At 64.2% G+C, this 57,671-nt stretch carries 48 protein-coding genes, 1 other RNA gene and 1 riboswitch (1 of these 50 running past the window's edge); of the genes, 24 read left to right on the top strand and 25 right to left on the bottom strand.

Annotated elements, in window-relative coordinates:
* Nucleotides 1–267: 267 nt before the first annotated feature.
* On the top strand, nt 268–1,194 hold the full coding sequence (locus FQ746_RS08230) for a bestrophin family protein (protein ID WP_144108451.1): 927 nt from the start codon (nt 268–270) through the stop codon (nt 1,192–1,194).
* Between the two features lie 49 nt (nt 1,195–1,243).
* Here FQ746_RS08230 and FQ746_RS08235 read toward each other — a convergent pair whose 3' ends face one another.
* From FQ746_RS08235 to apbC, 5 genes are all read right to left on the bottom strand, one after another.
* A complete protein-coding gene (locus FQ746_RS08235) occupies nt 1,244–1,912 on the bottom strand; it encodes a lysozyme inhibitor LprI family protein (protein ID WP_260853951.1) in 669 nt (222 codons plus the stop codon).
* Between the two features lie 92 nt (nt 1,913–2,004).
* Complete coding sequence (locus tag FQ746_RS08240; RefSeq protein WP_144108453.1) at nt 2,005–4,290, bottom strand: arginine/lysine/ornithine decarboxylase; 2,286 nt, start codon at nt 4,288–4,290, stop codon at nt 2,005–2,007.
* Between the two features lie 87 nt (nt 4,291–4,377).
* Nucleotides 4,378–4,947 (bottom strand): dCTP deaminase, encoded by a 570-nt coding sequence (dcd, locus tag FQ746_RS08245; RefSeq protein ID WP_144108454.1) that lies wholly within the window; start codon nt 4,945–4,947, stop codon nt 4,378–4,380.
* A 214-nt stretch (nt 4,948–5,161) separates the two neighbouring features.
* On the bottom strand, nt 5,162–5,695 hold the full coding sequence (locus FQ746_RS08250) for a superoxide dismutase family protein (protein WP_144108455.1): 534 nt from the start codon (nt 5,693–5,695) through the stop codon (nt 5,162–5,164).
* A gap of 139 nt (nt 5,696–5,834) precedes the next feature.
* Nucleotides 5,835–6,923: an iron-sulfur cluster carrier protein ApbC gene (apbC, locus tag FQ746_RS08255; protein ID WP_144108456.1), complete on the bottom strand. Its 1,089-nt coding sequence runs from the start codon at nt 6,921–6,923 to the stop codon at nt 5,835–5,837.
* 338 nt (nt 6,924–7,261) lie between these two features.
* Here apbC and FQ746_RS08260 point away from each other — a divergent pair, with 338 nt between their 5' ends.
* Nucleotides 7,262–7,912 carry an OmpA family protein gene (locus FQ746_RS08260; RefSeq protein ID WP_144108457.1) on the top strand — a complete coding sequence of 217 codons (651 nt, stop codon included), beginning with the start codon at nt 7,262–7,264 and terminating at the stop codon, nt 7,910–7,912.
* 360 nt (nt 7,913–8,272) lie between these two features.
* Complete coding sequence (gene metG / locus FQ746_RS08265) at nt 8,273–10,417, top strand: methionine--tRNA ligase (protein WP_144108458.1); 2,145 nt, start codon at nt 8,273–8,275, stop codon at nt 10,415–10,417.
* A 135-nt stretch (nt 10,418–10,552) separates the two neighbouring features.
* On the opposite strand, the gene FQ746_RS08270 is transcribed toward metG, so the two are convergent.
* Together FQ746_RS08270 and FQ746_RS08275 are read right to left on the bottom strand one after the other, a co-directional pair.
* Entirely contained in the window at nt 10,553–15,046 is a 4,494-nt protein-coding gene (locus tag FQ746_RS08270) for a translocation/assembly module TamB domain-containing protein (RefSeq protein ID WP_144108459.1), read from the bottom strand.
* A 28-nt stretch (nt 15,047–15,074) separates the two neighbouring features.
* Nucleotides 15,075–16,790 carry an autotransporter assembly complex protein TamA gene (locus tag FQ746_RS08275; protein ID WP_144108595.1) on the bottom strand — a complete coding sequence of 572 codons (1,716 nt, stop codon included), beginning with the start codon at nt 16,788–16,790 and terminating at the stop codon, nt 15,075–15,077.
* Between the two features lie 389 nt (nt 16,791–17,179).
* On the opposite strand from FQ746_RS08275, the gene FQ746_RS08280 reads away from it, so the two are divergent.
* The 4 genes from FQ746_RS08280 to panD all read left to right on the top strand — a co-directional run bounded on the left by FQ746_RS08280 (nt 17,180) and on the right by panD (nt 19,712).
* Nucleotides 17,180–17,365, top strand: coding sequence for a DUF3460 family protein (locus FQ746_RS08280; RefSeq protein WP_144108460.1), 186 nt, complete (start codon nt 17,180–17,182; stop codon nt 17,363–17,365).
* A 4-nt stretch (nt 17,366–17,369) separates the two neighbouring features.
* Nucleotides 17,370–18,251: a segregation and condensation protein A gene (locus FQ746_RS08285; protein ID WP_144108461.1), complete on the top strand. Its 882-nt coding sequence runs from the start codon at nt 17,370–17,372 to the stop codon at nt 18,249–18,251.
* Nucleotides 18,252–18,439: 188 nt separating this feature from the next.
* Entirely contained in the window at nt 18,440–19,273 is an 834-nt protein-coding gene (panC, locus tag FQ746_RS08290) for a pantoate--beta-alanine ligase (RefSeq protein ID WP_144108462.1), read from the top strand.
* 52 nt (nt 19,274–19,325) lie between these two features.
* The gene (panD, locus tag FQ746_RS08295; protein ID WP_144108463.1) at nt 19,326–19,712 is read left to right on the top strand and encodes an aspartate 1-decarboxylase; all 387 of its coding nucleotides are present in this window, start codon (nt 19,326–19,328) and stop codon (nt 19,710–19,712) included.
* A 79-nt stretch (nt 19,713–19,791) separates the two neighbouring features.
* On the opposite strand, the gene FQ746_RS08300 is transcribed toward panD, so the two are convergent.
* A complete protein-coding gene (locus tag FQ746_RS08300; protein ID WP_144108464.1) occupies nt 19,792–20,433 on the bottom strand; it encodes a ParA family protein in 642 nt (213 codons plus the stop codon).
* Nucleotides 20,434–20,654: 221 nt separating this feature from the next.
* Here FQ746_RS08300 and FQ746_RS08305 point away from each other — a divergent pair, with 221 nt between their 5' ends.
* Nucleotides 20,655–21,074 carry a PaaI family thioesterase gene (locus FQ746_RS08305; protein WP_144108465.1) on the top strand — a complete coding sequence of 140 codons (420 nt, stop codon included), beginning with the start codon at nt 20,655–20,657 and terminating at the stop codon, nt 21,072–21,074.
* A gap of 59 nt (nt 21,075–21,133) precedes the next feature.
* On the opposite strand, the gene FQ746_RS08310 is transcribed toward FQ746_RS08305, so the two are convergent.
* Nucleotides 21,134–22,594, bottom strand: coding sequence for a cobyric acid synthase (locus FQ746_RS08310; RefSeq protein ID WP_260853941.1), 1,461 nt, complete (start codon nt 22,592–22,594; stop codon nt 21,134–21,136).
* 202 nt (nt 22,595–22,796) lie between these two features.
* Here FQ746_RS08310 and cobU point away from each other — a divergent pair, with 202 nt between their 5' ends.
* The 4 genes from cobU to FQ746_RS08330 all read left to right on the top strand — a co-directional run bounded on the left by cobU (nt 22,797) and on the right by FQ746_RS08330 (nt 26,383).
* Nucleotides 22,797–23,414 carry a bifunctional adenosylcobinamide kinase/adenosylcobinamide-phosphate guanylyltransferase gene (gene cobU / locus FQ746_RS08315; RefSeq protein WP_144108467.1) on the top strand — a complete coding sequence of 206 codons (618 nt, stop codon included), beginning with the start codon at nt 22,797–22,799 and terminating at the stop codon, nt 23,412–23,414.
* Nucleotides 23,411–24,349, top strand: coding sequence for an adenosylcobinamide-phosphate synthase CbiB (gene cbiB / locus FQ746_RS08320; protein ID WP_144108468.1), 939 nt, complete (start codon nt 23,411–23,413; stop codon nt 24,347–24,349). Before cobU ends, cbiB begins: the two co-directional genes overlap by 4 nt.
* On the top strand, nt 24,342–25,397 hold the full coding sequence (cobD, locus tag FQ746_RS08325) for a threonine-phosphate decarboxylase CobD (protein ID WP_144108469.1): 1,056 nt from the start codon (nt 24,342–24,344) through the stop codon (nt 25,395–25,397). The genes cbiB and cobD overlap by 8 nt, the downstream gene beginning before the upstream one ends.
* 74 nt (nt 25,398–25,471) lie before the next feature.
* Nucleotides 25,472–26,383 carry a cobalamin-binding protein gene (locus tag FQ746_RS08330; protein WP_144108470.1) on the top strand — a complete coding sequence of 304 codons (912 nt, stop codon included), beginning with the start codon at nt 25,472–25,474 and terminating at the stop codon, nt 26,381–26,383.
* Nucleotides 26,384–26,404: 21 nt separating this feature from the next.
* Here FQ746_RS08330 and FQ746_RS08335 read toward each other — a convergent pair whose 3' ends face one another.
* The 7 genes from FQ746_RS08335 to FQ746_RS08365 form a co-directional block, all read right to left on the bottom strand.
* On the bottom strand, nt 26,405–27,817 hold the full coding sequence (locus FQ746_RS08335; RefSeq protein ID WP_222105860.1) for a Fic family protein: 1,413 nt from the start codon (nt 27,815–27,817) through the stop codon (nt 26,405–26,407).
* 218 nt (nt 27,818–28,035) lie between these two features.
* On the bottom strand, nt 28,036–28,626 hold the full coding sequence (gene cobC / locus FQ746_RS08340; protein WP_144108471.1) for an alpha-ribazole phosphatase: 591 nt from the start codon (nt 28,624–28,626) through the stop codon (nt 28,036–28,038).
* A complete protein-coding gene (locus tag FQ746_RS08345; RefSeq protein ID WP_144108599.1) occupies nt 28,611–29,387 on the bottom strand; it encodes an adenosylcobinamide-GDP ribazoletransferase in 777 nt (258 codons plus the stop codon). Before FQ746_RS08345 ends, cobC begins: the two co-directional genes overlap by 16 nt.
* Before the next feature lie 33 nt (nt 29,388–29,420).
* On the bottom strand, nt 29,421–30,482 hold the full coding sequence (gene cobT / locus FQ746_RS08350; protein WP_144108472.1) for a nicotinate-nucleotide--dimethylbenzimidazole phosphoribosyltransferase: 1,062 nt from the start codon (nt 30,480–30,482) through the stop codon (nt 29,421–29,423).
* A gap of 41 nt (nt 30,483–30,523) precedes the next feature.
* Nucleotides 30,524–31,351: an ABC transporter ATP-binding protein gene (locus FQ746_RS08355; protein WP_144108473.1), complete on the bottom strand. Its 828-nt coding sequence runs from the start codon at nt 31,349–31,351 to the stop codon at nt 30,524–30,526.
* Nucleotides 31,348–32,388, bottom strand: coding sequence for a FecCD family ABC transporter permease (locus FQ746_RS08360; protein WP_409932387.1), 1,041 nt, complete (start codon nt 32,386–32,388; stop codon nt 31,348–31,350). Before FQ746_RS08360 ends, FQ746_RS08355 begins: the two co-directional genes overlap by 4 nt.
* A 126-nt stretch (nt 32,389–32,514) precedes the next feature.
* Entirely contained in the window at nt 32,515–34,407 is a 1,893-nt protein-coding gene (locus FQ746_RS08365; RefSeq protein WP_144108475.1) for a TonB-dependent receptor plug domain-containing protein, read from the bottom strand.
* 94 nt (nt 34,408–34,501) lie between these two features.
* Nucleotides 34,502–34,761, bottom strand: a riboswitch (cobalamin riboswitch).
* A 232-nt stretch (nt 34,762–34,993) separates the two neighbouring features.
* Here FQ746_RS08365 and FQ746_RS08370 point away from each other — a divergent pair.
* The 5 genes from FQ746_RS08370 (at nt 34,994) to FQ746_RS08390 (ending at nt 37,286) form a co-directional block, all read left to right on the top strand.
* Nucleotides 34,994–35,359 (top strand): ATPase, encoded by a 366-nt coding sequence (locus tag FQ746_RS08370; RefSeq protein ID WP_144108476.1) that lies wholly within the window; start codon nt 34,994–34,996, stop codon nt 35,357–35,359.
* Nucleotides 35,356–35,670, top strand: a complete 315-nt coding sequence (locus FQ746_RS08375) for a cell division protein ZapA (RefSeq protein WP_144108477.1) — start codon at nt 35,356–35,358, stop codon at nt 35,668–35,670. Before FQ746_RS08370 ends, FQ746_RS08375 begins: the two co-directional genes overlap by 4 nt.
* Before the next feature lie 48 nt (nt 35,671–35,718).
* Nucleotides 35,719–35,900: non-coding RNA, 6S RNA (ssrS, locus tag FQ746_RS08380), on the top strand.
* A gap of 94 nt (nt 35,901–35,994) precedes the next feature.
* Entirely contained in the window at nt 35,995–36,465 is a 471-nt protein-coding gene (locus FQ746_RS08385; protein WP_144108478.1) for an EVE domain-containing protein, read from the top strand.
* Nucleotides 36,466–36,554: 89 nt separating this feature from the next.
* Nucleotides 36,555–37,286: an SIMPL domain-containing protein gene (locus FQ746_RS08390; RefSeq protein ID WP_144108479.1), complete on the top strand. Its 732-nt coding sequence runs from the start codon at nt 36,555–36,557 to the stop codon at nt 37,284–37,286.
* Between the two features lie 119 nt (nt 37,287–37,405).
* Here FQ746_RS08390 and lgt read toward each other — a convergent pair whose 3' ends face one another.
* Both lgt and FQ746_RS08400 read right to left on the bottom strand, forming a co-directional pair.
* Nucleotides 37,406–38,311, bottom strand: coding sequence for a prolipoprotein diacylglyceryl transferase (gene lgt / locus FQ746_RS08395; RefSeq protein WP_144108480.1), 906 nt, complete (start codon nt 38,309–38,311; stop codon nt 37,406–37,408).
* Between the two features lie 54 nt (nt 38,312–38,365).
* Nucleotides 38,366–39,361: a LysR family transcriptional regulator gene (locus FQ746_RS08400; protein ID WP_144108481.1), complete on the bottom strand. Its 996-nt coding sequence runs from the start codon at nt 39,359–39,361 to the stop codon at nt 38,366–38,368.
* Between the two features lie 131 nt (nt 39,362–39,492).
* On the opposite strand from FQ746_RS08400, the gene ilvD reads away from it, so the two are divergent.
* Entirely contained in the window at nt 39,493–41,166 is a 1,674-nt protein-coding gene (gene ilvD, locus FQ746_RS08405; RefSeq protein WP_144108482.1) for a dihydroxy-acid dehydratase, read from the top strand.
* A gap of 125 nt (nt 41,167–41,291) precedes the next feature.
* Nucleotides 41,292–41,639 (top strand): c-type cytochrome, encoded by a 348-nt coding sequence (locus tag FQ746_RS08410; RefSeq protein ID WP_144108483.1) that lies wholly within the window; start codon nt 41,292–41,294, stop codon nt 41,637–41,639.
* A gap of 6 nt (nt 41,640–41,645) precedes the next feature.
* Here FQ746_RS08410 and FQ746_RS08415 read toward each other — a convergent pair whose 3' ends face one another.
* From FQ746_RS08415 to FQ746_RS08425, 3 genes are all read right to left on the bottom strand, one after another.
* Nucleotides 41,646–42,119 carry a DUF2486 family protein gene (locus FQ746_RS08415; protein ID WP_144108484.1) on the bottom strand — a complete coding sequence of 158 codons (474 nt, stop codon included), beginning with the start codon at nt 42,117–42,119 and terminating at the stop codon, nt 41,646–41,648.
* Between the two features lie 53 nt (nt 42,120–42,172).
* Complete coding sequence (locus FQ746_RS08420) at nt 42,173–42,589, bottom strand: DNA polymerase III subunit chi (protein WP_144108485.1); 417 nt, start codon at nt 42,587–42,589, stop codon at nt 42,173–42,175.
* Nucleotides 42,590–42,683: 94 nt separating this feature from the next.
* The gene (locus FQ746_RS08425; protein WP_144108486.1) at nt 42,684–44,195 is read right to left on the bottom strand and encodes a leucyl aminopeptidase; all 1,512 of its coding nucleotides are present in this window, start codon (nt 44,193–44,195) and stop codon (nt 42,684–42,686) included.
* 150 nt (nt 44,196–44,345) lie between these two features.
* On the opposite strand from FQ746_RS08425, the gene lptF reads away from it, so the two are divergent.
* The 5 genes from lptF to FQ746_RS08450 all read left to right on the top strand — a co-directional run bounded on the left by lptF (nt 44,346) and on the right by FQ746_RS08450 (nt 54,269).
* Nucleotides 44,346–45,440 (top strand): LPS export ABC transporter permease LptF, encoded by a 1,095-nt coding sequence (gene lptF, locus FQ746_RS08430; protein WP_144108487.1) that lies wholly within the window; start codon nt 44,346–44,348, stop codon nt 45,438–45,440.
* Between the two features lie 3 nt (nt 45,441–45,443).
* A complete protein-coding gene (gene lptG / locus FQ746_RS08435) occupies nt 45,444–46,592 on the top strand; it encodes an LPS export ABC transporter permease LptG (protein WP_144108488.1) in 1,149 nt (382 codons plus the stop codon).
* 11 nt (nt 46,593–46,603) lie between these two features.
* Nucleotides 46,604–46,972, top strand: a complete 369-nt coding sequence (locus tag FQ746_RS08440) for a sirohydrochlorin chelatase (RefSeq protein WP_144108489.1) — start codon at nt 46,604–46,606, stop codon at nt 46,970–46,972.
* 133 nt (nt 46,973–47,105) lie between these two features.
* Entirely contained in the window at nt 47,106–50,645 is a 3,540-nt protein-coding gene (locus FQ746_RS08445) for an enterotoxin A family protein (RefSeq protein WP_186310675.1), read from the top strand.
* A 159-nt stretch (nt 50,646–50,804) separates the two neighbouring features.
* Entirely contained in the window at nt 50,805–54,269 is a 3,465-nt protein-coding gene (locus FQ746_RS08450; protein WP_144108491.1) for an enterotoxin A family protein, read from the top strand.
* Between the two features lie 41 nt (nt 54,270–54,310).
* Here FQ746_RS08450 and cobA read toward each other — a convergent pair whose 3' ends face one another.
* The 4 genes from cobA to FQ746_RS08470 all read right to left on the bottom strand — a co-directional run.
* The gene (gene cobA, locus FQ746_RS08455) at nt 54,311–55,078 is read right to left on the bottom strand and encodes a uroporphyrinogen-III C-methyltransferase (RefSeq protein WP_144108601.1); all 768 of its coding nucleotides are present in this window, start codon (nt 55,076–55,078) and stop codon (nt 54,311–54,313) included.
* A gap of 50 nt (nt 55,079–55,128) precedes the next feature.
* Complete coding sequence (locus FQ746_RS08460) at nt 55,129–56,442, bottom strand: sulfate adenylyltransferase subunit 1 (protein ID WP_144108492.1); 1,314 nt, start codon at nt 56,440–56,442, stop codon at nt 55,129–55,131.
* Nucleotides 56,443–56,504: 62 nt separating this feature from the next.
* Nucleotides 56,505–57,467 (bottom strand): sulfate adenylyltransferase subunit CysD, encoded by a 963-nt coding sequence (gene cysD, locus FQ746_RS08465; RefSeq protein WP_144108493.1) that lies wholly within the window; start codon nt 57,465–57,467, stop codon nt 56,505–56,507.
* Nucleotides 57,468–57,601: 134 nt separating this feature from the next.
* Nucleotides 57,602–57,671, bottom strand: the final stretch of a protein-coding gene (locus FQ746_RS08470; RefSeq protein WP_144108494.1) for a phosphoadenylyl-sulfate reductase. Its footprint extends 686 nt past the window's final position; only the last 70 of its 756 coding nucleotides appear in the window; its start codon lies off the right edge, out of view; it ends in the stop codon at nt 57,602–57,604.

Genomic DNA, 57,671 nt, shown 5'->3' on the forward strand with positions numbered 1-57,671 from the left:
TCATCTGTTGAATTACCCATTCCCGGGTCTCTGCTGAATAGCGTTTCATCTTCCATTCGCTGTCCGCCCCCCAATCTTTACATCAATCGGTTCGGGTGAGGCGACAACTAGCCTGACATGGAGGGCGGCAAAGAAAAGTAGGTGCCCCCCCCGCACAGGGGGAACGCTAATAGACCACTAACAACACAAGGAAAGGCCAAAGGCCAAAAAAGCCAGTGCATCGAAAAAACCGGCGATAATAACCCCCCTCGCCGAAGGCCACCCGTAATGATCATCCGCCCCCACACCCACTGGTTCCGCATGCTACTGGCGTGGGACGGCTCCGTCCTCCCTCGCCTGATCCCGCGCCTGCTGCTAATCCTCTGCATCTCGATCGTAGCCGTAGCCGCCCACGACCACCTGCTCCCGATCTCGCTAAACCTGAACACCACCGCCCCCTTCTCGCTAATCGGCATCGCGCTAGCGGTCTTCCTCGGCTTCCGCAATAACGCCAGCTACGACCGCTGGTGGGAAGCCCGCAAACTCTGGGGCCAACTGCTAAACGAATCGCGCTCGCTAACACGCCAGGTGCTCACGCTGCAAAAAGACCCCCTGCCGAAAGAACACATCAAGGAGTTCCTGAGCGCACTCACCGCCCTACCTCACGCGCTACGTCATCAACTACGCAACACCGACCCGCATGACGACCTGGCCGCCCGGCTGCCACCGCCACTGCTGAACCGCGTCATGTCATCGCGCTATAAACCCGCCACGCTCATGCTCCACCTCGGTGAATGGGTCCACCGCCACGCGCGCGCAGGCACAATCGACCCCATGGCGGTCCTCGCGTACGACAGGAATCTGAATGGAATTTCCGACCTGATCGGCGGATGCGAACGCATCGCCTCGACCCCGCTGCCGTTTGCCTACTCGGTCATGATCCACCGCACGGTCTATTTCTTCTGCGCCTCGCTGCCGTTCGGTCTGGTCGACAGCATCGGCATCTTCACACCCGTCTTCGCCGTATTCGTGGCGTACACCTTCATGGCCCACGAAGCCATTGCGTCGCAAATCGAAGAACCCTTCGGCATCGACGACAACGACCTCGCGCTCGACGCCATGTCCGCCACGATCGAAGATGCCGTGCGCGATCTCCAAGGCGAGCCGCCGTTGCCAACCACCCGCGAACGCACCACCAGCTACACCCTAACTTAAGCCTGGAGCCTGGCGGCAGGCCTTTGCCCCAAGCCCCGACTGCGCCGCCTCAATCGTTGCCCACCGTCTCCGATAAACGCTTGAGGGTCGCCACCCGCGCGCCGATGATATCGATCCGGCCGCGTTCGTCCACCACCGGCGTCGTCGCATTCAGATAAGCCGTCCACGCTTTCTGCGCGCGCACGAGCGTGGGACGCGAACGCGCCGGCATCTTCGTTTGCAAACGCCTGTAATAGCGATTCAGATCGAACATCGCATGCTCGCACTGAGCATCCGCGCGGCAGGCTCGCAAGCGGCGCGGCAACGCGCCACCCGCATTCGCCACCGCGCTACGCAGCGCCAGCGCGCGATCGCGTACGGGCTGCAACTGCATGTCGGCCTCGGCCAGCACATACATCGTGCCGCGCGTCGTCGCGATCACCGCGCCCAGCAGCGGCTGCTCGGCATCGCGCGAATCCAGCCACGCAGCCTGACTCTTCTCCCACAGCTTGCGCTGCGGCGCCGGCAGCTTCGGCTGAAGCTGCTGCCATGCACTGTCCAGCGCGGCTTTCCAGCCGATGCGCGCGTTGTCCATGCATTGCACCTGCCCCTTCGTCGACGACATATCGCCACGCGCGAGACAGCTTCGCATCGCCGCGTCGATCGGATCGGCAGCCGCCACTTCGGCATGCGCAACGCCCGGCGCCACGGCCAACGCACACGCGAGCGCACAAGTCATCAGCGCATATGTCAGCCCATACGTCACACCCAAAGCGCCGGCCACACGCCGCACGCCGCGCAGAACGGAGAGACCCATCGCCAGACGCATCGTCAGCCGCGCACGCAATCGACGAAGTACTCGATGCGCCCGTTGATCATCTCCCCGACGAGCCCATGAATATCCGTATGGAAACCCGGGAAGCGCTCGTTGAACTCGCGCGCAAACCGCAGATAGTTGACGATGGTCTTGTTGAAACGCTCGCCCGGAATCAGCAACGGAATACCCGGCGGATACGGCGTCAACAGGATCGACGTGACGCGGCCCTCGAGTTCGTCGATCGGTACCCGGTCGATCTCGCGATGCGCGAGTTTGGCAAATGCGTCCGACGGCTTCATCGCCGGTTCCATGCTCGACAGGTACATCTCGGTGGTCAGACGCGCGATGTCGTTTGCGCGATAAACGCTGTGAATCTGCTGGCACAGATCGCGCAAGCCGACGCGCTCGTACATCGGATGGTGCGCGACGAACTCCGGCAGCACGCGCCACAACGGCTGGTTGTTGTCGTAGTCGTCCTTGAACTGCTGCAACTCGGTGACCATCGAGTTCCAGCGGCCCTTGGTAATGCCGATCGTGAACATGATGAAGAACGAATACAGCCCGGTCTTCTCCACGATAATGCCGTGCTCGGCCAGATACTTCGTGACGATTGCGGCCGGAATGCCGGTTTCGCCGAAGCCGCCGTCCATGTCGAGACCCGGCGTAACGATGGTCGCCTTGATCGGGTCGAGCATGTTGAAGCCTTCGGCGAGCGGGCCGAAACCGTGCCACGCGTCGTTCGGACGCAGCATCCAGTCTTCGCGCGAACCGATGCCTTCCTCGGCGAACTCGTCCGGACCCCACACCTTGAAGAACCAATCGTCGCCATATTCGGCGTCGACCTTGGTCATCGCGCGGCGGAAGTCGAGCGCCTCGGCAATCGACTCTTCGACGAGCGCGGGACCGCCCGGCGCTTCCATCATGGCCGCGGCCACGTCGCACGACGCGATGATCGCGTATTGCGGGCTGGTGGACGTGTGCATCAAATACGCTTCGTTGAAGCGGTGTTTGTCGAAGCGGCTGTTCTTCGAATCCTGCACGACGATCTGCGACGCCTGCGAAATGCCGGCCAGCAGTTTATGCGTGGAGTGCGTGGCGAACACCAGCGCGCCGATCCGCGGACGGCCCGCGCCGATCGCGTGCATGTCCTGATAGAACGAGTGGAACTCGGCGTGCGGCAGCCAGGCTTCGTCGAAGTGCAGCGTATCGAGCCAGTCGCCGAGCATTTCCTTGATCATCTCGACGTTGTAGATCACGCCGTCGTACGTGCTCTGCGTAATGGTCAGAATGCGCGGCTTGAGATCCGGGTTCTTCGCGAGTGCTTCGCGAGCGAACGGGTTCGCGAGAATCTTTTTCTTGATGTTTTCCGGCTCGAACTCGCTACGCGGAATCGGGCCGATGATGCCGAAGTTATTGCGCGTGGGCGTGAGAAACACCGGAATCGCACCGGTCATCGTAATGGCGTGCAGGATCGACTTGTGACAGTTGCGGTCCACCAGCACGATGTCGCCCGGCGCCACCGTCCCGTGCCAGACGATCTTGTTCGAGGTCGACGTGCCGTTGGTCACGAAGAACACGTGGTCGGCGCTGAAAATGCGCGCGGCGTTGCGCTCGGAAGCGGCCACGGGACCCGTGTGATCGAGCAGTTGGCCGAGTTCGTCGACCGCGTTGCAGACGTCGGCGCGCAGCATGTTCTCGCCGAAGAACTGATGGAACATCTGGCCAAGCGGGCTCTTCAGAAAGGCCACGCCGCCCGAGTGTCCCGGGCAATGCCACGAATACGAACCCTCTTCCGCGTACTGCACCAGTTCCTTGAAGAACGGCGGCGCGAGCGAGTCCAGATACACCTTGGTCTCGCGGATGATATGGCGCGCGACGAACTCCGGCGTGTCCTCGAACATGTGAATGAAGCCGTGCAGTTCGCGCAGGATGTCGTTCGGCAAATGGCGCGAGGTGCGCGTTTCGCCGTACAGGAAGATGGGAATGTCGGCGTTGCGGCGGCGCACTTCGGTCACGAACGCACGCAACGCGACGATCGCGGCGGCGAGTTCGGGTGTCTCGCCTTCCACCACGACGTTATCGACGTAGGGCAGCAACTCGTCGTCGTCGATCGACAGAATGAAACAGGACGCGCGGCTCGACTGCTGCGCGAACGAGGTCAGATCGCCGTAGCTCGTCAACCCGAGCACTTCCGCGCCTTCTTTCTCGATGGCTTCGGCCAACGCCCGGATGCCGGAACCCGAGATGTTCTCGGAGCGGAAATCTTCGTCGATGATGACGACGGGAAAACGAAACTTCATGGGCGATTCTCCAAAAAGAACGACCGCTGCGTGGTGTCGATCGCAGCGGTCACCCGGTCTAGCTGAGGGGTCGGGGCGCGGCCGGCGTCAGGTGCGCGGCAGGGTCACGCCGTGCTGACCTTGATATTTGCCACCGCGATCCGCGTACGACGTTTCACAAATTTCGTCGCTTTCGAAAAACAGCACCTGCGCGACGCCTTCGTTCGCGTAGATTTTCGCAGGCAAAGGTGTCGTATTCGAGAACTCGAGCGTAACGTGCCCTTCCCACTCGGGTTCGAACGGCGTCACGTTGACGATGATTCCGCAGCGCGCGTACGTGGACTTGCCGAGACAAACGGTCAGCACGCTGCGGGGAATGCGGAAGTACTCGACCGTGCGGGCCAGCGCGAACGAATTCGGCGGGATGATGCACACGTCGCCCTTGAAATCGACAAAGGACTTCTCGTCGAAGTTCTTCGGATCGACGATGGTCGAGTTGATGTTGGTGAAAATCTTGAATTCGTCGGCGCAGCGAATGTCGTAGCCGTAGCTCGAGGTGCCGTAGCTGACGATCTTCCGGCCGTCTTCGGAGACGCGGACCTGGTCGGGCGCGAACGGCTCGATCATGTTGTGCGACGCGGCCATGCGCCGGATCCACTTGTCGGATTTGATGGTCATAGGTGAACGCTGCTCGACGTGGGTGACAGATGAATGACAGGTGAATGCCGGATGAACGGCCAATAAGCGGTTCCGGCGAACCACCGCAAACGAAAGGCGCTTATTTTACGCGATCGTGGGATTGCTGCCGCTGGGGCGGCCTGAGAGCCTGATGACGGTGGACTCACCGCTTATTTGCCGCTTATTTGCCGCTCACCTGGCACTCACCAGCCACTTACTGGCGAATCAGCCCGCACGCGAGCGCGGGACCGGCGCCATGCTGCGGATACGCGTAAGGGTCGGTGGCGTCGCGATGCAGCAGAACGGCCCGCTGCAGCACCGAGCGAATACCGTCGAGCGAGACATCGGGCGCGACGATGAAGCCGGTGGCCACGCCGTTCGAGTCCGCGTGAATGTTGCCGAGGTCGCCCTCGACCCGCGCGCCGGCTTTCAACCGCTCGGCGGCCGGCGAGAACACCTGCCCGGCGCTTGCGCCGTCCACCGCGTTGCAGTCGCCGCGTTCATGCACCTGCAGTGCGTGGTCGCTGTTGGCAGGCAGGCCGGCCAGGTTGTAAGTCACCTGTACACCGTCCGGACGCTCGATGAACGTCACGAGGCCGCGCGCCTGATTGCCGACGGTGGGCAGCAACTGCGCATCGGCGCGCTTTTCCTGTGGTCTCAGGAAAGCGCTGCAACCGCACAACAGTACCGTGGTGGCAGCCAGGACGATGAACGCATGCACCGCCTGTCCGTCGATTCGTTTTCCCATGCGATCCTCTTGCCGGTCGGCGCCCGCCCCTGCGGCCGCCGGGCCGAACTGATGAAGCCGCCATGATACCGCGAGAGCTTCCGCAAAATACGTCCCCGGCCAGTCCTGGCGCAGTTTTGCGCCGCTTCCGAGGGGAAGCTCAGGTGTTCTGCACGACGATCGTCGGAAACTTCGACGTCATGTCGCGGGCGCGCTCGGCAATATGCACCGAGACCTTGCGCGCGATCGACCGGTAGATCTCCGCGATGCGGCCTTCGGGGTCCGCGACGACAGTCGGCTTGCCGGAATCGGCCTGCTCGCGAATCGCGATATCGAGCGGCAGACTGCCGAGCACGTCGACGCCGTATTCCTTGCCCATTCGCTCGCCGCCGCCCGCGCCGAAAATGTGCTCTTCGTGGCCGCAGTTCGAACAGATATGCATGCCCATGTTCTCGACGATGCCGAGAATCGGAATGCCGACCTTCTCGAACATCTTGAGGCCCTTCTTCGCGTCGAGCAGCGCGATGTCCTGCGGCGTGGTGACAATCACCGCGCCGGTCACCGGCACGCGCTGCGACAGGGTCAACTGGATGTCGCCGGTGCCCGGCGGCATGTCGACGATCAGGTAATCGAGGTCCTGCCAGTTGGTCTGACGCAGCAACTGTTCGAGCGCGGAGGTGGCCATCGGGCCGCGCCACACCATCGGATTGTCCTGCTCGATCAGAAAGCCGATGGAATTGGCCTGCAGGCCGTGACCGTTCATCGGGTTCATGGACTTGTCGTCCGGCGATTCGGGACGGCCTTCGATACCGAGCATCATCGGCAGGGACGGTCCATAGATATCCGCGTCGAGAATACCGACCGATGCGCCGTCGCTGGCGAGCGCCAGCGCGAGATTGACCGCGGTCGTGCTCTTGCCGACGCCGCCCTTGCCCGACGCCACGGCGACGATGTTTTTAACGTTCGGCAAGAGTTTTACGCCGCGCTGCACGGTGTGAGCGGCAATTTGCTGGGACACCTCGATACGCGTGTGCGCCACGCCCGGCACGGCCTGCAGCGCCTCGGTGAACTGTGCGCGCAGCGCGTCGAACTGGCGCGAGGCCGGATAGCCGAGTACCACCTCGAGGCTAACCGTGTCACCCTGCACAGCCACGTTCCTGATATTTTTGGCGGCCGCGTAGGGCCGGCCGGTGTTGGGGTCAGTGACGGCTGCGAGGGCAGCGTCGACCAAAGCCCGATCGATACTCATTGACACTCCGTGGGGAACACTTGCGGCGCGGCGGAATCGAAATCCCGGCCACGCGCCAATATTTGAAAGAAATTGTTAGACAGCATTGCGAAATCCAGACCTGCCGGGCACCCTTCGGGCAAGTAGACGGTGTGGGGGTCGCATCGCTACTGACAGCAGGGCTCATTGTAGTAGCTGGCGCCATGCGGTGCCGGAAGACCCTTCTTCACTGTCGGACCGGGGCTTGAAACGCTTGGGAAATTCCGTATTGTCAGGCCGCTGGCATGATTGTCATCGGCTTGGACAGATAATCGATCGCTACCGCTGCTTCACTCGCTTCAACAAAGAGGAAATCTAAAATGAATGCAAAAATCATGACTCGCCTGGCCGTGTTCGCCGTTGCCGGTTCCGTGCTGGCAGGCTGCGCTTCCCAACAGGGCACCAACACCGCCGTGGGCACCGGCGTGGGCGCAGGCACCGGCGCTGCGCTGGGCGCGATCTTCGGCGGCGGCAAGGGCGCGGCAATCGGCGCGGGTGTCGGCGCTGCGGTGGGCGGCATTACCGGCTACAACTGGCAGGCCATTCACAACAAGCTGTCGGGCGCGACCAAGGGCACCGGCACGCAAATCACCGAGCAGCCCGACGGCTCGCTCAAGCTGAACATCCCGAGTTCGGTCACGTTCGACACCAACAGCTACGCGGTCAAACCGTCGTTCGCACCGGTGCTGGACCAGCTCACCCAAACGCTGCAACAGAATCCCGAGTTGATCGCGCAAGTGGTCGGCCATACGGACAGCACGGGTCAACCGGCCTACAACCAGACGCTGTCGGTCAACCGCGCAGAAAGCGTGACCGGCTATCTGGCGCAGCGCGGCGTTGCGCCGCAGCGTCTGTCGGCACAAGGCATGGGCCAGAACCAGCCGATCGCCGACAACAATACCGAAGCCGGCCGTGCCGCAAACCGTCGCGTGGAAATCTATCTGCGCGCAACGGCTCAACACGCAGGCTAAGCAGCACGAATCAGGAGGAGAGCGGGAGCCGGAGCAAGCTTTCGGCTCCGGTGAGCGCAGGAAATGCAGGAAGCTCAGGAAGAGGCGGCGAGGAAATTTCGCGCGAGAACGAAAAAATTTTCGAACTCTGCCAAATATCCGCTGTCAGTCTTTACGGTACGTGGCTGGCCATGCCGGCGCGTCACCATTCTCCTCTTGTCGTTGTTGCTCCGGGGTTAATCACCCCGGTTTTTTTTTGGGCGCGCGGTTTGCACCCGTTCCCCGCCCCGCCCCCCCGTTACCCCCCCGCCGGGCCGTCCCGCCTCCCGTGCCTGCCCTGCTAGAATCATCGTTTCGTCCCACCGCAGGCTCCCACCTTTTATGTCAGCACCCGCCACCGCTCTCTCCGCAGGCGCGCCGTCAGGCCGTCGCCAGATTCTCGTCACGTCGGCCCTTCCGTATGCGAACGGGCAAATCCATATCGGCCATCTGGTCGAATATATTCAGACGGACATCTGGGTCCGGACGCTGCGCATGCATGGGCACGAGGTCTACTACGTGGGCGCCGACGACACGCACGGCACACCCGTCATGTTGCGCGCGGAGAAGGAAGGCCTCACGCCGAAGCAACTCATCGAGCGGGTGTGGCAAGAACACAAACGCGACTTCGACAGTTTCGGCATTTCGTTCGACAACTACTATTCGACCGATTCCGAAGAAACCCGCGTCTTGAGCGAGAACATTTACCTCGCGCTCAAAGACGCCGGCCTGATCGAAGCGCGCGACATCGAACAGGCGTATGACCCGGTCAAGGAAATGTTCCTGCCGGACCGCTTCATCAAGGGCGAATGTCCGAAGTGCGGCGCCAAAGATCAGTACGGCGATAGCTGTGAAGTGTGCGGCTCGACGTACCAGCCTACCGATCTGATCAACCCGTTCTCGGTGGTGTCGGGCGCTACGCCGGTGCGCAAGACGTCGACACACTACTTCTTCCGCCTGTCCGATCCGCGCTGCGAGAATTTCCTGCGCGAGTGGGTCGGGGGTCTGGCGCAGCCGGAAGCGACCAACAAAATGCGCGAATGGCTCGGCGACGCGGGCGAAGCCAAGCTTGCCGACTGGGACATTTCGCGCGACGCGCCGTATTTCGGTTTCGAAATCCCGGGCGCGCCGGGCAAGTACTTCTACGTGTGGCTGGACGCGCCGGTGGGCTATTACGCGAGCTTCAAGAATCTCGCCGAAAAGCGCGGCATCGACTTCGACGCGTGGGTGCGCAAAGGGTCGAAGGCCGAGCAGTATCACTTCATCGGCAAGGACATTCTGTATTTCCACACGCTGTTCTGGCCGGCCATGCTCGAGTTTTCCGGACATCGCACGCCGACCAACGTCTTCGCGCACGGCTTCCTGACGGTAGACGGCGCGAAGATGTCGAAGTCGCGCGGCACGTTCATCACCGCGCAAAGCGTGATCGATACGGGCCTCAATCCGGAATGGCTGCGTTACTACTTCGCAGCCAAGCTTAACAGCACGATGGAAGACCTCGACCTGAACCTCGACGACTTCCAGGCGCGCGTGAATAGCGATCTGGTCGGCAAGTACGTGAATATCGCGAGTCGCGCGGCCGGCTTCCTGATCAAGCGGTTCGACGGGCGCGTGCAGGACAGCGCGATGCAGCATCCGCTGCTCGCCACCCTGCGCGCCGCCGTGCCGCAAATCGCCGCGAACTACGAAGCGCGCGAGTACAACCGCGCGCTGCGTCAAACCATGGACCTGGCCGACACGGTCAACGCCTACGTCGACACCGCCAAGCCGTGGGATCAGGCGAAAGACCCGGCCAACGCAGTCGCACTGCACGAGACCTGCAGCGTGAGTGTCGAGGCATTCCGCCTGCTGTCGCTCGCGTTGAAGCCGGTGCTGCCGACGCTGGCCGAAGCAGTCGAAGGCTTCCTCGCTATCGAGCCGCTGGTGTGGGCCGACGCCAATGTGCCGCTGTCGTCCACGCGGCCGATCAACGCGTACAAGCATCTGATGACGCGCGTCGATCCAAAGCAGATCGACGCACTGCTGGCCGCCAACCGCGAGTCGCTGCAAGCGACGCCGGACGCCGCTGCCACCGCGGCTGCAGCCGATGCGAAGGGCAAGGCCAAAGCCGCAAAATCCGCTGCCGCTGCACAGGACGAAACGCCGGGCGTCATCTCGATCGACGACTTTGCCAAGATCGATTTGCGTATCGCGAAGATCGTCGACTGCAAAGCGGTGGAAGGCTCCGACAAACTGCTGCAACTCACGCTCGACATTGGCGAAGAGAAAACCCGCAACGTGTTTTCGGGCATCAAGTCGGCTTATCAGCCGGAGCAACTCGTCGGCAAGCTGACCGTGATGGTCGCGAATCTCGCGCCGCGCAAGATGAAGTTCGGTTTGTCCGAAGGCATGGTGCTGGCGGCGTCGGCAACTGACGAGAAAGCCGAACCGGGCCTCTACGTGCTCGAACCGGACAGCGGCGCAAAGCCCGGTATGCGAGTGAAGTAGCCCGCATCGCGCGAATCGAAGCAAGCTGGATTGGGCAGTGGCCAACGCTGCCCACCCACGTTAAAAAAAGCGGTACGCCCCTCACGAGGCGTACCGCTTTTTACTTCTGCGCGACACCGACACCGACATCCACCCTCACCAGTGAATCTGGTCGAAGCGCCGTGTGTAAAGGAGTTCGACTCCATCGAACGTGCCGCCATAAGCGGCCACGGACCAATACCGCGTCAGATTCACGGTCGCCTTGATCGCATTGCTCGCCGACTGCAAACCCTGCTCATAGCCGAGCACGAGCCACTCGTTGATCGCCTTCGACACCATCACGACTTGCGGATCGGTCAGGCCCACTTCGCTGCGTCCGATCGAAAACTCGTCGAGTCCGAAAGTCTGCGCAATGCGCTTGCCGCTGGCGCTGCCAAGTAGCGCCAGCGCGGTCGTCATGGTGCTCTGCTGACCGAGGTTGTTGCCCTGATCCGTGCCGTGCCCGAACAGCAGCCATGAGAGCTTCTCGTTATCCGGCACGTTCGGTTCGGAGACCAGTTTCGCGACCGGAAACTGCACCGTACCGGTCACCTGCACGCCCGCTTCGACCTGCTGGTTGCGCCGCATCGCCAGAATGTTGAGCCCCGGGTTGGCCACCGGACCGTTGAACGTGAAGAAGCCGTTCTCGATATTGAGCTTGCGGCCGAACGCGGTATAGGTCGACCCCTGCGTCACCCGCACATTGCCGACCGCGCGCAGCGGCAGATTCGGCGCGCTCATCGCGGTAATCGTGCCGTTCAGGCCGAGGTCCGCGCCTTGCCCCCGGAAGCGGAAATCGTTGCCAAGGTTGATGTCGATGTTCGCGCGCGGCGCAAACGGTCCGACCGGCTTGTTGGTGCCCGCCACGGCCGACGGCGACCGTTCGCCCGCGACCGTGCCGTCCGGGCGCACCACCACGACGTCGTCGCCCAGCTTGGGCGCGGACTGCTCCGGCAGATCGAACAATGCGTGGTCGACGGTGAACTTGCCGTTGATCGCCATGCCACCCTGCGCGCCCGCGTTAGCGACGCTCGCGCTGCCCGAGAGCGACAGATTGCGGTCCGGCGCGGCGAACAGTTCGAGCTTGTCGGCGACGATGCTCGCGTTCAGGTCGGGCTCGGCGCCATCCAGCCGCACGCGGCCGGTTGCGCGCAGCGTGCCGGTCGCGCCGTGGAACTCCACCTGCTGGAAGTCCACCAGATTCTGCGACAACGCAATGCGCACCACGCCGTCCTTCAACTGCACGCCCTGGTCGACGAGCGTGGCCGACAGGCCGTCGCCGAGCAGCGAACCGGTCAGGTTCGGCTTCGCGACCGTGCCGCCGAGCGCGAGCTTGAGCGTGAGATGGCCGTCGAGCAGATAGCTCGGCCCGAACAGCCCGCCGGTCGTTTTCAGGGACGGCACGTTCGCGTTCACGTTGCCGGTCAGCGCGCCTTCCTCGTTGAACGTCAGCAAGCCGTCGCGCATGACCAGCGTCGTGTGTGCGTCGGCATCGACCACGCCGATGCGGCTCGCCTGCGCATGCAAGGTGAGATTGGCCCGATTGCCGCCGCTGAAATCGGCGCGAGCATTGATATCGGTGATACCCAGCGACGCGAGGCCGCGGCCGATCTCCACCGTGACGTCGCCGCCCCGGCGCTTCAACTGGATATGGCCGCTCGCGGTACTGCCGAGCGAGAAGTCCCAGTCGCCGTCGAACACCAGATCGGTTTTGACCGCTGCCGGCTCGCCCGTAATCTGACGCCGCAAGTCCTGCAGACGCGCGATCGAAATATCGGTCAGGCTACCCGCCGATTGCAGCTTGCCGTGGTCGAACGCGAGCGCTTTCAGGTTCAGCACCGCGCCTTCGAGCGTGAGCCGCGTCGAGCCGAGCGTCAGGCGGCTCGGCCCGGCGCTCACGGCGAGCGGCGCCTCGAGGTTCAACGTGGGCAGGCCGCGATTCTGCAAGCGGGTCACCGTGCCGTCCCAGCGCGTGCCGTCGCGGGCTTCGGTCAGCTTGCCGCTGGCGGCCACCGTCAGGTCCAGCGGCCGGTCCTGCAGCTTGCCGGTGGCCGCCGCTTCGAGCGTGTGGCTCGCGCGCGTGCCGGACAGGCGCGCCGTGAGCGTGGTCAGATCGACGCCGCCCGCGCTGACGTTGCGCGCGTCGGTCGTGAAGGCGAGCGCGCCGTTCGCGCCATCGCGCAATTCGGCGTGACCTTCGGCGTGACCGATGCGGTTCGTGCCGAACACGACGCTGTCGGCCTTGTAGTTCAGCACCACGTTCGGATGGGCGAACGAGCCGGTCAGATCGCCGTCGGCGGCGACGTTGCCCGCGAGGCCGAAACCGAGGCGATCGAGCGCCGGCGCATCGACACGGAATCGCAGGCGATCGCCGCGCTCGCCGAAACTGCCCTGCAGATCCACCTGATTGCCCGCGACGGACAGCGCCGCGCGGCTCGGCAGAATCCGCGAGCCGGCAATCTGGACGGTGCCGGCTCCGGTCAACGGCAAGCCGTCGTAGACGCTCGGGCCGAGCTTGAATTCAGCTTTGCTGGTCAGCACCGGACCAAGCACGCCGGCCGCTGTCAGCGTGCCGTTCACGCGCGCCTCGATCTTGCGCGAGGGCGGCGTGGCGCGCCTCGGCGGCGGTGGCGTTCGGCGTTGCACGACCTCGGTCTTGACGACGGCCCTGGCGGTATTTTTCGCGGCCGCCGCGATCTGGTCGCCCGGTGCTGCGCTTTTTGCGCCGGCCGTGCTGCCGGCTTCGGCCGCGGCTTGCGCGTCGGGTGCGGTCGCGGCGTTGGTTTTGCCTGCTTGCGCGTCGCGCCCTTTGGCTGCGGCCATCTTTGCAGGCGCTGGCGCCGGTCCCGTCACGGGCGTGCGGGACGGCATCTGCGAGGTCAGTGTTAGCGGATCGAAGTCGGTCAGCTGGGCTTTCAGGTTGTAGGTGGAATTGGCGTCGTGCTTGAGCGCGCCGGACAGATCGATATGGCCTTTACCCGACGTGATGCGCACATCGTTGAAGCTCGTGCGGGCCGGATCGAGGGTGATCTTGCCCTGTGCACGCAACCCCGCTTTCGGGTCGGCGAGATCGAGTGTGAGGCTCTGGATATCGTCGTTCAGACGGATGCCGATCGGACCCGATAGCTGCGTGGGCCGGACCGGCGCTTCCAGCGCATTCAGGTCGAGTCCGGCGACCTGCAGATCGAACTGCCCGCGCTTGCCGCTGAGCGCGCCGCCGCCGGTCAGCGTGGCGTTCCTGACGAGCCGCACATGCAGATTCGAAATGCGCTGCGATTGCGCGTCGAGGCGCACGTCGGCGATGGCGTCGATGAGCGGCAGCAGCTTCTGGTCGAGCGCACCGGGCCGGGCATTGACGATGGAAACCCGACCCGCGACCGCGAACCCGGCGGCGGCTGGCTTCGCCGCGCTGCCTTTGCCGTTTTTCAGCGGCGCGGGTTGCGCGGTGCTGGCGGTGGAGGCGGTGTTGGCAGCACGAGCCGTACTAGCCGAACTGGCGGGACTCCCCGCTCTCGCAACGCCGCTTTTGCCCGCCGCGCTCGAAGCACCCGAGGCGCCCGAAGCACCCGCGGCGCCCGCCGCACCCGAAGCACCCGAAGCACCAGCAGCCCCCACCGCCCCCAACTCCACCACCCCGTCAGCTTCCTGCCCCACCGGCGCCAACTCCGCCCGCACCGCGAGATCCGCCAGCGGCGCGCCAGGCGCGAACGCCTGCGGATTCACGTGATCGAAGTTCAGCGTCGCGCGCCGCAACGGCACGGAGTCGAACGGCGTGGCCTCGACCCGCGCGTGGCCCGCCAGTTTCATCCCGCTCGCATCCAGTTCGGCGACGAGGTTTTCCAGCGAGCCGCTCAAATGCCCGCCCACCTGCACCGCTTCGTCGTTGACCTTGCCCGAATAGCCGATGTCGCCGGTCAACGGGAACGGCCGCAATCCATCGAGCTTCGCGGCCGCCGTCACCGCGCCGAACGGCGTGCTGAGCCGATCGATCGCGGCTTCGTGATGCCGCCCGTCGCTGCGGCCATGAAAACGGAAGTTCGAGTACCCGGTGGTCGAACCGCCCTGCCGCAACAGCAACGTGTCGAGTTGCACGTCGCGCACTTCCAGCTGCAACGGCAACCGCAAATCGTCCGGCAACCTGAGCGGCCCGCTACTGCTCGACGACGAACTACCGACGCGCGCATCCACCGTCCCCACGTGCAGATAATCGATCGTGAAACGCCAGGGCTCGCGGGTCAGTTCCCAGCGACCGGCCACGCGATCGATCCGGATATCGGTGCCGCTGCCGTCGAGACTGCGCCAGCGCACGTCGCGCAACTGCAAGCCGTTCGCGAGCGCGCCGCGCTCGAGCGTGCCGCTCAGTTTGCCGTCGAGCAGTTTGACCGCGGCCTGCCACGCGAAAGCGGTGCCGCGTTCGGTCGTCAACGCAGCGAACAGCAGCCCGACGGCCAGCGCCACCAGCAGAACCACCACCACGAGCACCCACGCCAGCGCTTTTAGCCACGCCCGGCCGCGCCGCCGCGGCGGCGGCGCAGAAGGAGGCGGCGTCTCGCCCGGCGGAAGCGTGCCGGGCGGCTGCGCGGAGGAATGAGCGGAAACGTCCGTGGTCATGCGTGAGTCATGTGGAAGCGGGTTTGCATCAGAAGGCGATGCCGAGTGTCAGATACGGCCGCCAGCTATGGTTGCGGATGCCGTATGCGATGTCGACGTTGACCGGGCCGACCGGGCTGCGCCAGCGCGCGCCCACGCCTGCACCGGGATAGAAGACCTTCTCGCCCCAGGTATCGGTCGCGGTGCCGACGTCGAAGAACGCCGCGGCGCCCCAGTCGTGGCTGAACCAGTGCTGATACTCGGCGCTCGCCGTCACCAGGTACTTGGTGGGCAGCACCGAGCCGTCGACGTTATTACCGATGCTCTGATAGCTATAGCCGCGCACGGAGTTCGAACCGCCCGCGCGAAACAGCAGCGAAGCCGGCACACCGCTCGACGGGCCGCTCGTGAACACGCCGCCGAGTTCGGCGCGGAACAGCATCAGATCTTCCTTGCCGATCGGCAGATACTGCTGGCCCCGCGCATAACCGCGCACGAAGGTCTGGTCGGTCAACACGCCCTTCACGGCAAAACCCGCCTCGACGTGAATCAGGTTGCCCGAGCGCGGGAACAGCGGGTCGTCGGTATTGCGGCGCGTCCACGACCACGACGGCACCAGCGCGCGGCTCGTGGTGGGCGCGAACGCGTTCTGGTCGAGCCGGTCCTGGTAGTACAGGATCGAGTAGCTGGTGTCGATGAACTGCGAGGTGCGCGCGCGCTGCACGCCGCCGCGAATGCTGTAGATGCGCGTATCGGACACGTCGGTCGTGGTGTACGACGCGAGCACGCTGTTGGTCCATCCACGCGCACCCGGCGGCATGGCGAGCTGGACCTGGCCGTACTGCTGGGTCGAATCGAGACGGCCTTCGACCGTGAACGGCCACGCCTTGCCGAAGGTGTCGAGATACGAATACGAGCCCTGGATCAGCGGGCCGTTGTCCGTCGAGTAGCCGACCCCGCCGCGGATGCTGTTGTACGGATACTCCGACACCTTCACGTGCACCGGCGTGTCGACCGGCTTGGCCGGGTCGCTGTCCACGTCGATCGCGACGCTCGCGTAGTACGGTGTGTTCTGCAGTTGCCGCTGCAATTCGGTCACGCGCTGCACGTCGTAGATGTCGCCGGCGTGGATCGGGTTGACGTTGTCGACGATTCCTTTCGGATAACGCTGCGTGCCGGACACGTCCAGCGCGCCCATCGTGAAGGTCGGGCCGCTGTCGTAAGTGACCGCCAGCGTCGCCTCGTGCGTGCGCGGATCGACCCGCGCTTCGGAGTGGTAAATCTTTGCGCCCAGATAGCGGCGCGCCTGCAAGGCCTTCAACGAGGCGTTCTTCGCGTCGTCCCAGTCGCCCTGCGAAAACGCGTCGCCTTCATGCAGCGAAAACGCGAAGCGCGCGGCGTTTTCCTGCGCGGGGTCTTCGGTCAGCACGGGGCCGCGAAACGACAGCGACACCGACGTGATATGAGTCTGCGGACCGGGGTCTACGTTGACCGTGATCTGTTTCTTGCCGTCGACCACCCGCACGTCCGTGCGCACGACCGGGCTGAAATAGCCTTGCGTGGAGGCGAGATCGCGCACCTGCTGCGGCGTGGCGGTAATCAGAAACTCGAACTGGTCTTCGCTGATATCGGGCCGCTTCGCAAAACGCGCGATGTCCAGATGCGCTTCGAGCAGCTTGCGCAGCGAACGCGGCGCGGCCTCGATATCGACCTTGTAGCTGGCCGCCGCGCGCCTGGCCGCCTGCGCCTCGAGCGCATTCAGCATCAACAGCGCGACGCCGAGCGTCAACCCGAGTCTGAACAGAACCCGCAGCGAGCGCCGCGCCGACGCGAGCGGCCCGCGCCCGCCGTTGGCTCTGCCGCGCCGCACCGGCGGCTTGTCGATCGCACTTCCCGCCAAACAGGACCTCCGGCCACGATGGATGAATCTGGTTGCTTTGGCCACGCCGCTGTGGCCGAAGCACGCTATTTGACCACATCGGCACGCTCGCGCGATCTCTTAAAAGTCGCTCTGCAGACATCGCGGAACGCGGCGCGGCGCCGGTTTTTCGTGCGCGTGCGATGCATGCGGTAAAATCCCTGACCAGCCGCGGCATCGCACGGGCACCCGCTGCAAAGCCTGAAGCCGCTACTCACCACCACGGACGTCGAGCCATGTATCAATCGGACATCACCCAGTTCCTGAACCAGCTCAAGCAACAGAAACCTTCTCTGGAAGCCGAACAGCGCCGCGGCCGTGCGCTCCTGTGGGACAAGCAGCCCATCAATCTGGAAGAACGCGCCGAGCAGAAAGCCTCGCGCGTCGAACAGACGCCTTACTCGTACTATCAAAACTTCTAGAAGCGTGAGTCACGCCGACGAGGCTCACGGCGCCCGCCCGGCGCCTGCCGACGCCGCGCTCGCCATCAAGTCGAGCACGCCCGACTCGACGCCGGACACCGTCGACGGCATCGCTTTCGCGCGCCTATACGGCGAGCCGCTCTTCAAGCTGCCCACCGATCTGTACATTCCGCCGGACGCGCTCGAAGTGTTTCTCGAAACCTTCGAAGGCCCGCTGGATCTGCTGCTCTACCTGATCCGCAAACAGAACTTCAACGTGCTCGACATCCCGATGGCGGATGTCACGGTGCAATACCTCGGCTACGTCGACCAGTTGCGCCAGACCAACCTCGAACTGGCTTCCGAATATCTGCTGATGGCCGCGATGCTGATCGAGATCAAGTCGCGCATGCTGCTGCCGGTGAGAAAAGCCGACAGCGGCGAAGAAGCCGAAGATCCGCGCGCGGAACTCGTGCGCCGTCTGCTGGAGTACGAGCAGATGAAGCTTGCCGCGCAGCGCATCGACCAGCTGCCGCAACTCGGGCGCGACTTCCTGCGCGCCGAGGTCTATATCGAGCAGAGCATCACGCCGCGCTTTCCCGACGTGGACAGCGAAGATCTGCGCGCCGCGTGGGCCGACGTGATCAAGCGCGCCAAGCTCGTCCAGCACCACAAGATTTCGCGCGAGGAGTTGTCGGTGCGCGAACACATGAGCGCGATCCTGCGGCAATTGCAGAACGCGCGCTTCATGGAGTTCGCCGATCTGTTCGACACTAGCAAGGGCGTGCCGGTCGTCGTGGTGAATTTCATCGCCATGCTCGAACTGTGTCGCGAATCGCTCGTCGAGATCACCCAGGCCGAACCGTTCGCGCCGATCTACGTGCGGCTTGCGTATCTGCCGGCCTGATGCCGAGCGGCGCGGCCTGACGCGGCGCGGCCTGCACCAGAAAAGATCGGGTTGCGCCAGAACTGTCGTTAAAGCCTCGTTTCGGTGCGCTGGGGCAACAAATCCACTACAATCCGGCGCTCCGAACCTGTCATCCCCAGTGAGGCGGAAAGCCGTCTCGCGCCGTGCGAGGAAATCCCCGTCCGATCATGAAAGTCATCAGCTCGATCCATGAATTGCGCGACCAGTTGCGCGGCCAGAATCGCACCGCCTTTGTGCCGACGATGGGCAATCTGCACGACGGCCATCTCTCGCTGATGCGCCTCGCGCGCCAGCACGGCGATCCGGTGGTGGCGAGCATTTTCGTCAACCGCCTGCAGTTCGGCCCGAACGAAGATTTCGACAAGTACCCGCGCACGCTCGAAGCCGATATCGAGAAGCTGCAGAGCGAAGGCGTCTACGTGCTGTTCGCGCCGACCGAGCGCGATCTCTATCCGGAACCGCAGGAATACCGCGTGCATCCGCCGCACGATCTGGGTGACATCCTCGAAGGCGAATTCCGGCCTGGGTTCTTCCAGGGCGTGTGCACGGTCGTGATGAAGCTGATGTCCTGTGTGCAGCCGCGCGTCGCGGTGTTCGGCAAGAAGGATTACCAGCAGTTGATGATCGTGCGCCGCATGTGCAACCAGTTCGCGCTGCCCACCGACATCATCGCCGCCGAAACCGTGCGCGACGCCGACGGCCTCGCCATGAGCTCGCGCAACCGCTTTCTCGGCGCCGCCGAGCGGGCCGAAGCGCCAGTGCTGGCGGCCGAACTGAACCGCGTGCGCGACGCGGTGCTCGCGGGCGAGCACGACTTCGGCAAGCTCGAACAGGCCGCCATGAACGCGCTGGCCGCGCGCCGCTGGCAGCCCGATTACATTGCCGTGCGCAAACGCGCGAATCTGCTGCCGCCGGGTCCGCAGGACGCGAACGCGGAGCTGGTCGTGCTGGCGGCGGCGAAGCTCGGCACCACGCGCCTTATCGACAACCTCGAAATCTGATGCCCGGGCCTCGCACGGGCCCGCTCAGGAGACAACAAGGATTTATCCGGTCATGCAACGCAACATGCTGAAGTCGAAGATCCACCGCGTCGCCGTCACGCACTGCGAACTGCACTACGAAGGTTCGTGCGCGATCGACGAAGACCTGCTGGAAGCCGCGAATATCGTCGAAAACGAGCGGATCGACATCTGGAACATCAATAACGGCGAGCGTTTTTCCACTTACGCGATCAAGGGCGAGCGCGGCAGCGGCATGATTTCGCTGAACGGGTCGGCGGCGCGGCGCGCGCAACTGGGCGATCTGGTAATCATCGCGGCGTTCGCCGTGGTCGACGAAGCGGAGCTGAAGGCCGGCTGGAAACCCGACCTGGTGTTCGTCGACGAGAACAACAGGATGAAGGGCAGCCGCGACCACGTGCCCACGCAGAACTGGACCTGAGCGCAAAGGCGAAGCGCCTGCCGCTCACGGCGGCGGGCCGTCCGGCGCAAGTCGCCGTACCCGGCCCGCGCTTCGCGCCTCACCCCTTCTTGCCGCCCTTCGCCTCGACCCATTCGACGATCGGCTGCCACTGCTCCAGGTCTTTCTCCACCCGGCTTTTCGCAACGTCCCACAGGGTCAGGCCGTGGGCGGCCAGTTGCACGTAGTTCTGCGTGTCGCGCAGATAGCCGAGCACCGGCAGCCCCAAACCTTCGATAAAGCGATGCAACTGCTCGGCCGAGCGCGTGCGCGAATCGACCCGCATGCCGACCACGCCGACCTCGATCGCCCCTTTTCTGACCGCTTTTTCCTTCGCCAGCCGCTCGAGAAATTCCTGGGTGGCGAGAATATCGAACATGGACGGCTGAAGTGGAACGATGACCTTGTCGGCCAGATCCAGCGCGATACCCAGTCGATTGCCGTGCAGCCCGGCCGGCGTGTCGATGACCGCGCGTTCGAGGCCACGCGGCGGCTTGACCGGCGTTTCCGCGTCAACCTCCCAGACTTCGATGGCCGGCAGCGTGGCGGGCCGCAGCGCGAGCCAGCCGTGCGCGGATTGCTGCTTGTCGAGGTCGGCCAGCGCCACCCATTCGCCGGCCGCCGCGAAATAGCCGGCCAGATTGGTGGACAGCGTGCTTTTACCCACGCCGCCCTTCGGATTCGCCACCACGATCACCGTCATGAATTCCCCCGGAAAGAAGGCTGGGCGCTGCCAGCCGGTTTGCCGCGCTGTGTGCTTCAGGCTATGTTCGATGCCTCGACCGGCCACTAGCCGGTATCGGTCGAGAGGTTCACCCAATCAGCCAGCCGTTGATAATATCGGCAAATCCAGCGCGGCCGAAGCCCCCAAACGGCTAATTGAACGGCTCGCCCCACCGGTTTTTCCACCAGGAACCCCATCTCATGAGCCGACTGCGCCCCGAATATACCGTCGAACGCCTGCACGAACGCCAGCAGGGCACGCTGCCCGGCTTGCTGGGCCTGCGCGTGCTGTTGCTGGAACAAGGCAGCCTGAGCGCCGAATTGACGGTTCGCGCGGAATTGCTCGCGCCGAACGGTTTCCTGCATGCCGCGACCGTCATCGGTCTCGCGGATACCGCTTGCGGCTACGCGTGCCTCGCGCATCTGCCGGAGACGGCGCGCAATTTCACGACCGTCGAGCTAAAAAGCAATTTCCTCGGGACCGCGACCGAAGGCACGATCCGCGCGGTGGCCACCGGCGTACATCTGGGCCGCAGCACGCAGGTGTGGGATGCGACGGTGACCGATCCGAACGGCAAGACCATGGCGCTGTTCCGTTGCACGCAGATGGTTCTGTACTGAGCGGCTGAACCGGCTGAGTGGGCTGAGCGGGCTGAGCGCTGAGCGGCTGAGCGGGCGGTTCAGCGCATCGCGGCAAACAGCCTTTGCAGGTCGAGATGTCCAGCGAGCGTATCGGCGAGCCGCTCCAGCGAGGCTTCGCGCAGCGCCGGGTAATCGATGCGCTCGGCGTCGCTCAACCCGGCCCAGGCGAGCAACGCGGCGCACGCTGCCGGCGTATCGAACAGCCCGTGCACATAGGTCGCGAGAATTTGCCCATCCGCGGACAAAGCGCCGTCAGGACGCGCCTTGCCGCCCTCGCCTAGCTGTAAAGCCGGCGAATCCAACGCCGGCCCTTGCGTCTCGCCCATGTGAATTTCGTAGCCCGACACGTCCGGCGAACCGGGCAACGCAAGCCGCCCGGTCACGTTCTTCAAGGTCTTTTCGCGCGTGAGCACGGTCGAATAATCGAACCAGCCGAGGCCCGCGACGGTGCCCGGCGCACCCTCCACGCCGTGCGGATCGGCCACTTCGCGGCCCAGCATCTGCATGCCGCCGCATATTCCGATGACCCGGCCGCCGTACCGCAAATGCCGCTGCAACACCGCATCCCAGCCTTGTGCGCGCAGGAACGCCAGGTCGCCGGGAACGTTCTTCGAACCGGGCAGCACGATCAGATCGGCCGGCGGCAAAGGCGTGCCGCCGCGCACGTATTGAAAGTCGACCTGCGGATGCGCGCGCAACGGGTCGAAATCCGTGTGATTGCTGATATGCGGCAGCACCGGCACGACCACCCGCAATCTGCGCGCGGCGGCGTCGCGGTGCCCTGCGCGCAACTCGGGCGGCAGCATGTCTTCGGCGTCGAGCGTGAGGCCGTGCAGATACGGCACGACGCCCAGCACCGGCTTGCCGGTCTTCGCTTCGAGCCAGTCCAGACCCGGCTTGAGCAGACTGACATCGCCACGAAACCGGTTGATGATGAAGCCCTGCACGCGCGCCTGCTCGCTTGCCGACAGACACGCGAGCGTGCCCGTCAGATGCGCGAACACGCCGCCGCGATCGATATCGGCCACCAGCACGACCGGACAATCGACCGCTTCCGCAAAACCCATGTTGGCGATATCGCGATCGCGCAGATTGATCTCGGCCGGACTGCCGGCGCCTTCCACGAAAATCGCGTCGTAGCCCGCCTGCAGACGCGCATACGATTCCAGCACCGCTTCGAACGCGACGGGTTTGTAGTCGTGATACGCCCGCGCATCGAGGTTCATGCGCGCCTTGCCGTGGATGATTACCTGAGCGCCGCGGTCGCTGGTCGGCTTGAGCAGCACGGGGTTCAGATCGGTGTGCGCGTCGATGCCCGCGGCCACCGCCTGCAAGGCCTGAGCGCGGCCGATCTCGCCGCCGTCGACCGTGACCGCGCTGTTGAGCGCCATGTTCTGCGGTTTGAACGGCGCCACCCGTACGCCCGCACGCCGCGCCAGACGGCAAAGGCCCGCGACCAGCGTGCTCTTGCCCGCATCGGACGTGGTGCCCTGGATCATCAACGTGCCGCGCGGCAAGGCGGGGGCTTCGGACGGGGCAGCAGAAGCGGGCTCAGAAGCGGGCTCAGAAGCGGACTTAGAAGCGGGCTCAAAAGCGGGAACGGAAACGTGGGTCACGGGGTGTCGGTCTCGGCGGGGATGGGACGGAACGCGGCATTATCCCATCGTGCCGGGCCGCTCCGTGCGCCGGTACAATCACGCGATGACTTTCCGCGACCTCACCTTCGTACTCGGCGGCGCCCGTTCGGGCAAGAGCCTCTACGCCGAACAACTCGCGAACCGCAGCGGCCTGCCGGTCACCTATATCGCCACCGCGCGCGTCACCGAAGACGCCGAGTTCGCCGAACGCATCGCGCTGCATCGCGAACGGCGTCCCGCCCATTGGCAATTGCACGAAGCGGGCGTCGAACTGGCCGACGTGATTGCGCAACTCGACGCACCTGGGCATTGCCTGCTGATCGACTGTCTGACGCTCTGGCTCGCCAACCTGCTATGTCCCGCCGGGGGCGAAGCGTTGCCCTTGGGCCGCTATCGGGCCTGCCATATCGCGCTCGAAACGGCGCTCGGCAACGCGCGCGGCAAGATCATCGTGGTCAGCAACGAAATTGGCTTGGGCGTGGTGCCGCTGGGCGCGGCCACGCGGCAATACGTCGATGAACTCGGCCGCCTCAATCAGCGCATCGCCGCGTTGAGCACCGCCGCGACGATGATGGTCGCCGGCTTGCCCCTCGCGCTGAAAATCCCCGATCACGCGATTCACGCGATTCACCCGACCCAACCGGCGCAGGCTGCCGGCCCGACCGACGCAGGCCGCCCGTGACGCTCACGCTACCGCTCATCGTGACGCTGGCGACGGCTGGCGTCGCCGTCGACCGCTGGCTCGGCGAGCCGCGCACCGCGCATCCATTGGTGGGTTTCGGCAAGTGGGCGAAGCGGCTCGAAGCGCGCTACAACACCGGCCGTCGCCTGCGCCTCAAAGGCCTGCTCGCCTGGTCGCTGGCGGTCATGCCGCCGGTGCTGGTCGCATGGTGGCTCGTGGACGTGCTGCCGTTCTTCGCGGCCTGCGCCGTGCATGTCGCGTTGCTGTGGTTCGCACTCGGCGCGCGCAGTCTGCACGACCACATCGCGCCCATCGCGCAGGCGCTCGCGCAACGCGATCTGCCCCGCGCACGCGAACTCACGTCGCGAATCGTCTCGCGCGAAACCGCCCATGCGGATGAAACCGCGCTGTCGCGCGCCGCCGTCGAATCCGCCCTGGAAAACGGCAACGATGCGATTTTCGGCGCGCTCTTCTGGTTCGCAATTGCGGGCGGTCCGGGCGCATTGGGCTTTCGTCTCGCGAATACGCTCGACGCCATGTGGGGCTATCGCACGCCGCGCTATCTGCGCTTCGGCTGGGCCGCCGCGCGTCTGGACGACGCGCTCAACTGGATTCCCGCTCGCCTCACTGCCGCGAGCTACGCGCTGCTCGGCGACACTCGCACGGCCTGGCGCTGCTGGCGCGAACAGGCGCCGCGCTGGGACAGCCCGAACGCCGGCCCGGTGATGGCCGCGGGCGCCGGCAGTCTGAACGTCCTGCTAGGCGGTCCGGCGATTTATCACGGTGCGCTCGAACACCGGCCGACACTCGGGTTCGGGCATGCCGCGCAGTCCAGCCATATCACGGCTGCGCTGCTGCTGGTCGAACGGACCATCGTGCTGTGGCTCGCAGTGCTGATCGTGCTGGCTTTGCTGAGTGTGCCGTTTCATGTCTGATCGAATACCGGCGAAGGCGGAGCGTGCAGAGTCTGCCGTCGCGGTCGTGCATGGCGGCAATCTGCACGAAGCGGCGGGACGCTATGGCATCGCGTACGAAGCGTGGCTCGATCTGTCGACGGGGATCAACCCGCACGGTTATCCGGTGCCGCCGGTGCCCGCCGACGCATGGCGCCGTCTGCCCGACGATGGCGATGGCTTCGCCGCCTGCGCGGCACGCTACTACGGCGCGCCGGACGCGGCGCATGTGCTGCCGGTAGCCGGCAGCCAGGCGGCGATCCGCACGCTGCCTTCGTTGTTGCCCGCCGGGCGCGTCGGCATCGCGCCGCTCACTTATAGCGAGTACGCGCCCGCGTTCGAACGCGCGGGCCACGAGACGACGCCGCTCGACGTGTCGATGCAACGTCTTCCCGAGGCGCTCACGCATGTCGTGATCGTGAATCCGAACAATCCGACTGCCGAGCATCTAGGCGCCGCGAAACTCCTGCAATGGCATGCGCAACTGAGCGCGCGCGGCGGCAGCCTGCTGGTGGACGAAGCGTTCGCGGATGCGGCTGTCGATGCGTCCGCCAATGGCTCGCTCGCGGCAAGCGTCGAGCGCGCCGGATTGGTCGTGCTGCGCTCGCCGGGGAAGTTCTTCGGACTTGCCGGCGTACGCGCGGGCTTCGTGCTCGCCGAGCCAGGTTTGCTCGCGGCCTTGCGCGGCATGCTGGGCGCGTGGACCGTCGGCGGTCCAGCGCGTCACGCGGTCACAGCGGCTTTCGCCGACGAGCCGTGGCAACGGCAAACGCGCGCACGGCTCGCCACCGACAGCGCGCGTCTCGTGACGCTGTTGCGGGCACACGGTTTTGCGACCCGCAGCACGGCATTGTTTGCCTGGACGGACGATGCACGCGCCGCCGCGCTACATGAAGCACTGGCGCGCCAGGGTGTATGGACACGGCTGTTCGCCGCGACCGGCAGCGTGCGTTTCGGGCTGCCCGCGCACGCCCACGAATGGACCCGCTTCGAGCAGGCGTTGAGCGAAGCCGTTCGCGCGATCCGGTGACGCGGCGGACGATGGCTTCTACCCGACCTTTTCAATATCTTCGTCGCTCCAGCCCGATGATCCAACTCGCCCGCATGGCTCAGATGGCCCGCCTGGCTCTTACCTTTGCCGGCATCGCGGCCACCTGCTGCGCCCACGCCGCGATCACCGTCACCGACGACACCGGTGCCACCGTGACGCTCGCCGCGCCCCCTCAACGCGTAATCAGCCTCGCGCCGCACGTCACCGAACTGCTGTACGCGGCGGGCGGCGGCGCAAAAATGGTCGGCGCGGTGGCCTACAGCGACTACCCGCCGCAAGCGCAGCAGCTTCCTCGCGTCGGCGACAACAAGGCGCTCGACCTCGAGCGCATCGTCGCGCTAAAACCCGATCTGATCGTCGTCTGGCGGCATGGCAATGCGCAGCGGCAACTCGACCGCCTGCGCGAGTTGCACGTGCCGCTCTACTTCAGCGAGCCGCATCGTCTGGACGATGTCGCCGTGTCGTTGACGCGCCTCGGCCAACTGCTCGGCACATCGGCGGCGGCGGATGCGGCGGCCGCCGCGTACCGCCAGGACATCGCGCAACTGCGCGCGAAGTATGCGAGCCGGGCGCCGGTCGGCGTGTTCTATCAGGTATGGGATCGGCCGCTGATGACGCTCAACGGCGAGCACATGATCAGCGACGTCATCGCGCTGTGCGGCGGTCGCAATGTGTTCGCGACACTGACGCCGCTGGTGCCGACGATCTCGACCGAAGCCGTGCTTGCGGCGAACCCGGAAGCGATCGTCACGGCCGCGCCCGGCGCAACCCGCCCGGACAGCACGCTGCCGCAACTCGGCACATGGCGCGCGTGGGCGAGCCTCACGGCGGTGGCGAACGACAATCTGTTCGCGATCGACGGCGACCTGATCAATCGCCCGGCGCCGCGTATCGCGCAGGGTGCGAAGCAACTCTGCGAGGATCTGGACCTGGCGCGCTCGCGCCGCAAACCGGCTGCGCCATGACGCCAGCGGAAACGCCCGGCTTCAACCCGCCACCCGGTCCGCCCGCTTGAACGGCCAGCGTTCGAACTCGGAAAGCCTGAGCCGATAACGCGCGACATTGCCCAGATGGAGATGATCGAGGTCGGATTGAATCGCGTCGACGAAGGTCGCAAGATCGGCCGGACTCACCAGACTCCTGGCCAGGGTTTCGACCTCGCTGCGCGTGCCGGCCCGCTCGCCGCGCACGACCTCCTGCACCACCTGCATCACCGCGTTGCGGTACTTGAGCCGGAAAGCATCCGGCTCGCCGAGCGACTGGCGAATTGCCAGATAGCGCTGACACGAGCGCTCATACGCCCAGATGAACACGTCGCGCAGCAGATCGACGCGATTCGCTTCGTACACGCCGAGCGTGCCTTCGATATACGCTTTTTCGGGCACGTCGACGAACGACAGCGGACACAGGTTCTCACGCACCAGCGGAATATTGGCGGTGAGCCGGGAGACCCGCTTGTTGACGTCTTCGAACGGCTGCAGATACGGCAAGTGAACCATGCCGAAAAAAGCCTGCTCGAACGGATCGTCGATTTGCGCGGCCTTGTTCAACACCTCTTCGAAACATTCGGCAATCTGCTGCGGCACCGCCAGCGGGAAAAACACCGTGCCGCTGATCTCCACTTCGCGCACGCGCAAACGACCGCTCGCGGTGGGGTCGGACATCAGGTTGTCGGAAAGAATGGCGTGCAGATTCAGCACGGTGAACCGGTTGAAACCCACCTCGTCGGCGCTCTCCACGATCATCTCGATCGCCGCCTTGTGGTTCAGGATCATCTGCGTTTCGTGGGCGTCCTTGCCCTCCGCGATGTGCCCCTGCTCGATCAACCGCACGGTGTCGAGGCGGGAGTAGGTGTTGCCCTCCAGCCGCGACGATGCCCACGACAGATCGATCAGCAACCGGCCCATGATGTCGCGCGCGTACGTGCCGGCAGGACGCGCGTCCGCGCGAGTGCGGCCCCACTCGTGAAGCCGTTCGCGCTGCGCTGCGGAGAGGTAAGCGTCCTGATTCGGCCGGTAGTTTTCCAGAAACGCCCGGTTGTAGCCGACCGGCCGGCGCTCGTGCAGCGGCCGGTTTACGTCGGCGCGCACTTCGAGGCCACCGCTCGACACCGGCACGTAGGCCTCGCCGCCGGTATCGACGGGCAGGTTCGGCGCGGCCGCCGCGGTGGTGTCCGGCACGGCCGCACGGGTATAGACGACGGCCCGGCCGCCACCTCGGGACACGATCCGGCCGGCGGCGAGCAGCGTGTCGAGTCGCCGCTGAAGCGTGCGCCGCGGCATGGGATGACGGCGCTCGGCCAGCGCCGTGGCCAGTGCGCGAATGCTTTGCCCCTCGCCGCTTGCAGCGACGAGTTGCCCAATCAGGTCCAGTTCCCGGTCGATGCCACTGTGGTTCATTCGCGCCACCCCTTTCACTCGAAGTGGCGCGATTAACCCTAATCGCGCCACTTTCCAGAGGAAATTGTGGCACAAATAGCGCTATTCGCGCCACTCATCGCGAAAAAGTGGCGCGAATAGGACCTTTCGACAGAGATAAGACAAAAAAGTGGCGCAATTAGCGAGCCTCGCGCCTAATTGCGCCACTTGTTGACATTCACAACGACGCTGCCGCGCGCCTACGCATTCCACCGCACGAGCGACCACTGCTGTGCCTCGCCCTCCCGGCGCAGCCAGACAATGCCCGTCATATCGAGCGACCAGCGCAGACAGCGTTCCAGCGACACCTCCAGCACCAGCGAGGCGATCGCCCGCATCACGCCCGCGTGCGTCACCACGTACGCCGGCGTCAATTCGCGGGTTTGCGCGAACGCGTCGAACCAGGTCTGAACCCGCTCGACGAATTGCGTGACGCTTTCGCCGCCATGCGCGCGCGCGTGCTTGAAGTCGGCGGCCCAGTCGTCGAGCAGCGTGCGGTCGATCGCGTCCCAGCGCTGCTGTTCCCACGCGCCGAAATCCATTTCCTTCAGACGATCGTCGTGACTGAGCGCGCAGCCGAAATCGTTCGCCAGCGACGCGGCCAGGGCCGAGCAACGGGTCAGCGGGCTCGACATCAGCACGCGTGGCGCGGGCACCTGCAAGGTCGCGAGTTTCACCGCGAGGGTCGCGGAGGACGCCTCGACGTCCTCGGCAAGCGCGACGTCGCTGTGGCCATAGCAAACACCGGTATCGACTGCGACAGCGGGATGACGGATCAGGACGATATCCATGCGAGCCCCACGAGGTAGATGCTCAATTCGAAAATCTGCTGGGCGAAGCCGAGGCAATCGCCGGTATAGCCGCCGATGCGCCGGACGAAATAACGACCCATCGCCACACGCAGCACCACCAGCACGACCAGCACCGTCGCCGCGAAACGCCAGTCCGGCGCGCCGAAGCCATTCGGCCAGCCAAGCCAGGGCAAACCGGAAACCGCAGCCCATACCAACGCCAAACCGCGCAGTCGCTGCGCGACCGGCTTGGCCTTGCCCTCGGCTCGCACGTAATCGAGCGTCGCCAGATAACTGATGGCGCCTACCCGGCTCGCAGCATGCGCGGCGACCATCAACGCGGCGGCCCGCATCGGCGGCAATGCGGCGAGCGTTTGCCATTTCAGCGTCAGCGCGATCACGAGCGCGATGGCGCCGAATGCACCGATGCGCGAATCCTGCATGATCCGAAGCACATTTTCGCGTGTATAGGCGCCACCGAACGCATCGGCGCAATCGGCGAGGCCGTCTTCATGAAACGCGCCTGTGATCAGCAGCGACGCGGCCATCGAGAGCAGCACGGCCACGCTCGCCGGAAATACGTGCAAAGCCGCGAGATACACCAGCGCGCTGACGCCGCCGACCAGCACGCCGACCAGCGGAAAATAGCGCGCCGCCGCATTCAGGTAATGCGGCTCGTAACCGACCCAACGCGGCACCGGCACGCGCGTGAAATAGCCGAGCGCGGTGAAGAAATAGCGCAGTTCCGCCAGCGGATTCACGAGCGACACGCGCCTCGGCGGCGGCTCGACGGATTACGCATCGCGATTGGCGACGCCCGCCGACTCGAAGCTGGCCATCCCGTCGACGAACGCCGCCGCCGCGCGCAACAGTGGCACCGCGAGCGCCGCGCCCGTGCCTTCGCCCAGACGCAGGTCGAGCGACAGCAACGGCTGTGCGCCGAAGTGACCGAGCATGCGCCGGTGTCCCGCCTCGTTCGACGCATGCGCGAACACGCAGTAGTCGCGTACGTTCGGCGCGAGCGCGTCGGCCACCAGCAGCGCCGAACTCGCGATGAAACCGTCGACCAGAATCGTCATCCGCGCTTGTGCGGCGGCGAGGTAGGCGCCGGCCATCATCGCGATTTCGAAGCCGCCGAAGGTGGCCAGCACGTCGAGCGGATCCGTCGAGACCGGGTGATGCGCGAGCGCGGCCGCCAGCACGTCGCGTTTTTTCGCGAGCCCTGCGTCGTCGAGTCCGGTGCCGCGGCCGACGCATTCCGCGATCGGCACGCCGCACAAGCGGCTCATCAGACACGCCGCCGCCGAGGTGTTGGCAATGCCCATCTCGCCGAAGCCGATCACGTTCGTGCCGAGCGCCGCGTGATGCTGCACGCGGGCCGCGCCGGCACGCATCGCGGCGAGCGCCTGCTCGCGGGTCATCGCGTCTTCGTGCGCGAAGTTGCGCGTGCCGGCGGCGACCGGAATATCGACGAGACCCGCCGTCGACGGCAACGGTGTCGCCACGCCCGCGTTCACGACTTCGAGTTCGATGCCGGCAACGCGGCTCAGCGCATTGATCGCCGCGCCGCCGGCGAGGAAGTTGGCGACCATCTGCACGGTCACGGCCTGCGGATACGGGCTCACGCCTTCGTGCGCGATGCCGTGATCGCCGGCGAACACGATCATTGCCGGACGCTGCACCGTGGGACGCGTGCTGCGCTGGATCAGGCCCATTTGCAGCGCGAGCGTTTCGAGCCGCCCGAGACTGCCGGGCGGCTTGGTCTTGGTATCGATGATGTGTTGCAGTTCGGCGCGTAACGTCTGGTCGAGCGCTTCGACTTCGGGCAGGCCCGACACGGATGGCGATGAGGTCATGAAGAGCTTTGAGAAAGAGAAAAGTTTTCTGGCCGGCGCGTCTAGTGCGGCGGGTTACCGGCAGCTCCGCGCGGCGCGGGAATCAGCGCCTCGTGGTCGCCGTCGCGAATCAGGATCAGCGGATAACCGAACGCACGGCTGGTCAGCGCCGGTGTGAGCACGTCGCGCACGGTGCCCGCGTGAGCGCCGCCCGCGCCGTCGAGCAGCAAGGCATGCGTGGCGAACCGCCGCGCGAGATTCAGATCGTGGCACGAGAACAGCACGGTACGTCCGGCTTCACGCACCCACTCGGCGAGCACGTCGAGGCAGTCGATCTGATGATGCAGATCCAGGTGCGACAAAGGTTCGTCGAGCAGCAACAACGGCGCGGCCTGACACAGCACCGCCGCGAGCGCCACACGCTGACGCTCGCCGCCCGACAGCGACAACACGTCGCGCGCGGCGAAATCCGCAAGACCCAGACGCTCGAGCGCGGCACCTGCGGCCGCGCGATCCGCGTCGCTTTCCCAACCCCAACCGTTCAGGTGCGGAAAGCGGTTGAGCGTAACGATGTCGAGCACGCTGGCGCTGAACGCGTCCGGCGCGCTTTGCGGCATCGACGCGCGGCGCTGGGCGAGCGGCAAAGGCGACCAGTCGGCCAGCGCCACGCCGTCGATCTCGACGCGGCCCGCGAACGGTTTCGACAGACCTGCCAGCGTGTCGAGCAGCGTAGTCTTGCCCGCGCCGTTCGGACCGGCAACACACCACATCTCGCCGGCCTGGAAATGCTGCGTGAAGCCGTCGAGCAAGGTGCGCGTGCCGGCCCGCAAGGTCAACTGTTCGACGCTGAGCGCGGCGTGAGAAACGTGTGGGCTATCGGGAGCGGTCATCGGCGGGTGCGCAACAGCATCCAGAGGAACACCGGGACGCCGACGATCGACGTGATCACCCCGACCGGCAACTGCGCGGGCGCGACGACCGTGCGCGCGATCAGGTCCGCGCCCATCACCGCGACGCCGCCGCCGAGCGCGGCCGCGGGCAGCAACATCCGCTGATCGTTGCCGAACGCGAGCCGCAGCATGTGCGGCACGACCAGTCCGACGAAGCCGATGGTCCCGGCCGTCGTCACCGCCGCCGCAGCCGCCAGCGACGCCACCAGATACACCCGCAGACGCAACGACATCACCGCCACGCCCAACGCCTGCGCGGCGGCGTCGCCTCGCAGCAGCACATTCAGACGCGGTGCGGCCGGCACGATCGTGACCAGCACCACCGCGAGCGCCGCGAGCGCGACCCATGGCATCGCGGCGCCGCTCAGATCGCCGGTCAGCCAGAACAGCATGCCGCGCAGACGGTCGTCGGGCGCCAGATTCAACAGCAAGGTGATGAACGCGCCCCAACCCGCCGCGATGACCGCGCCGGTGAGCAGCAGGCGCGGTGAGCTGTCCTGCGGCACGCCGCGCCACAGTTCGCGGCGCGCGAGGCCGAGCACCAGCAGGATCGACACGAACGCACCCGCGAATGCGCCGGCATCCACCAGCCACCACGCGCAGCCGCCGATCATCGCGAGCAGCGCGAAGCTCGCGGCGCCGCCGGAGACCCCGAGCACATAAGGTTCGGCTAGCGGATTACGCAGCAGCACCTGCAGCAACGCGCCGGCGACGGCGAGCAACGCGCCGCAAGCAAACCCGGCGAGTGCGCGCGGCAGACGCAACGTGCGCACGATCTCGCCGGCAAGCTCGTTCGACGCGTGCGGCGCGGTTTGCGAGGACGTGTTCATCCCGGTTGGCATCGACGTGGGAATGAGCGCGCCCAGCACGCGTGCGGGCGTGAGCGGCACGCTGCCCAACGCGAGCGACGCCACCAGCACGGCCAGCGCGAGCGCGCCTAGCACGAGCCAGATGGACGCGGCGCGGCGCGCGGTCATCATGCGTGGCGCACCGCTGCTGCGAGGCTCGCTGACGACGTTAACGCCGGCAGCATGCCTGGCGCGGGAGGGCGACGGGTTCGAGGGACGCGTCATCCCGGCCACCGCGCCCGGCCCGCCGCGACGTCACTGCTGCTGCCAGCCGACGGTGACATACGCCCCGCGTCGCGGCGAGTTATACGAGTAGGCCGTCTCATAGTCCTTGTTCAACAGATTCTGGATTTGCGCGGCCACGTACCATGCCCTGGTGATGTTGTAGCGGGCCGACAGATTCACCACGCTGTAGCCGCCCAGTTTGCCGCTGCTGTCTTCGCTCGCGCCGCTGACGATCCACTCGCCGCCCACGCGCCAGCCGGCCAGGTTGCGATTCACGCTCAGCGTGCCGAAGCGCCGCGCGCGTCGCACGAGGTCGGTGTCGCTATCGAGGTCGACGGGATTCTGCAATGTCAACGACGCGCGCACGTCGGTCTTGCCCACGTGTCCACTCCACGAGCCTTCCAGACCTTGCACCTTGGCATGCCCGACGTTCTCCGCCAGATAGATGCCGGGCGACGCCTGCGCATAGTCGATCAGGTTCGAGTAGCGGGTCTGGAACGCGCTCACGCGCAGCACGCCCAGCGCATTCGACGCGTATTGCAAGGCGGCTTCGATCGAATGACTGCGCTCCGGCTGGATCGACGCATTGCCGCTGTACGGATAGTACAGATCGTCGAAGCTCGGCGCGCGAAACGCGTCGGAGTAGCTTGCAGTCGCCTTCCAGTGCGAGGTGATGTCGAAACCGTAGCCGAGATAGTAGCTGTTCGCGCCGCCGAAATCGGAATACTGGTCGTGCCGCACGTTCGCCTGAAACTGGTTGCGGCCGAACCGGCCGGTGTAGCCGGCGAAGCCCGAATCCACGTGACGCTCGGGTGCGCCGAACGTGTCGGAGTCGAGACTTTGATCTAGATGCTCGTAGCCGACCTGCAGTTTCTGCTGCGCGGCCAGCGCGAAATCGTTCTGCCAGGTGTACTGCCGGTTGTCCGTGTCGAAACGGCCGTTATAGAGACCATTGGTGCTGGACACGCTGCGGTCGTCACCTTCGGCAACGATGAAGTGCGTGGTCCACCAGTCGGTCAGCTTGCCGTTCGCGAATGCCGAGAGCTGCCGCACCTTGCTATACAGATTGTTCAGATCGGTCGGCACGCCGTACGCATTGTCGTAACTGTCGTTGCCGTTCGATTGCAGATACGTGACGCCCGCATCCCACCGGTCGTTGAACTTGTGGCGCAGCGACGCCGAGATGCTCTCGTTCAGATAGCCGTTCGCATTCGGGTTCGCGAGCGGCGCCTCGCGCGGATTGACCGACGAAAAACCGTCGTCCTTCGAGCGCGCGAGCGAAACGCTGAAGGTCGTGTTGCCGTCCTTGTCGAGCGCACCGTTCAAGCCCATCTGCTGCGTCTGCGTGTGATAGCTGCCGTAGCCCACCGAGAAATCGAAACGCGGCGGATGGTCGCCGCCGTCTTTCGTGAAGACCTGCACCACGCCGCCGATCGCACCCGAGCCGTACAGCGCCGAGACGTTGCCGTTCACGACTTCGACGTGATCGATCTGGTCGAGCGGCAACTGCGCAATCTGCGCATTGCCGAGGCTCACCGAATCGACGCGCACGCCGTCGATCAACACGAGCGATTGGGTCGACGATGCGCCGCGCAAGGACAGACTCGCGGTCGAACCCGGCCCGCCGGTGCGCGAAATCTGCGCGCCGGGTGCGAATTGCAGCAAGCCGGGCAAATCGGTCGCGGTGGTGTCGGCAATGTCCTGCTGATCGAACAGCGTGGTTTGCGGAATGGTGTCGGCAAGCTCTTGGGGAGCGCGATTTGCGGTGACGACGATCGGAGTCAACGCGTTGCTCGATGCGACTGGCGACGGTGTCGATGCGGCCGGATCGGACGCCGGCGAAGGCGCAACGGTTTGCGCATGCACGACGAGCGGCAGACCCGCGAAGGCGACCAGCGTCGCGCGGGCGATAGGGAACAGCATGGGTTGAACGTCCTGTGGATAGCGTGCGCGGCCCGCTTCCCCGCAGGCCGATGCGTAACGAAGCGCAAGCGCGTGACAGTGCCCGTGCCACGGCGAATGCGCTTCTCCCTCTGGCCGGTATCCGGGCTGGCGACACATCGATCCCGCCTTCCCACGCATGAAGCGCAGTGGCATCTCACCGGTTAGTTCGAACACGAACATCGGAATGGGACCGACCTGCATGACGAATGCGGTCGCTTACCGTTGCGGGGGCAGCGCAGGTTGGCACGCTCTGGCGAGCGACGCGCCCTGCTTCCCGTTTAACTGCGCGCATCGTCGACAATACGCGCGGGCACCAAAGTGCGCCCAGTTTAGGAGCGGTGCCCGGGAGCGTCAAGAAAGACGAAAATGAATGAGCCGTGCTTCGTATCCCGACGACGTAGACCGATTCGACCAGAGCATTGTCCGATGCCCGGAGACGATCCGATCTTGCATTGGAACACTGCAAAGCCCGTCGAAAACCGGGTTGTTACGTCTCGAAACGAGACAATTATCGGAACCTGTGACATTTGGCGCTAAAATGCCAGGTCTTTAGAGGACGCAGCAGATGCTCACCGAACTCGAAACACTTTCACAGAATATCGGCAAGCTGATTGCGATCAGCCAACGCCACAACGAAGCGCGTGTCGCGCTCGAAGAGCAACTCGCCCACTCACGTGCCGAGGCCGAAGCCACGCGCACGGAACTGGCGATGCTGCGCGAAGAACGCGATGCGCTGCAGGCCGAACGCGATGCGTTATCCGCGAAAATCGACGATGCCCAGGTGCGGCTGAATGCGATTCTCGAAAAACTGCCGCGCGCTCGCGCGAGCAGCGAGCCGACGAGTCAGGTCGATCAACTCGATCTGCTCGAACCCGCTCAGCAGGAAGTCGAAGCCGGCAGCGACGCGACCCGCCACGGAGAAAACGCATGACCACCAAGCAGATCGAAGTATCGATTCTCGGCGTGCCCTATCGTCTCGCCTGTTCGGCCGAAACAGAAGGCGCGCTACTCGAAGCCGTGGCGCGTGTCGACGCCGAAATGTCGAAGATTCGCAATAACAGTAACGTGCGCGGCACGGATCGTATTGCAGTCATGGCGGCGCTGTCGCTGGCATCGGAACTGCTTAAGCTGCAATCGAGCGTACGGCATGGAGAAGCATTTCCCGCCGAGGAAATCCGGCGTACAATGCACCAGATGAACGAACAACTGGGTACGGTCATTCAGCAATACAGCATGCAGTAAGTTCTCCGGCAGTACCCACGCATCAACGGTTTTAGCATCATCGGTTTAGCTTCCCTGCCTGGTTCGCCAAGGTCGTATATTCCTTGAACCAATGCCATGTGCACGGTTGCGGAAATTTGTAGCACGGGTGTGCGCGTCACTCTGTCTGATGTACCCGAAGTGCTGCTAACTGCGACCAATTCTGAACCCCCGGTTCAGGATGCCGGCCTAGCGGCTAAGGCGGGGACCTTATTCAAAACGGCATCGGACCTTGGGTTCGATGCCGTTTTTCTTTGTGCCTCGGTTTTGCATTCCGCTGTTCAACCTCAACGTTCATTCCGATTCATGCGCTACTGGCTAATGAAGTCCGAACCGGACGAAGCAAGCATCGACCACCTCGCTCACGCTCCGAAGCACACGCTGCCCTGGACTGGCGTGCGCAACTATCAGGCGCGCAACTTCATGCGCGACATGATGCAGGTCGGCGACGGCGTGCTCTTCTATCACTCGAGTTGCCCCGAACCCGGCATCGCCGGGCTTGCGGAAGTTTCTTCGACCGCCTATCCGGACCCGACCCAGTTCGATAAGAAAAGTCCGTACTTCGATCCGAAATCGACGCCGGAAACACCGCGCTGGCTACTTGTCGATGTCGTCTTCAAGAAGAAGATTCCGCTGATTCCACTCGCCGCATTAAGGGAACACGAAGCGTTGCAGGACATGCGCGTGCTCGCCAAAGGCAACCGGCTTTCCATCACGCCGGTTACCGAAGCCGAATGGCGCTTCATCGTCGATACGCTCGTCGGACGCAAACGTTAAACGTGGGAACCAAGCTCAGGTTACAAGCGCCTAACGGACTCCCAAATGGTCCCCAACCGGGACCTCTCTTCGAAGCAAGGAGTCCGAGAATGACAAAAACCACCGCACGTGCCCTCGCATTCGCTCTCGCCTGCGCCGCGCCTGTCACGCTCGCGTTGAGCCCGTCGATGGCGCGCGCGCAAAGCGTCGCCCCGTATCAGCCCGCCGGCGTGCTGTCGTTGAATGCGCAGGCGAGCGCGGAAGTCCCGCAAGACGTCGTCGATATCACGCTGTTCTACGAGCAGGAAGCCAGCGACCCCGCCGTGCTGACGTCGACGCTGAATCAGCGTGCCGACGCCGCGCTGCAAAAAGCCAAAGGCGTAAGCGGCGTCACCGCGCGCACCGGTTCATTCTCGATCTATCCGTCCACCGATCGCGACGGTCGCATCTCCGCATGGCGCGGCCGCACGGAGATCGTGCTCGAATCGCACGATTTCACCGCGGCGTCGAAGCTCGCCGGTCAGGTGGCTGCCATCATGCAGGTGAGCAACGTGCAATTCTCGCTGTCGCCCGAAGCACAGCGCGCCGCCGAGCAGAAACTCACGGGCGAAGCCATCCGCTCGTTCCGCGACCAGGCTGCTTCGTCGGCGCAGGCATTCGGCTACAGCGGCTATTCGATTCGCGAGGTGAATGTCGGACACAACGGCGCCATGCCGCGCCCGATGATGATGATGAGCGCACGCGCCATGGGCGCCGACGCCAAGGTCGCGGCGCCCGTGCCGATCGAAGGCGGCACGTCCACGGTGACGGTCAACGTGTCGGGTTCGGTGCAGATGAAGTGAGGCTTCGCCGATCGCGCTAGAACGCGCGGTCTTCGAGTGTTTCGTTCGAGTCTGCAGAATGTAAAACGCCACGGCATGCCGTGGCGTTTTACATGGTCCGCACGAAAGCGCCCAACGGGTCAGCTCGCGCCGACCGCCTGCGCAGGATGCCGGCGCGCACGTCGATACGCCCACACCAGCAAGCCGATCCCCACGAGGATCATCGGCAGCGAAAGCCACTGGCCCATCGAGAGCCCCATGGCCAGCAGGCCGAGATAGTCGTCGGGCTCGCGGGCGAATTCCACCGTGAAGCGCGCGAGGCCGTAACCGATCAGGAACATCGCGGAGATCGCGCCCATCGGCTTGGGTTTGCGCGAGAAGAAGAACAGCAGGAAGAACAGCGCCACCCCTTCCAGCGCAATTTCATACAACTCCGACGGATGCCGCGGCAGCATGTGATATTGCGCGAACACCTCGTTCAGATGCCACTGCGCGGCCAGTTGCGGATGCGTGCCGAGCCACGCGGCATCGTCCGGCGCGGCGCCGGGAAACATCATCGCCCACGGCGCCGACGGATCGGTCACGCGCCCCCACAACTCACCGTTGATGAAGTTGCCGAGGCGCCCCGCGGCGAGGCCGGTGGGCACCATCGGCGCGACGAAATCGGTGACCTGCAGCCACGATCGCTTGCGCTGCCAGGCGAACAGCACCATGGCCAGCGTCACGCCGAGAAAGCCGCCGTGAAACGACATGCCGCCTTCCCACACCTTGAAAATGTCCAGCGGATGCGCGAGATAGAAGCTCGCCTTGTAAAACACCACGTAGCCGATGCGGCCGCCGAGAATGGTGCCGAGCACGCCGTAGAACAGCATGTCGTCGATGTCCTTCGCGGTCCAGCCTTGAGCGGCCACGTAGGGCAAACGCAGCCGCAAGCGTCCCACCACGATCGCCGCAATGAACGCGACGAGGTACATCAGTCCGTACCAGCGCACGGCGAGCGGCCCCAGATGAATGGCAATGGGGTCGAAATTCGGGTGAATGAGCATCGTCTTGTTATGGGCAGTTCAGGTTCAGAAGCGGAATAACGGTCAGTACGGTTGCTACGGATCGAAAGGTGGCTCAGCGCTCGCCAGGTCAAACGCGTCAGCCGCGGCATGCTGCCGCACGATTTCGATGAATCCGGCCAGCACTGGTCCAACATCGTTCGTGCGCCAGACCAGACCGGTTTCGATCGCCGGCACGGACTCGCGAAGCGGCCGGTAGACGACGCCGGTACGCCGCAGATTACGCAACGATTGCGGCACTAGTGCGACGCCCATGCCGGCCGAGACGAGGCTGACGATGGTCTGCATCTGGATCGCTTCCTGACCGACCCGGGGCACGAGACCCGCCACGCCGTAGCAATCCATAATGATGTCATAAAAGCCCGGCGCCAGACGTCTCGGGAAGATCACGAGCGGTTCGCGGGCGAGTTCGCACAGGCTGACCGGCGTGTCCAGCCACTCGGATCGAGGGTCGGCGTCATCGCCATTCGGGTTCGCGAGGCGCGCCGAGGTTTGCGTGGACATTGCAATGACCAGCGGCTCGCGAGCAATAGGCAACCACGATAGCTGCGCCGCGTGACGCAGCGGCAGCGGTGCAATCGCGAGGCCTGCGTCGATGCGCCCGGCGATCAGTTCATCCACTTGCCGGTCACTGGTGGCTTCGGTCAGTTCGAGCCGCACACGAGGATGACGCGCGCCGAAATCGCGCAACAGCAGCGGCAGCAGACCGTAATCCGCAGTGGAAACGAACGCCAGCGACAGCACCCCGACTTCGCCGCGCGCGAGGCTCTGCGCGAGCGGGCGCAAACCCTCGGCGCTTGCCAGCAGACGGTGCACTTCGGGCAGCAGGTCGGCGCCCACCGCGGTGAGTTCGACCGAGCGCTTGGTGCGCGCGAACAACTCCACACCGAGCGTCTGCTCCAGCGCGCGGATGGCCTGCGACAAGGGCGGCTGCGTCATCGCCAGGCGCGCGGCCGCGCGGCCGAAGTGCTTTTCTTCGGCGACGGTCGCGAAATAGCGCAACTGGCGCAGGTCGGGAATGGCAGGCAGCATGATTAATACATTTTACGACCTAGTGGAGCGTGAATAATATATTGGACGCACGCATCGCGAAACTGCATCCTTGCCCGGCATGCCGGCACTAAACTGGACTGGCAGATAAAACAAACATTTAGGAGCCCCCCATGGCATACAACCGTCGTTCGAAAAACATCACGCAAGGCGTGGCCCGTTCGCCGAACCGCTCGATGTACTACGCGCTCGGCTATCAGAAGGACGATTTCGACAAGCCGATGATCGGCATCGCCAACGGCCACTCGACCATCACCCCGTGCAACGCCGGTCTGCAGCGTCTGGCCGATGCCGCAGTCGAGGCCATCAAGGGCGCCGATGCAAACCCGCAGATCTTCGGCACGCCGACCATCTCGGACGGCATGTCGATGGGCACCGAAGGCATGAAGTACTCGCTGGTGTCGCGCGAAGTGATCGCCGACTGTATCGAGACCTGCGTGCAAGGTCAGTGGATGGACGGCGTGGTGGTGATCGGCGGCTGCGACAAGAACATGCCGGGCGGCATGATCGGCATGTTGCGCACGAACGTGCCGAGCATCTACGTGTATGGCGGCACCATCCGTCCAGGCAAATGGAAAGGTACCGACCTGACCATCGTGTCGTCGTTCGAAGCCGTCGGCGAATTCACGGCCGGGCGCATGTCTCAGGAAGATTTCGAAGGAGTCGAAAAGAACGCGTGTCCGTCGACCGGCTCGTGCGGCGGCATGTACACCGCCAACACCATGAGCTCGTCGTTCGAGGCGCTCGGCCTGTCGCTGCTGTATTCGTCGACCATGGCGAATCCCGATCAGGAGAAAGTCGACTCCGCCGCCGAGTCGGCGCGCGTGCTGGTCGAAGCGGTCAAGAAAGACCTGAAGCCGCGCGACATCGTGACTCGCGAGTCGATCGAAAACGCCGTCGCCGTGTTGATGGCGACCGGCGGCTCGACCAACGCCGTGCTGCATTTTCTCGCGATTGCGCACGCCGCCGAGGTGCCCTGGACCATCGAAGACTTCGAGCGCATGCGCAAGAAAGTGCCGGTCATCTGCAATCTGAAGCCGTCCGGACAATTCGTCGCGACCGATCTGCACAAAGCCGGCGGCATTCCGCAGGTCATGAAAATCCTGCTCGACGCGGGCCTGTTGCATGGCGAGTGCATCACGATTACCGGCAAGACCATCGCCGAGGAACTGAAGGACGTGCCGGCCACACCGCGCGCCGACCAGCAGGTGATTTTCCCGATCGACAAGGCGCTCTACAAGGAAGGTCATCTGGCCATCCTGAAGGGCAATCTCGCCGAAGACGGCGCAGTCGCCAAGATCACCGGCCTGAAAAATCCGGTTATTACGGGCCCGGCTCGCGTCTTCGACGACGAGCAAAGCGCGCTCGAAGCGATTCTCGACAACCGGATCGTGGCCGGCGACGTGGTGGTGTTGCGCTATCTCGGACCGAAGGGCGGCCCGGGTATGCCGGAGATGCTGGCGCCCACTTCCGCGATCATCGGCAAGGGGCTTGGCGAAACCGTCGGGCTGATTACCGACGGGCGATTTTCAGGCGGCACTTGGGGCATGGTGGTCGGGCACGTTGCACCGGAAGCGTTCGTCGGCGGCACGATTGCGTTCGTGCAGGAAGGCGATTCGATCACGATCGACGCGCACCAGCTACTGCTGCAACTGAACATCGACGACGCCGAACTGCAGCGTCGCCGCGCCGCATGGCAAGCGCCGAAGCCGCGTTATACGCGCGGCGTGCTGGCGAAGTATTCCGCGCTGGCGTTGCCGGCGAACAAGGGCGCGGTGTCGGGTTGATGCTGGCCTGAAGCTCGATTGAAGCTCGATTGAAGCCGGAGCAAAGGGGCGCACGGCCAGCCGTGCGCCCCTTTGCTTTTATAATGCGTGCTCCGTAAGTCGGGCTATCACCGGCGGAGACCACAATGAAAACAAAGTCGTATGCGGCGCTCGCAGCAGCGGCTGTGCTAGGCGTCGTGCTGGGCGCAGGCAGTGCCGCAGCGCAAGCGCAACAGGAAAGCGCGAGCGGCCTCGCATTGGCTCAGCAGGAAAACTGCATGAGTTGCCACTCGGTCAAGCGCACCTTCATGGGTCCGGCGCTGCACGACGTCGCCGCCCGCTACGCCACCCTCGACGACGCCCCCGCCTATCTGAAACGGAAGATTCTGGATGGCAGCGTGGGCGTATGGGGCGAGGTGCCGATGCCCGCCAATACGCAACTCACGCCCGATCAGGCCGCCACGCTGGCCAACTGGATCCTGACGCTGAAATGAGCGCGCTCAAACCCGCGCCGACCGTCTCGCGATTTCTTCCTCAACGGCTTCGCGCACCCACCCGGTCATCTCGGTCTCTAGCGCCAGCGCGACCTCGCGTGTGATCTGGCTGACGAGCCAGGCGGTGTGATCCTGCAAAGCATCGCGGCAACGCGCCTCGACGATGCCGCGCCCTTCACCGGTCAGAAAACCTGCAAAACGCCCGCGCAGCCGTTCGGCAATGGCGCTGGCATCGAGCTGAGACTGCGGTTGCGGTTGGGATTGCACGCCTGGATCGCGCGCGATATCGGGCGGCACGCTGGCACCGGCCTCGATCGGCGCGACCGGTTCGGTCCGATCGAACACGCCAGCCGAAGCCGACGCCGGTGCGGATGAAGGCGCGGCTTCACCGTCATGCAACGCTCGCGGCGCCTGCGCAGGATTACCGTGAACGAGAATGTCCTGCAGAACGGGGATCGAATCGTCGTTGAGATCGGACACGTGCGCCTCCGTGGTAGTGTCGAAGGGAATGCTGGCGAGACCGGCAGTCGACGCTAGCTGCCCTGCTTGTAGTTGTTCAAAGCATAGCCGCGATCGCGATAGAAACGATAGCGCTCACGCCCGGCAGTGAGTTCCTCGTGTGCGTTACCGACCACTTCGAGCAATCTTTCGAAGCGCGCGAACTGCGCGGGCACCGCTGCGCCCAGATTGAGCAGCACCTGGTGATGCGGCAGATCGTCGAGTGTGGAGGTCAGCACGATGGGCGTTTGTGCGACGAGCGGCGTGCCGGCCATGCAGTGCGGAACGAAGTCGAGCGGCGAGAACGTCCACAACTGTTCGTCGAAGACCTTCAGGCGCGCGGGCTCGGCCAGCACGATGGTCGGCTGCCCCGCCTGATACGCCTTGCGGATCAGGCGGCACGCATACAGCAGCGAGTCGCCGACGTTCGAGTGAAAATCGATTCTCGTCATCGGCGGCTCCCACGTACGGCGCGGTATGCGCCGTACGTGCTGTCCGCGCCGTCACCCGCGCTGCCGCACACGGCGGCAAGCAGACTGCCTCGCGTCATTGCGCGGCGCGGTCGATCAGGAACTGCGCGAGCAACGGCACCGGGCGACCGGTCGCGCCCTTCGCCGCGCCGCTCTTCCACGCGGTGCCGGCGATATCCAGATGCGCCCACGGATAAGCGTCCGTAAAGCGCGACAGGAAGCACGCGGCCGTCACGCTGCCGGCCGGCCGGCCGCCGATGTTGGCGAGATCCGCAAAGTTCGACTTGAGCTGGTCCTGATACTCGTCGTCGAGCGGCAGACGCCAGGCCGGGTCCGACGCTTCACGCGACGCGTCGAGCAACTCGCCCGCGAGCGCGTCGTCTTTCGAGAACAGCCCGCTATTGTGATGACCCAGCGCGATGATGCAGGCGCCCGTGAGCGTAGCGATGTCGATCACAGCCGCCGGTTTGAAACGCTCGGCATAGGTCAGTGCGTCGCACAGGATCAGCCGGCCTTCCGCGTCCGTGTTCAGCACTTCGATGGTGAGCCCCTTCATGCTCGTGACGATGTCGCCCGGTTTCGTGGCGGTGGCCGACGGCATGTTCTCGACCGCCGGAATGATGCCGACCACGTTGATTTTCAGGCCCATCTCGGCGACCGCGCGCAACGTGCCGAGTACCGAGCCCGCGCCGCACATGTCGTACTTCATCTCGTCCATGCCCTCGCCCGGCTTGAGCGAAATGCCGCCGGTGTCGAACGTCACGCCCTTGCCGACCAGCACGACCGGCGCGGCTTTCGCGGCGCCGCCCTGATACTGCAGCACGATGAATTGCGCGGGGATGGCCGAGCCGGCCGTGACCGACAGGAACGACCCCATCTTGAGCGCTTCACATTGCTTTTCGCCGAGCACTTCGACTTTCAGCGCCCAGTCTTTGGCGAGCTTCTTCGCGGTGCTGGCGAGATACGACGGCGTGCACACGTTGCTCGGCAGATTGCCGAGGTCGCGCGTCAGGTCCATGCCGTTGGCGAGCGCGGCGCCCTGTTTGGCCGCGAGCCTGGCGGCTTTCTCGTCGCCGGTGCCGACGCTGAACACGATGCGCTTCAACGCGCGCGCCGTGGTGTCGGGCTTGCTCTTCATCTGCGTGAACTTGTAGGTCAGTTCGCGCAGCGCGAGGATGGCGGCACGCACGCCCCAGTCGGACGAGCGTTCAAGAATGGGCAGTTGCGCGAGCGTGAAGGTGACCTGCACGACTTTGGTGGCCAGCAGCGCGCGCCACGCGGCGCGCACGGCGTCGCCATAAGCTTTCTGATTGAAGGCGTCCTGCTTGCCGAGACCCACCAGCAGAACGCGCGAGGCGCCGATACCGGAGACTTCGTGCAGGAACGACGTGGTGCCGGCCTTGCCGTCTATGTCGCCTGCCTTGACGATGCGGGTGAGCAGCCCCTTGGTGGCTACATCGATCTCGAGCGCTGCGCCTGAGAGCGTTTGCGACTCGAATACACCGATTACGATGCAATCCGATTTCCCGGTCAGGAAACCGTTTGACGAGCCTTTGGTCCAATCACAGGCTTTTATGCTAAAGTCCATCGCGCTTGTCCTCGGATAAAATCTGGGCTTAGGATGAAGCCGCAATTATCCGCTATTTTTCCCGCGGCGGCTGCACCGGAGGCGTGACGGGAAGCGACCCACAAGAAGCGACCCCAGCGTCACTGAGAGCGCCCCCTCTCGCCATCAATAATGATCTTCGAACGCTCCCTCCAGCGCGAACTCGCGTATACGGCTGGTGCCGTGTTCATGGTTCTGCTCACGCTCGTGCTGACGACGATGATGATCCGCATCGTCGGCTTCGCTGCCTCGGGCGAGATCGACCCGCGCGACGTGCTGGTCCTGATCGGCCTGACCGTGATCGGCTACCTGGCCATCATGCTCGTCGCGACCCTGTTCGTGTCGATCCTGTTCGTCCTGACCCGCTGGTACAAAGACTCCGAGATGGTCGTCTGGCTGTCGTCGGGCGTCAGTTTGACCCAGTTCATCAAGCCGATCGGTATTTTCGCCACGCCGATCATCATCCTCATCATGTTCTTCGTGTTCGTCGGCTGGCCGTGGTCGAACCAGCAGAGCAAGCTGATCCGCGCGCGCTTCCAGCAGCGCGACGAAGTCTCGCTGCTCGCGCCCGGACAGTTCCGCGAATCGGCCACCAGCCATCGCGTGTTCTTCATCGAGAAGATGACGCCCGACCAGGGGCACGTCGAAAACGTGTTCGTCACCAGCACGGAGAACGGCAAGCTCAACGTCGTGGTGTCGAAAAACGGCCATACGGAAACGCGCAAGAACGGCGACCGTTTCGTGGTGCTGGAAAACGGCCGGCGCTACGACGGCGAGCCGGGGCACCCCGACTTCCGCATCATGGAGTTCGAGCGCTACGGCGTGAAGATTCAAAGTCAGCCGGTCATCAACACGCCCACCACGACGGGCACGCCCACGCTCACGCTGCTGCGCAATCCCACTCGCGACAACCTCGCCGAATTCGCGTGGCGCGCGGGTCTGCCCTTGATCGCGCTGAACCTGATGCTGCTCGCCATTCCGCTCGCTCACCAGAACCCGCGGCGCAGCCGCACGATCAACCTGGTAATGGCCGTGCTCATCTACCTGACCTATTCCAATCTGCTGAACGTGGTGCAGTCGTGGATCGAGCAGGGCAAGATGTCGTTCGGCGTCGGGCTGGTGGGTTTGCATATCGTCGTCGCGGCCATCGTCGCGTTCATCTTCTGGATGCGCGTGCGCAACCGGCCACTCTTCACGCGAGCCACGTTCGGCCGCTCGGGAGCCTGACCCATGCGCATCTATGAAAAGTATTTTGCGCGCCAGGTGTACCTCACGTTCATCTTCATTCTGTTTGCGTTTTCGGGTCTGTTCTTCTTCTTCGATCTGATCAACGAACTGAATTCGGTCGGTCACGGCAACTACAAATTCCAGTACGCGGTGTTGCGCGTCGCGCTGCAAACGCCGTCGCGTTTCTACGAAATCATTCCGGTCGCCGCGCTCATCAGTTCGATCTACGTGTTCGCGCAAATGGCCGCGAACTCCGAGTACACCATCTTCCGGGTGTCCGGCCTCGCGACCAATCAGGCGCTGCGCTCGCTGCTCAAAATCGGCATTCCGCTCGTGTTTCTCACGTATCTGATCGGCGAAGTCATCGGTCCGTACACCGACCAGTTGTCCGAACGCGTGCGACTCGAGGCATTGGGCTCGTCGGTATCCAGTAACTTCCAGTCGGGCGTCTGGGTCAAGGACACGCTGACCGCGCGCGCGGACGGCGAACAGGTGACGCGCTTCGTGAACGTCGGCGAGTTGAAGCCCGACGCCACCATCAGCAACGTGCGCATTTACGAATTCGACTCGAAATTCCGTCTGTCGAACGTGCGTATCGCGAAGAGCGGCACGTATCAGCCGCCGGGCCACTGGCAACTGACGGACGTGACCGACACGCAACTGATCGACGTGCCGCCGCCCGCCGGCACGCCCGCCGACGCATTGAATCCGGTGTATCGCGCGAAGCAGGTGAATCTGCCCGAGTATTCGTTGCGCTCGGAACTCACGCCGCAGATTCTGTCGGTGCTGCTGGTGTCGCCCGACCGCATGTCGATGTTCAACCTGTTCCGCTACATCCAGCATCTGACCGAAAACCATCAGGACACGCAGCGCTATGAAATCGCGCTGTGGCGCAAGCTGCTGTATCCGTTCGCGGTATTCGTGATGCTGGTGCTGTCGCTGCCGTTCGCGTATCTGCATACGCGTGCGGGCGTAGTGGGCGTGAAAGTATTCGGCGGCATCATGCTGGGTATGAGCTTCCAGTTGTTCAACACGCTGTTCTCGCATATCGGCACGTTGAATACGTGGCCTGCGCCGCTTACCGCGGCCACGCCCGGACTCGTGTATCTCGTGCTCGGCCTCGTCGGGCTGAAATGGGTGGATCGTCACTAGGAGCGAACGTCATGGCCCTGCATGGAATCGTCCTGTTCGGCCATGGCGCGCGCGACGTGCGCTGGCGCGAGCCATTCGAACGACTCGCCGACAAGCTGCGCGGCGCGCGCGATGCGACGCCGGTGACCCTGGCCTTTCTCGAACTGATGGAGCCCGATCTTCCCACTGCGGTGTCGGACCTCGTTGCACAAGGCTGCGACACAGTGACCGTGGTGCCGGTTTTCTTCGGTCAGGGCGCGCATATCCGGCGTGACCTTCCGCTCGTCATCGAGCGCTGCCAGGCGCTGCATCCGTCGATCCGGATCGACTGCGCGGTCGCCGTCGGCGAAGACGACGCGGTACTGGATGCCGTCGCTCAGTACTGCCTTCGCCAGCTCTGATTTTCCGTTCGGTTTGAACCATGCGTCGGTACCACCAGGTGCCGGACGTGATGCCTAAGATCGCCTCCAGGGATCGTCCGATCCTGCGAGGCCTTTCCTCGACATCCCGTCTCCTGGAGCATCGATTATGCGTGTGTGCGACCTTCCTTCCCGCTTCGTCAACGGCGCCCGTTCGACCGATGAGCGCCCTGCCGGCAACAGCGGCAATAGCGGCAACAGCGGCGATCCGACGCAGCAAACCGCCAGAGACGCAGCGGCGGCTTACTCGTCGGCGACCGCGTCTGCCACCGGATCCGCGACCGCACCGAACGCATTGCGAATCCCGACCCAGTCACCGCCCGCACTCACCGATTCCACACCGGACTCCAACGCACCCGCTGACGGCACCCGTGTAAAACGCGGTCCGGTTTTCAGTTCCTGCATCACCGATCACGGCGGCACCGCGCTCGCGCACTACTCGATTGCATCGGAACATTTCGACCAGGGCGACTACGCGGAAAGCAAGGGGCTCGCGAGCGGCGGTCTATGCGAAGGCATGGTTCGGGAAGTGATGCGCCGCATCGACCGCATACGCGACGGTTCACCGGGCCCGACCGGCGTGCCGGGCCGGGTCGCCATGCCGATGATGTCGGCCGTGCACGACATGCGCGCGGACGCGCGGTGGTCCTCCGCGGCGCGGCCGGATCTGTTCAGCCGGATCCAGCGATTCCAGAACTCGCGCACGCCTACGCTGGCCTTCAATGGCTACACACGTCACGAGTTCATCAGCTTTCGAAGTTCGGAGTCCCGCGACAGCCGTATGGTGCGTTTCTTCAACCATATAAACAGTTCGCTCGAGCATCCCAACGACATGGCGTATGTGCAACTGAGTCTGGAAACGGACAATCATCGCCATGATTACGGACACGCCATCCTCGTCCAGCGCGGCGCCGCGGGTCACTATTCGATCTTCGATCCCAACAACGGCGCCTACGAATACGCGAACTGGACCGATACGCGGCATGCGTTGCAGGACTACATGGACACGGCATTCAGCCACCGCTCCTCGCCGGAGGACCCGATTCTGGGCGGCACCCGGCCCATGTACCGGGTCGTCCCGTTCAAGATGCAGCAGTACTCGTCGACCCCGCCAGTCACCTTGCCCGGGCAGCAGTCGCAGACGCAGCCGCCCGCGCTTGCACCGCGACCCGGAGCGGCCGGATATGGACCGCCCGAGACATTGTGTGACGATCAGATCTATCGGCAGTACGCGCAGTCCTCGAATCCGATCACCATCGACGGGCTGTTCCCACAGGGGCCGGGGCAAGCAGGCGTGAGACGAGCCGCAGAATCGATGGGCAGTTACGTATTGCAGGAAGTCGCAGCGGGGCGAGCGCCGAACCTGAACGCCGCCGCCAACGGGTTGAGTCTGTCGCTCGGCAATCCGAATGCGCGTGCCGACGTCGTCGGCGACCTGAATGCCCGCGAGAGCCAGTATCAGTCGGCATCGACCACCGAACTGCAGGACCATACGCGGCACGCCGGCACGCTGCATGTCCCCAACGCGGAAGCGCTGGTTCAGGATATGAGAGACAAATTCGGTGCGCCGTACATCGGCGAAGGCGGATCGACCCGGTTCCAGAACGATCTGGCAGTCGTCGATCTGAACCTGGGCGCGGGCGCCGCCGGTGGGTCGAGACGGGAGCCCAGCCGTCCCGTGCTCATACAAAGGCTTCAGCAATCCAACGACTTCGCGACCGACTTATACCAGGTCTACGATCCGAATTTCGGCGTCTACACCTACCGCGGATTCGACGATATGTCGGACGCGCTACGACGCATGTACAACGCCGGTTACCGGGACGAGGGCGGCGTCGTCAGCGCCACCACGACGTGGTATTCCGGGCAGAGCGGCATCGAGGACACCAGCCTCACGACGTTCCAGATACCGCCATCGGCGCGCGCGCCCAACGTCACGCTGGACGGCGTCGAGCATCTCGTCGGCCAAACCCATCCCGGCCCGCACGTCGCGCCTCGCCGCGACCTCCCGGCGGCGCCGGACGAAAACCATATCGCGCTGCAAGACGCTTTTCAGAAAGTCGACCTGAAGAAACGGTCCACCGGGTTACAAACGTCGGGCGATCCGTGGGTGGTCTTCCGCCCTTCGATGGAATCCCCGCAGTCGATCAGCTCGAAAGGCGGCTTCAGCGCCGGCTCGACGCCACTGCGCGACGTCAGTCTGCTCACGCATGATTTCGACGTTGCCGCGCATGGCGGTCTGACGGACAGCGCCGGCTATCTCGGCACCTTCGAGGACCCGCTTACCGCGATCGAACGGCAACGGCAGCAGCCCCGGCAAGGCTTCATCTATGCGATCGCGCCGTCGCCGAACATGGTCGATGTCAACGCAAGCCTCGGCCGCTACACACAGCAGCACGACAGCCACGAATTCGCCGCAATGGGTCACATCGATTCCACGCAGATCATGGGTTGGTGGCGAATGGAAGATCTGGAGCAAGGCCGCAAAAACGCGTTCGTCGCCAATCCAGAGTTCCGCTGGGACGTCTACAGTCACACGCCGCCTGCCGGCGCGCAGCCGCAGTTGGCCCGCTTTCCGATGAACAGTCCCGCGTGGCAGGACCCGGTCTATCGCCCGTTCGCTGCGGACCGCGGTCTCGACGGACGGCCCAAGGACGTGATCCCCAAGCAGGACCCTAACCTGACGCAGGCCAGCTTCTATGCCGATGCCATGATGAAAATCGATCAGGCAAGAGACCGGCAGGCGAACGGCAAGGACTATCGCGGGCCTTTGACCTTGAAACCGTATGGCGGGGAGACCGACTACATCGTCTACGCCGATGGATCGGACCAGCCGTACATCGGGAAGAAATCCGCTGTCGACCAGTATCCGGAAAATAAGAAGCAATTTGCCCTAGGTGGCGACGGCCGCTTCCACTACGCCGACGATTATCAGAAGGTTCTGCTCGTCGGCCATGACGGCTATCTTTACGTCGGGCCGATTCCGTCCAATCCACGCCTTGTCAACGGCGTGTTTCACATCGATGGAAGCAACCCTGCGCGCCTCATTCATGTCGAAGACGGGAAATATCTGACGGTCGGCAAAAGCGGCTGGACGCCGTATGTCGAGAATTACGACACGGGGTCGAGGTCGAGGTGGGCCCTGACGAATCCCAAGGGCACCATAGTGAGACCGCCCGCCGTCAATTTCGCCACGTTCCTGTGGGAGAAAGACTTCGAGGCCCGCAAGAAGCTCTTTCACTTCGTTCAGAATCCGGAGTCCCAGTTGCCGCCGGGGACATCGCAATTTCTCACGCAAGGCATGCCGGGCTCACCCGATGAAAATCCCGAGGAGGATCTGGCGCACGCCGTCGACCACCTTCAGCGATTTGGCGGAGCCGATGTGGTGATCCAGACGATGATGTCGGAAAACGCGGCCTGGATTTTTCGCGACGGTTTTTACGCGGTCCCCGTTCGCCGCGATCTGCTCGAATTCCGCACGCTGAGCGGCCGCACGGTCCTGCAAGCGAAGGTCGATCTGACCAACGGTAAAGAGTCGTGGACCCGCCTGGGTTCCATATCGAGCTATTTCCATATCGACGACGACACGTGGAACGATCTCAAGGCCCGCGAGTACCGGCGCTTCGATCTGAGATACAAGCTGCCGGCGGGATAAAGACCGCCGTCCCGACGCGAATGGCAAGCGGGCACATGTGCGCGGTTCGGCTTGCGATGCTCCGATACCACCCGGGCGCCGGTTGCAATGCCTAGGATCGTCTTCATGGATTGATGGATCCAGCGAGACATTTCAGGCCTTTCTCCCGGAGCACCGATCATGCGCATCTCCCGCATACCTTCCGGCCGCGACACCTGCGCCGCGCAAGACTTCTCGACCGCTGAACCGAACCCGGAAGATTGCCCGGCCAGTTCGGGCACCGTGCGCGACCTTATCCGGCAGGAGAGCAAACGGGCCGCCAGCTACACGGCGGCGCCGCGAGCCCGTTCGGCCGAAACCGGCAACAGGGCCGCGCCCGCTTCTGCCGGCGCCGATTCAGGCGGCCGAGTGAAACGCGGTCCCGTTCTCAGCGCCTGCATTTCCGATCGCGGCGGCAAAGCGTTGGCGTACAACGCGATTGCGTCGGAGCGATTCGACCAGGGCAACTATCTGGAGAGTCGCGGCCAGGCAAGCGGCGGACTTTGCGAAGGCATGGTTTTCGAGGCCATGCGCCGGCTCGACCGCGGGCGCGGACCACTCGCAGCGGGCGAGCAGTCCACGCTTCCCTTGATGGCCGCGGTACACGACATGCACGCTGAAGCCGCACAGTACGGCAGCGCGAGAGAGCCTCTGTTCGCCCGCATCCAGGGTTTTCAGAACGCGCGCAGTTCACTCGGCTTCACGTCCTATATCGCGCAGCCGTCGATCAATCTCCACAGGCCTGGATCTCGTGAAACCCGGATCGCCTATTTTCTCGATCAGTTGAAAGGATCGCTGCAGCACCCCAACGACATGGCCTATGTGCAATTGAGCCTGGAATCGTCGACCGGTCGAGGGGATTACGGGCACGCCATTCTGGTCCAGCGAGGCGCCGACAATCACTATTCGATTTTCGACCCCAACAATGGTGCATTCGAATACGCGGACTGGCGGGACACGGCTCAGGCGCTGGAAGAATATATGCTCACCTCGTTCAGACGGCGCGCGTCTATCGAAGACGAGCTATCTCCCGAGACCGGAAGCGGCTACGAAGTCGTACCGTTCAAAATGCAGGTGTATCTGCAAAAATCACCCGTCGGTGCGACGCAATCCCAGCCCGCTCCAATACCGACTCTGTCACCGAGGCCAGGTCCCGCTGGTTATGGACCGCCCGAAGCCGAATGCGACGACCAGATTTATCAGGAGCATGCGCAGTCCTGGAGTTCCGTCGCCATCGACGCGCTGTTCCCCCACGGGACGGGATCGGCGGGACTCAGAAGTCCGGCCGAGTCGATGGGCAGCTATGTGCTGCAAGAAGTCGCAGCGGGAGGATCGCCCGATCTCCTTTCCGCCACGAACAAACTGGGAAATTTGCTGAATAACTCGCAAACGCGAACACAGACCATCGCCGATCTGAATGCCCGCTACGAGCCTTATCAATCCGCGTCGGCCACCATCGTGCGCAATCACACCCGGCACGGCGGCACGCTCCAGACCGGTAACGAGGAAGATCTCGTCAGCGACCTGTGGACACACTTCAGCGAAACGTACATTGGTGAAGGCGAGGCAACCCGGTTCCATAACGATCTGGCAGTCATCGACATGGCGTTGGGTTATCAGGTGCCGGGCGCGTCGAGCCGCGACCCCAGTCGACCGATCATCGTTCAGCGGCTCATGCAGAGGGCCGACTTTTCGAGCGACGATTACCAGCTTTACGACCCCTACTCCGGGGTCTATGTCTATCACGGGTTCGAAGATATGTCGGCCGCTGTCCGGCGCATCTACAACTCGGGCTACAGCGACGAAGGCGGGATTGGGCACGCCACGACCACGTGGTATGCGGGAGCGGCCGGAGTCGCCGATACGACCGACGAGGCGTGGAGAACCCAACCGTTGTCGGTCGCTCGAAACATCACGCTGGACGGGGCAGAAAACGCGGTCGGCCACGTGCATCATGGCGGGCACGTTCAGCCGCTCCCCGGTCTGCCCGCCGAACCCGACGACAACCGTCCCTCCCTCAGGACCTTCGTTCAACGCACCGACCTCAAACGCGCTGCGGGACGCGACTCGCTCCATGATCCGTGGGTGCTCTTTCGCCCTTCGACCGACACACCGGATCAGGTACGCAAGAGAGGCGGTTTCAGCGCCAGCGCGACGCCACTGCGCGACGTCAATCTGCTCACCCACAACTTCGATATCGCTTCGCACCGGGGAGAAACCGATAGCGCGGGCTACCTGGGTACATTCGATAGCCCGGCGGTCGCAATCGAACGTCAGGAAAATCAATCCGCTGAAGGCTATATCTATGCGCTCGCCCCGTCCCCCAACATGGTCGATGTGAATGCGAGCCTCGGTCCTCATGCATTCGCGCGAGGTCAGCACGAGTTCGCCGCGATGGGGTACCTCGACGCGACGCAGATCATCGGATGGTGGCGTACATCCGATCTGAAAGACAGACGGTTCGGGGAATTCGTCCCCAACCCGGATTATCGATGGGACGTGTACGGGCGCACGCGAACCGCTGGCACGCAACCTCAACTGGCCCGCTTCAAGATGAACGACCCAGCCTGGCAAGAGGCCGCCTATCAGCCGTTCTCATTGCCTCGCGGCGGCCCGGGGAGACAGGGCTTGATCCCGAAAGGCGACCCCAACCTGAGGTCGGCGACCTTCTATCTCGATGCCATGCTGAAAATCGATCACCTGGCCAACCAGCAATCGGCCGGCAAAGATTATCGCGGGCCGATGGTCCTGCGGGCCTATGGCGGAGATGGGCGATACATACTCTATGCGGACGGACAGGATAATCCCACCATCTATAAACAGTCCTACGCCGACGGGTATCCGGACTTCACGACGCAATTCGCGATGGGCAGCGACGGGCGTTTCCACTACGCAAAGAACTACAACAAGATCCTGCGGGTCGGGTACGACGGATACCTGTACGTGGGCACACTTCCCAAAGACCCGTGGAGCAAGGTCGGCATGTTCCGTTTCGACGGCTCCCGGCTCAGGTCTGTCGAGGATTCCCGATATCTGACCGTGGGTAAGACGGTGTACACCCCCTTCGTCACTGACTACGACGCCGGGTACCGGTCGTCCTGGTTACTGACCAAACCCGCCGGCGGGAAGGTCATGCCGCCTACGGTCAACGAAAACAGCTTTTCACGGGACAGCGACATCGAAAGCCGTCGCAAGCTTTACAGGTTCAGCCAGGATCCGGAGTCCATTTTGCCACCGGGTACGACGCAATTCGTTACGCAGGGTGCGGCCGACGTTCCCGAAGGTACGCTCGCTCAAAGTGTCGATTTTTTGAAGCGTGAGGGCTACGGCGAGTTCGTCATCGAGACGCTGACTACGCGCAATGCCGCCTGGATTTTTCGTGATGGCTTCTATGCGGTTCCGCTTGGTCGTGACCGGCTAGAAATACGCACGATTGCCGGCAAGCCGGTTTGGCAATTGAAGGTCGATCTGGCGAACGATCAGGAGACGTGGACACGGCTCGACCCGAATCCGGTCAACTTCACGATCGACGACGATCTCTGGCAGAACATCAAGACCCGCGAGTACGCCCGTGAGGATCTGCGGGAAAAGCTCATGAAGACGTGACGCGGTAGCAACAACGCCGCTCTCGCGACGGCGAGGTTGTCTCAAGCCGCGGCGAGCGCGTTATTTCCCACGGCACCGGCGCACGACTGCGCCAGTCGTTGACGATCGGCGAACGCCTCGCCGATCATCAGCAGGCTCGGCTGCGAAGCCTGCACCCAATTCACCGCGGCACCGGCGGCCAGCCCTTCGAGCGTCAAGCTCAGCGTGCGCTCGCGTGCCGTACTACAGGCCTCGACGATCGCGACCGGCGTGGAACCCGGCCGGCCGGCTTCGATCAATTGCCGTGCAATCTCGACGCCGCTGTCGCGGCCCATGTAGAACACCAGCGAATCCGCGTTCACCTGCTCGCGAATTTCGTCGGAGCCGGGCGCGCGGCTGAACGTCGCCAACGCGACGCTGCGCGACACGCCGCGCAGCGTCAACGAGCGCTTCAACGACGCCGCGCTCGCCAGCGCCGCAGTAATGCCCGGCACCACTTCATACTCGATTCCGGCCGCTTCGAGCGCGCGCATTTCTTCGTCGGCGCGTCCGAACAGCATGGGGTCGCCACCTTTCAGGCGAACCACCACGTCGTGCTCCAACGCGGCATCCACGATCTGCTTGTTGATGAACTGCTGCGCCGTGGAAAGCTGCCCGCAACGCTTGCCCACTGCGATACGCCGCGCGTGGATCGGCGCGTAGTCGAGCATGGCCGGCTCGACCAGCGCGTCGTGCAGGACCACGTCGGCCAGACCGAGCAGCCGTGCGCCGCGCACCGTGATCAGATCCGCGGCACCCGGCCCTGCGCCGATCAGATAAACCTTGCCCATTTGCGTCAACCCGTCCTGAACCTGCGATGAACCCGTGATGAACCCGTGAATCAAGCCGAGAACGCCCGGATCATGCCGGCCGCGACGGTGTGATGCGTCGCCTCGTCGATCAGCACGAACGCGCCCGTGCCCTGATGCGAGTCGTACACGTCGCACACCACCGGCTTTTGCAGCGTCAGCGCCACGCGGCCGATGTCGTTCATCGTCAGGTCCTTGCGATCGACCGCTTGCGACAGCGTATGCACGTCCAGCACTTCGCGGATCGCACCGATGCGCGCGAACACCGTGTTGGTGGTCTGCTTCAACAGGTACTTGCGTTGCGTCGAGAGCGGCGTGTCGTCGAACCAGCACAGGTCGGCTTCCAGCTTCTTCGCCGGTTCCGGTGCGGCTTCACGCAGCACGAAGGTGTCGCCGCGCGAGACGTCGACGTCTTCGGCGAGACGGATAGTGACCGTTTGACCGGCAAACGCGCGCTCCACCTGCGCGGTGCCGCCCGTGACCGGAGCGATGATCTCGGCGACCGTTGCTTCACGGTTCGCGGGCAACACGACGATGGTGTCGCCGACCTTCACTTCGCCCGCTTCGACCCGGCCCATGTAGCCACGGAAATCGTCGGCCTGGCTGCCGTCCTGACGCGCGACCCACTGCACCGGGAAACGCAGCGCCTGGCCGGTCGGAATCTCGACCGGCAATGCTTCGAGCAGATCGAGCAGCGGCTCGCCTGCGTACCACGGCATGCTGTCGCTCAAGGTCACGATGTTGTCGCCCTTCAACGCCGACACCGGGATGAAGCGCACGTCCTTCAACCCGAGCTGACGGGCGAGTTCGACATACGCGTCGCGGATTTCGTTGAAGCGCGCTTCGCTGTAATCGACCAGATCCATCTTGTTGATCGCGACGATCGCATGCTGCAAACCGAGCAGCTTGACGATCGCGCTATGACGCTTGGTTTGCGGCAGCAGTTGCGCGACACCGTCCACGAAGGTCACGCGCGTGGCGTCGACCAGAATGATGGCCGCGTGCGCGGTCGATGCGCCCGTCACCATGTTGCGGGTGTATTGCTCGTGACCCGGCGTATCGGCAATGATGAACTTGCGCCGCGCAGTCGCGAAGTAGCGATACGCTACGTCGATCGTGATGCCCTGCTCGCGTTCGGCTTCCAGACCGTCGGTCAGCAGCGACAGGTCGATGTCGTCGCCGACCGTGCGCTTGTTCTTCGCGCGCGACAGCGCGGACAACTGGTCGCTCAGCACGGCCTTGCTGTCGTACAGCAGACGGCCGATCAACGTGCTCTTGCCGTCGTCGACGCTGCCCGCGGTGATGAAGCGCAGCACGCCGAGGTCTTCCGGTTGTTGAATGCTCATGATGTTTCCTTGGTCCCTCTGTGACCGGAGCGCGCGTCTGAGCGTGCTCCGGCCCCGTGCATTTAGAAATAACCCTGCTTCTTGCGCTGTTCCATCGCGGCTTCGGAGACCTGGTCGTCCATCCGCGTGGCGCCGCGCTCCGTGATCTCGGTCACGGCCGTTTCCGCGATGATCTTCTCGAGGTCGTCGGCATCGCTTTCCACCGGGCAGGTGCAGCTGATGTCGCCCACCGTGCGGAAGCGCACCAGCGCGGTTTCGCTAGTCTCGCCTTCGCGCATCGGCGTGAGCGGCGTCACCGGCACGAGCAGACCGTTGCGGCGCACGATCTCGCGCTGATGCGCGTAGTAGATCGACGGCAGTTCGAGCTGCTCGCGCGCGATGTATTGCCACACGTCGAGTTCGGTCCAGTTCGAGATCGGGAACACGCGCAGATGTTCGCCGTTATGCAGACGCGCGTTGTACAGGCTCCACAATTCAGGACGCTGCGCCTTCGGGTCCCATTGGCCGAACTCGTCGCGAAACGAGAAGATCCGCTCTTTCGCCCGCGCTTTTTCTTCGTCGCGACGCGCGCCGCCGATCAACGCGGTGTACTCGTGCTCGGCGATCGTCTCCAGCAGCGTCACCGCCTGGGCGGCATTGCGGGAATCGGTTTCGCGGCGCAGACGCACGGTGCCGCGCCTGATCGATTCTTCGACATGACCCACCACCAGCTCCGCACCGATCTCCTTAGCGCGGCGATCGCGGAAGTCGATCACTTCGGCGTAGTTGTGTCCCGTGTCGATGTGCACGAGCGGGAACGGCAACACGGTCTTGCGATTCGCGCCGATACCGAACGCCTTCAGCGCAAGATGCAGCACCACGACCGAATCCTTGCCGCCCGAAAACAGCAGCGCAGGCTTGCTGCATTCGGCGACCAGTTCGCGCAGGATGTGAATCGACTCGGCTTCGAGCCAATCGAGGTGATCCATCCGGTTGGCCGTGTTGGCGAGCGGAGCGTTGACAGTGGATTCGAGCGTGCTGCTCATGATTGGGTCCTTCGTTGGTTCGCGTCGTCGGCGGTTGCCGGCGTCGCGCAGTATTCAGATCGGTAGGTGCGGTGACCGGGCCTGAATCACAAGGCCCGGCGTCGCTAAATGCCGGCGTTGCCAGCCGCCGCTTGTCAGATGCTCTTGGCCGACGAGGTGTCGATGCTGCTGACCGGGATCGGCGCGATGGTGGTGACGTGCAGC

This window comes from Paraburkholderia sp. BCC1886, from assembly GCF_900996245.1.
In the GTDB taxonomy this organism is placed as follows: Bacteria; Pseudomonadota; Gammaproteobacteria; order Burkholderiales; family Burkholderiaceae; genus Paraburkholderia.

Bases quoted from the DNA above. Each gene is read 5' to 3' on its own strand.
- metG (WP_144108458.1), top strand. From the start codon at position 8,273: ATGTCAGCACCCGCCACCGCTCTCTCCGCAGGCGCGCCGTCAGGCCGT.
- cobT (WP_144108472.1), bottom strand. From the start codon at position 30,482: ATGACCTCATCGCCATCCGTGTCGGGCCTGCCCGAAGTCGAAGCGCTC.
- FQ746_RS08420 (WP_144108485.1), bottom strand. From the start codon at position 42,589: ATGACGAGAATCGATTTTCACTCGAACGTCGGCGACTCGCTGCTGTAT.
- ilvD (WP_144108482.1), top strand. From the start codon at position 39,493: ATGGCATACAACCGTCGTTCGAAAAACATCACGCAAGGCGTGGCCCGT.
- lgt (WP_144108480.1), bottom strand. From the start codon at position 38,311: ATGCTCATTCACCCGAATTTCGACCCCATTGCCATTCATCTGGGGCCG.
- FQ746_RS08410 (WP_144108483.1), top strand. From the start codon at position 41,292: ATGAAAACAAAGTCGTATGCGGCGCTCGCAGCAGCGGCTGTGCTAGGC.
- FQ746_RS08235 (WP_260853951.1), bottom strand. From the start codon at position 1,912: ATGACTTGTGCGCTCGCGTGTGCGTTGGCCGTGGCGCCGGGCGTTGCG.
- FQ746_RS08270 (WP_144108459.1), bottom strand. From the start codon at position 15,046: ATGACCACGGACGTTTCCGCTCATTCCTCCGCGCAGCCGCCCGGCACG.
- FQ746_RS08360 (WP_409932387.1), bottom strand. From the start codon at position 32,388: ATGACCGCGCGCCGCGCCGCGTCCATCTGGCTCGTGCTAGGCGCGCTC.
- FQ746_RS08305 (WP_144108465.1), top strand. From the start codon at position 20,655: ATGAGCCGACTGCGCCCCGAATATACCGTCGAACGCCTGCACGAACGC.
- cobC (WP_144108471.1), bottom strand. From the start codon at position 28,626: ATGGATATCGTCCTGATCCGTCATCCCGCTGTCGCAGTCGATACCGGT.
- cobU (WP_144108467.1), top strand. From the start codon at position 22,797: ATGACTTTCCGCGACCTCACCTTCGTACTCGGCGGCGCCCGTTCGGGC.
- panC (WP_144108462.1), top strand. From the start codon at position 18,440: ATGAAAGTCATCAGCTCGATCCATGAATTGCGCGACCAGTTGCGCGGC.
- cysD (WP_144108493.1), bottom strand. From the start codon at position 57,467: ATGAGCAGCACGCTCGAATCCACTGTCAACGCTCCGCTCGCCAACACG.
- FQ746_RS08460 (WP_144108492.1), bottom strand. From the start codon at position 56,442: ATGAGCATTCAACAACCGGAAGACCTCGGCGTGCTGCGCTTCATCACC.
- FQ746_RS08365 (WP_144108475.1), bottom strand. From the start codon at position 34,407: ATGCTGTTCCCTATCGCCCGCGCGACGCTGGTCGCCTTCGCGGGTCTG.
- FQ746_RS08240 (WP_144108453.1), bottom strand. From the start codon at position 4,290: ATGAAGTTTCGTTTTCCCGTCGTCATCATCGACGAAGATTTCCGCTCC.
- FQ746_RS08230 (WP_144108451.1), top strand. From the start codon at position 268: ATGATCATCCGCCCCCACACCCACTGGTTCCGCATGCTACTGGCGTGG.
- cobD (WP_144108469.1), top strand. From the start codon at position 24,342: ATGTCTGATCGAATACCGGCGAAGGCGGAGCGTGCAGAGTCTGCCGTC.
- FQ746_RS08250 (WP_144108455.1), bottom strand. From the start codon at position 5,695: ATGGGAAAACGAATCGACGGACAGGCGGTGCATGCGTTCATCGTCCTG.
- FQ746_RS08425 (WP_144108486.1), bottom strand. From the start codon at position 44,195: ATGGACTTTAGCATAAAAGCCTGTGATTGGACCAAAGGCTCGTCAAAC.
- panD (WP_144108463.1), top strand. From the start codon at position 19,326: ATGCAACGCAACATGCTGAAGTCGAAGATCCACCGCGTCGCCGTCACG.
- FQ746_RS08275 (WP_144108595.1), bottom strand. From the start codon at position 16,790: ATGCTGAATGCGCTCGAGGCGCAGGCGGCCAGGCGCGCGGCGGCCAGC.
- FQ746_RS08335 (WP_222105860.1), bottom strand. From the start codon at position 27,817: ATGAACCACAGTGGCATCGACCGGGAACTGGACCTGATTGGGCAACTC.
- FQ746_RS08260 (WP_144108457.1), top strand. From the start codon at position 7,262: ATGAATGCAAAAATCATGACTCGCCTGGCCGTGTTCGCCGTTGCCGGT.
- lptF (WP_144108487.1), top strand. From the start codon at position 44,346: ATGATCTTCGAACGCTCCCTCCAGCGCGAACTCGCGTATACGGCTGGT.
- FQ746_RS08390 (WP_144108479.1), top strand. From the start codon at position 36,555: ATGACAAAAACCACCGCACGTGCCCTCGCATTCGCTCTCGCCTGCGCC.
- FQ746_RS08375 (WP_144108477.1), top strand. From the start codon at position 35,356: ATGACCACCAAGCAGATCGAAGTATCGATTCTCGGCGTGCCCTATCGT.
- FQ746_RS08370 (WP_144108476.1), top strand. From the start codon at position 34,994: ATGCTCACCGAACTCGAAACACTTTCACAGAATATCGGCAAGCTGATT.
- lptG (WP_144108488.1), top strand. From the start codon at position 45,444: ATGCGCATCTATGAAAAGTATTTTGCGCGCCAGGTGTACCTCACGTTC.
- FQ746_RS08440 (WP_144108489.1), top strand. From the start codon at position 46,604: ATGGCCCTGCATGGAATCGTCCTGTTCGGCCATGGCGCGCGCGACGTG.
- dcd (WP_144108454.1), bottom strand. From the start codon at position 4,947: ATGACCATCAAATCCGACAAGTGGATCCGGCGCATGGCCGCGTCGCAC.
- cobA (WP_144108601.1), bottom strand. From the start codon at position 55,078: ATGGGCAAGGTTTATCTGATCGGCGCAGGGCCGGGTGCCGCGGATCTG.
- FQ746_RS08280 (WP_144108460.1), top strand. From the start codon at position 17,180: ATGTATCAATCGGACATCACCCAGTTCCTGAACCAGCTCAAGCAACAG.
- FQ746_RS08450 (WP_144108491.1), top strand. From the start codon at position 50,805: ATGCGCATCTCCCGCATACCTTCCGGCCGCGACACCTGCGCCGCGCAA.
- FQ746_RS08355 (WP_144108473.1), bottom strand. From the start codon at position 31,351: ATGACCGCTCCCGATAGCCCACACGTTTCTCACGCCGCGCTCAGCGTC.
- FQ746_RS08400 (WP_144108481.1), bottom strand. From the start codon at position 39,361: ATGCTGCCTGCCATTCCCGACCTGCGCCAGTTGCGCTATTTCGCGACC.
- FQ746_RS08310 (WP_260853941.1), bottom strand. From the start codon at position 22,594: ATGATCCAGGGCACCACGTCCGATGCGGGCAAGAGCACGCTGGTCGCG.
- FQ746_RS08385 (WP_144108478.1), top strand. From the start codon at position 35,995: ATGCGCTACTGGCTAATGAAGTCCGAACCGGACGAAGCAAGCATCGAC.
- apbC (WP_144108456.1), bottom strand. From the start codon at position 6,923: ATGAGTATCGATCGGGCTTTGGTCGACGCTGCCCTCGCAGCCGTCACT.
- FQ746_RS08300 (WP_144108464.1), bottom strand. From the start codon at position 20,433: ATGACGGTGATCGTGGTGGCGAATCCGAAGGGCGGCGTGGGTAAAAGC.
- FQ746_RS08330 (WP_144108470.1), top strand. From the start codon at position 25,472: ATGGCTCAGATGGCCCGCCTGGCTCTTACCTTTGCCGGCATCGCGGCC.